Annotated in this window: 58 protein-coding genes (1 of these 58 running past the window's edge); 36 read left to right on the top strand and 22 right to left on the bottom strand. The window is 31.7% G+C overall.

Features of this window, described 5'->3' with window-relative positions; all coding sequences use genetic code 11:
• On the bottom strand, positions 1 to 897 hold the 5' portion of the coding sequence (locus tag ACVCXO_RS14230; RefSeq protein ID WP_452230255.1) for a DegT/DnrJ/EryC1/StrS family aminotransferase. The gene continues 309 nt to the left of window position 1, outside the view; 897 of the gene's 1,206 nt are visible here — the first part of the coding sequence; its start codon is at positions 895 to 897; its stop codon lies off the left edge, out of view.
• A gap of 5 nt (positions 898 to 902) precedes the next feature.
• Positions 903 to 1,997 (bottom strand): glycosyltransferase, encoded by a 1,095-nt coding sequence (locus tag ACVCXO_RS14225; RefSeq protein WP_452230254.1) that lies wholly within the window; start codon positions 1,995 to 1,997, stop codon positions 903 to 905.
• An 81-nt stretch (positions 1,998 to 2,078) separates the two neighbouring features.
• Here ACVCXO_RS14225 and ACVCXO_RS14220 point away from each other — a divergent pair, with 81 nt between their 5' ends.
• Positions 2,079 to 3,032 (top strand): ATP-grasp fold amidoligase family protein, encoded by a 954-nt coding sequence (locus tag ACVCXO_RS14220; RefSeq protein ID WP_452230253.1) that lies wholly within the window; start codon positions 2,079 to 2,081, stop codon positions 3,030 to 3,032.
• A gap of 1 nt (position 3,033) precedes the next feature.
• Positions 3,034 to 3,960 (top strand): ATP-grasp fold amidoligase family protein, encoded by a 927-nt coding sequence (locus tag ACVCXO_RS14215; protein WP_452230252.1) that lies wholly within the window; start codon positions 3,034 to 3,036, stop codon positions 3,958 to 3,960.
• On the opposite strand, the gene asnB (ACVCXO_RS14210) is transcribed toward ACVCXO_RS14215, so the two are convergent.
• From asnB (ACVCXO_RS14210) to ACVCXO_RS14165, 10 genes are read right to left on the bottom strand one after another with little or no spacing between them, the layout of a single operon-like run.
• A complete protein-coding gene (gene asnB / locus ACVCXO_RS14210) occupies positions 3,957 to 5,843 on the bottom strand; it encodes an asparagine synthase (glutamine-hydrolyzing) (protein WP_452230251.1) in 1,887 nt (628 codons plus the stop codon). The two genes, ACVCXO_RS14215 and asnB (ACVCXO_RS14210), sit on opposite strands and share 4 nt — an antisense overlap.
• Positions 5,831 to 6,982: a glycosyltransferase gene (locus tag ACVCXO_RS14205; RefSeq protein WP_452230250.1), complete on the bottom strand. Its 1,152-nt coding sequence runs from the start codon at positions 6,980 to 6,982 to the stop codon at positions 5,831 to 5,833. Before ACVCXO_RS14205 ends, asnB (ACVCXO_RS14210) begins: the two co-directional genes overlap by 13 nt.
• The gene (locus ACVCXO_RS14200) at positions 6,975 to 7,910 is read right to left on the bottom strand and encodes a hypothetical protein (RefSeq protein WP_452230249.1); all 936 of its coding nucleotides are present in this window, start codon (positions 7,908 to 7,910) and stop codon (positions 6,975 to 6,977) included. The genes ACVCXO_RS14205 and ACVCXO_RS14200 overlap by 8 nt, the downstream gene beginning before the upstream one ends.
• Before the next feature lie 5 nt (positions 7,911 to 7,915).
• Positions 7,916 to 9,325 (bottom strand): MBOAT family O-acyltransferase, encoded by a 1,410-nt coding sequence (locus tag ACVCXO_RS14195; protein ID WP_452230248.1) that lies wholly within the window; start codon positions 9,323 to 9,325, stop codon positions 7,916 to 7,918.
• Positions 9,315 to 10,409 (bottom strand): glycosyltransferase, encoded by a 1,095-nt coding sequence (locus tag ACVCXO_RS14190; RefSeq protein ID WP_452230247.1) that lies wholly within the window; start codon positions 10,407 to 10,409, stop codon positions 9,315 to 9,317. Before ACVCXO_RS14190 ends, ACVCXO_RS14195 begins: the two co-directional genes overlap by 11 nt.
• Positions 10,409 to 12,253 carry an asparagine synthase (glutamine-hydrolyzing) gene (gene asnB / locus ACVCXO_RS14185; protein ID WP_452230246.1) on the bottom strand — a complete coding sequence of 615 codons (1,845 nt, stop codon included), beginning with the start codon at positions 12,251 to 12,253 and terminating at the stop codon, positions 10,409 to 10,411. Before asnB (ACVCXO_RS14185) ends, ACVCXO_RS14190 begins: the two co-directional genes overlap by 1 nt.
• A gap of 2 nt (positions 12,254 to 12,255) precedes the next feature.
• Positions 12,256 to 13,371, bottom strand: coding sequence for an O-antigen ligase family protein (locus ACVCXO_RS14180; RefSeq protein ID WP_452230245.1), 1,116 nt, complete (start codon positions 13,369 to 13,371; stop codon positions 12,256 to 12,258).
• Positions 13,368 to 14,705 (bottom strand): murein biosynthesis integral membrane protein MurJ, encoded by a 1,338-nt coding sequence (gene murJ / locus ACVCXO_RS14175; RefSeq protein WP_452230244.1) that lies wholly within the window; start codon positions 14,703 to 14,705, stop codon positions 13,368 to 13,370. Before murJ ends, ACVCXO_RS14180 begins: the two co-directional genes overlap by 4 nt.
• Before the next feature lie 6 nt (positions 14,706 to 14,711).
• Positions 14,712 to 15,659: a glycosyltransferase family 2 protein gene (locus ACVCXO_RS14170; protein WP_452230243.1), complete on the bottom strand. Its 948-nt coding sequence runs from the start codon at positions 15,657 to 15,659 to the stop codon at positions 14,712 to 14,714.
• Positions 15,660 to 15,663: 4 nt separating this feature from the next.
• Positions 15,664 to 16,755, bottom strand: a complete 1,092-nt coding sequence (locus ACVCXO_RS14165; RefSeq protein ID WP_452230242.1) for a glycosyltransferase family 4 protein — start codon at positions 16,753 to 16,755, stop codon at positions 15,664 to 15,666.
• Positions 16,756 to 17,184: 429 nt separating this feature from the next.
• Here ACVCXO_RS14165 and ACVCXO_RS14160 point away from each other — a divergent pair, with 429 nt between their 5' ends.
• Entirely contained in the window at positions 17,185 to 18,708 is a 1,524-nt protein-coding gene (locus ACVCXO_RS14160; RefSeq protein ID WP_452230241.1) for a T9SS type A sorting domain-containing protein, read from the top strand.
• A 52-nt stretch (positions 18,709 to 18,760) separates the two neighbouring features.
• Here the strand turns inward: ACVCXO_RS14160 and ACVCXO_RS14155 are convergent, their stop codons facing one another.
• Positions 18,761 to 19,129 (bottom strand): hypothetical protein, encoded by a 369-nt coding sequence (locus ACVCXO_RS14155; RefSeq protein ID WP_452230240.1) that lies wholly within the window; start codon positions 19,127 to 19,129, stop codon positions 18,761 to 18,763.
• A 3-nt stretch (positions 19,130 to 19,132) separates the two neighbouring features.
• Positions 19,133 to 20,332, bottom strand: a complete 1,200-nt coding sequence (locus ACVCXO_RS14150) for an alanine dehydrogenase (protein ID WP_452230239.1) — start codon at positions 20,330 to 20,332, stop codon at positions 19,133 to 19,135.
• Between the two features lie 118 nt (positions 20,333 to 20,450).
• Here ACVCXO_RS14150 and ACVCXO_RS14145 point away from each other — a divergent pair, with 118 nt between their 5' ends.
• A complete protein-coding gene (locus ACVCXO_RS14145; RefSeq protein WP_452230238.1) occupies positions 20,451 to 21,059 on the top strand; it encodes a hypothetical protein in 609 nt (202 codons plus the stop codon).
• A gap of 2 nt (positions 21,060 to 21,061) precedes the next feature.
• The gene (locus tag ACVCXO_RS14140) at positions 21,062 to 21,694 is read left to right on the top strand and encodes a hypothetical protein (protein ID WP_452230237.1); all 633 of its coding nucleotides are present in this window, start codon (positions 21,062 to 21,064) and stop codon (positions 21,692 to 21,694) included.
• Between the two features lie 3 nt (positions 21,695 to 21,697).
• Here the strand turns inward: ACVCXO_RS14140 and ACVCXO_RS14135 are convergent, their stop codons facing one another.
• From ACVCXO_RS14135 to porX, 5 genes are all read right to left on the bottom strand, one after another.
• A complete protein-coding gene (locus ACVCXO_RS14135; protein WP_452230236.1) occupies positions 21,698 to 22,057 on the bottom strand; it encodes a hypothetical protein in 360 nt (119 codons plus the stop codon).
• 203 nt (positions 22,058 to 22,260) lie between these two features.
• Positions 22,261 to 22,794, bottom strand: coding sequence for a hypothetical protein (locus ACVCXO_RS14130; protein ID WP_452230235.1), 534 nt, complete (start codon positions 22,792 to 22,794; stop codon positions 22,261 to 22,263).
• Complete coding sequence (locus tag ACVCXO_RS14125; RefSeq protein ID WP_452230234.1) at positions 22,757 to 22,900, bottom strand: hypothetical protein; 144 nt, start codon at positions 22,898 to 22,900, stop codon at positions 22,757 to 22,759. The genes ACVCXO_RS14130 and ACVCXO_RS14125 overlap by 38 nt, the downstream gene beginning before the upstream one ends.
• A gap of 194 nt (positions 22,901 to 23,094) precedes the next feature.
• Positions 23,095 to 23,499 (bottom strand): tRNA (adenosine(37)-N6)-threonylcarbamoyltransferase complex ATPase subunit type 1 TsaE, encoded by a 405-nt coding sequence (gene tsaE, locus ACVCXO_RS14120; RefSeq protein ID WP_452230233.1) that lies wholly within the window; start codon positions 23,497 to 23,499, stop codon positions 23,095 to 23,097.
• Positions 23,500 to 23,594: 95 nt separating this feature from the next.
• Positions 23,595 to 25,148, bottom strand: coding sequence for a T9SS response regulator signal transducer PorX (porX, locus tag ACVCXO_RS14115; protein ID WP_452230232.1), 1,554 nt, complete (start codon positions 25,146 to 25,148; stop codon positions 23,595 to 23,597).
• A 37-nt stretch (positions 25,149 to 25,185) separates the two neighbouring features.
• Between porX and ACVCXO_RS14110 the strand changes: the two genes are divergently transcribed.
• The 27 genes from ACVCXO_RS14110 (at position 25,186) to ACVCXO_RS13980 (ending at position 49,751) form a co-directional block, all read left to right on the top strand.
• Entirely contained in the window at positions 25,186 to 26,415 is a 1,230-nt protein-coding gene (locus ACVCXO_RS14110) for an HD domain-containing protein (RefSeq protein WP_452230231.1), read from the top strand.
• A gap of 61 nt (positions 26,416 to 26,476) precedes the next feature.
• The gene (lpxD, locus tag ACVCXO_RS14105; RefSeq protein ID WP_452230230.1) at positions 26,477 to 27,505 is read left to right on the top strand and encodes a UDP-3-O-(3-hydroxymyristoyl)glucosamine N-acyltransferase; all 1,029 of its coding nucleotides are present in this window, start codon (positions 26,477 to 26,479) and stop codon (positions 27,503 to 27,505) included.
• Entirely contained in the window at positions 27,492 to 28,898 is a 1,407-nt protein-coding gene (locus tag ACVCXO_RS14100; protein WP_452230229.1) for a bifunctional UDP-3-O-[3-hydroxymyristoyl] N-acetylglucosamine deacetylase/3-hydroxyacyl-ACP dehydratase, read from the top strand. The genes lpxD and ACVCXO_RS14100 overlap by 14 nt, the downstream gene beginning before the upstream one ends.
• A 100-nt stretch (positions 28,899 to 28,998) precedes the next feature.
• Positions 28,999 to 29,784: an acyl-ACP--UDP-N-acetylglucosamine O-acyltransferase gene (gene lpxA / locus ACVCXO_RS14095; protein WP_452230228.1), complete on the top strand. Its 786-nt coding sequence runs from the start codon at positions 28,999 to 29,001 to the stop codon at positions 29,782 to 29,784.
• A 152-nt stretch (positions 29,785 to 29,936) separates the two neighbouring features.
• Positions 29,937 to 30,503 (top strand): elongation factor P, encoded by a 567-nt coding sequence (gene efp, locus ACVCXO_RS14090; protein ID WP_452230227.1) that lies wholly within the window; start codon positions 29,937 to 29,939, stop codon positions 30,501 to 30,503.
• 73 nt (positions 30,504 to 30,576) lie between these two features.
• Positions 30,577 to 31,512, top strand: a complete 936-nt coding sequence (locus tag ACVCXO_RS14085) for a UDP-3-O-(3-hydroxymyristoyl)glucosamine N-acyltransferase (RefSeq protein ID WP_452230226.1) — start codon at positions 30,577 to 30,579, stop codon at positions 31,510 to 31,512.
• Positions 31,513 to 31,905, top strand: coding sequence for a nuclear transport factor 2 family protein (locus ACVCXO_RS14080; RefSeq protein ID WP_452230225.1), 393 nt, complete (start codon positions 31,513 to 31,515; stop codon positions 31,903 to 31,905).
• A 120-nt stretch (positions 31,906 to 32,025) separates the two neighbouring features.
• A complete protein-coding gene (sucD, locus tag ACVCXO_RS14075; RefSeq protein WP_203458759.1) occupies positions 32,026 to 32,898 on the top strand; it encodes a succinate--CoA ligase subunit alpha in 873 nt (290 codons plus the stop codon).
• Between the two features lie 177 nt (positions 32,899 to 33,075).
• A complete protein-coding gene (gene fabG / locus ACVCXO_RS14070; RefSeq protein WP_452230224.1) occupies positions 33,076 to 33,822 on the top strand; it encodes a 3-oxoacyl-[acyl-carrier-protein] reductase in 747 nt (248 codons plus the stop codon).
• An 80-nt stretch (positions 33,823 to 33,902) separates the two neighbouring features.
• Complete coding sequence (locus tag ACVCXO_RS14065) at positions 33,903 to 35,936, top strand: VWA domain-containing protein (RefSeq protein WP_452230223.1); 2,034 nt, start codon at positions 33,903 to 33,905, stop codon at positions 35,934 to 35,936.
• Positions 35,937 to 35,944: 8 nt separating this feature from the next.
• On the top strand, positions 35,945 to 36,757 hold the full coding sequence (locus tag ACVCXO_RS14060) for a prohibitin family protein (RefSeq protein ID WP_452230222.1): 813 nt from the start codon (positions 35,945 to 35,947) through the stop codon (positions 36,755 to 36,757).
• Positions 36,758 to 36,999: 242 nt separating this feature from the next.
• Positions 37,000 to 37,857 (top strand): ATP phosphoribosyltransferase, encoded by an 858-nt coding sequence (gene hisG, locus ACVCXO_RS14055; protein WP_452230221.1) that lies wholly within the window; start codon positions 37,000 to 37,002, stop codon positions 37,855 to 37,857.
• 35 nt (positions 37,858 to 37,892) lie between these two features.
• A complete protein-coding gene (hisD, locus tag ACVCXO_RS14050) occupies positions 37,893 to 39,176 on the top strand; it encodes a histidinol dehydrogenase (RefSeq protein ID WP_452230220.1) in 1,284 nt (427 codons plus the stop codon).
• Positions 39,177 to 39,224: 48 nt separating this feature from the next.
• Positions 39,225 to 40,262, top strand: a complete 1,038-nt coding sequence (gene hisC / locus ACVCXO_RS14045; protein ID WP_452230219.1) for a histidinol-phosphate transaminase — start codon at positions 39,225 to 39,227, stop codon at positions 40,260 to 40,262.
• Between the two features lie 28 nt (positions 40,263 to 40,290).
• On the top strand, positions 40,291 to 41,430 hold the full coding sequence (gene hisB, locus ACVCXO_RS14040) for a bifunctional histidinol-phosphatase/imidazoleglycerol-phosphate dehydratase HisB (protein WP_452230218.1): 1,140 nt from the start codon (positions 40,291 to 40,293) through the stop codon (positions 41,428 to 41,430).
• A gap of 68 nt (positions 41,431 to 41,498) precedes the next feature.
• Complete coding sequence (gene hisH / locus ACVCXO_RS14035; protein WP_452230217.1) at positions 41,499 to 42,080, top strand: imidazole glycerol phosphate synthase subunit HisH; 582 nt, start codon at positions 41,499 to 41,501, stop codon at positions 42,078 to 42,080.
• A gap of 70 nt (positions 42,081 to 42,150) precedes the next feature.
• A complete protein-coding gene (gene hisA / locus ACVCXO_RS14030; RefSeq protein WP_452230216.1) occupies positions 42,151 to 42,879 on the top strand; it encodes a 1-(5-phosphoribosyl)-5-[(5-phosphoribosylamino)methylideneamino]imidazole-4-carboxamide isomerase in 729 nt (242 codons plus the stop codon).
• Position 42,880: 1 nt separating this feature from the next.
• On the top strand, positions 42,881 to 43,636 hold the full coding sequence (hisF, locus tag ACVCXO_RS14025; protein ID WP_452230215.1) for an imidazole glycerol phosphate synthase subunit HisF: 756 nt from the start codon (positions 42,881 to 42,883) through the stop codon (positions 43,634 to 43,636).
• Between the two features lie 85 nt (positions 43,637 to 43,721).
• On the top strand, positions 43,722 to 44,321 hold the full coding sequence (gene hisIE / locus ACVCXO_RS14020) for a bifunctional phosphoribosyl-AMP cyclohydrolase/phosphoribosyl-ATP diphosphatase HisIE (RefSeq protein ID WP_452230214.1): 600 nt from the start codon (positions 43,722 to 43,724) through the stop codon (positions 44,319 to 44,321).
• Positions 44,322 to 44,397: 76 nt separating this feature from the next.
• Positions 44,398 to 45,180 carry a tRNA pseudouridine synthase A gene (locus ACVCXO_RS14015; protein WP_452230213.1) on the top strand — a complete coding sequence of 261 codons (783 nt, stop codon included), beginning with the start codon at positions 44,398 to 44,400 and terminating at the stop codon, positions 45,178 to 45,180.
• A 32-nt stretch (positions 45,181 to 45,212) separates the two neighbouring features.
• Entirely contained in the window at positions 45,213 to 46,298 is a 1,086-nt protein-coding gene (gene corA, locus ACVCXO_RS14010; protein WP_452230212.1) for a magnesium/cobalt transporter CorA, read from the top strand.
• Between the two features lie 123 nt (positions 46,299 to 46,421).
• Positions 46,422 to 46,922: a Dps family protein gene (locus tag ACVCXO_RS14005; protein ID WP_452230211.1), complete on the top strand. Its 501-nt coding sequence runs from the start codon at positions 46,422 to 46,424 to the stop codon at positions 46,920 to 46,922.
• Between the two features lie 58 nt (positions 46,923 to 46,980).
• Entirely contained in the window at positions 46,981 to 47,886 is a 906-nt protein-coding gene (locus ACVCXO_RS14000; protein WP_452230210.1) for a mechanosensitive ion channel family protein, read from the top strand.
• Positions 47,887 to 47,950: 64 nt separating this feature from the next.
• On the top strand, positions 47,951 to 48,115 hold the full coding sequence (locus ACVCXO_RS13995; RefSeq protein ID WP_452230209.1) for a DUF1328 domain-containing protein: 165 nt from the start codon (positions 47,951 to 47,953) through the stop codon (positions 48,113 to 48,115).
• Between the two features lie 35 nt (positions 48,116 to 48,150).
• Positions 48,151 to 48,351, top strand: coding sequence for a hypothetical protein (locus ACVCXO_RS13990; RefSeq protein ID WP_452230208.1), 201 nt, complete (start codon positions 48,151 to 48,153; stop codon positions 48,349 to 48,351).
• Positions 48,352 to 48,410: 59 nt separating this feature from the next.
• The gene (locus ACVCXO_RS13985; protein WP_452230207.1) at positions 48,411 to 48,962 is read left to right on the top strand and encodes a hypothetical protein; all 552 of its coding nucleotides are present in this window, start codon (positions 48,411 to 48,413) and stop codon (positions 48,960 to 48,962) included.
• Between the two features lie 111 nt (positions 48,963 to 49,073).
• The gene (locus tag ACVCXO_RS13980; protein ID WP_452230206.1) at positions 49,074 to 49,751 is read left to right on the top strand and encodes a DUF2461 domain-containing protein; all 678 of its coding nucleotides are present in this window, start codon (positions 49,074 to 49,076) and stop codon (positions 49,749 to 49,751) included.
• Positions 49,752 to 49,753: 2 nt separating this feature from the next.
• Here the strand turns inward: ACVCXO_RS13980 and ACVCXO_RS13975 are convergent, their stop codons facing one another.
• The gene (locus tag ACVCXO_RS13975; RefSeq protein WP_452230205.1) at positions 49,754 to 50,170 is read right to left on the bottom strand and encodes a glyoxalase; all 417 of its coding nucleotides are present in this window, start codon (positions 50,168 to 50,170) and stop codon (positions 49,754 to 49,756) included.
• 131 nt (positions 50,171 to 50,301) lie between these two features.
• Between ACVCXO_RS13975 and ACVCXO_RS13970 the strand changes: the two genes are divergently transcribed.
• From ACVCXO_RS13970 to ACVCXO_RS13960, 3 genes are all read left to right on the top strand, one after another.
• Positions 50,302 to 51,189 (top strand): DUF72 domain-containing protein, encoded by an 888-nt coding sequence (locus tag ACVCXO_RS13970; protein ID WP_452230204.1) that lies wholly within the window; start codon positions 50,302 to 50,304, stop codon positions 51,187 to 51,189.
• Between the two features lie 3 nt (positions 51,190 to 51,192).
• Complete coding sequence (locus ACVCXO_RS13965) at positions 51,193 to 51,582, top strand: acyl-CoA thioesterase (RefSeq protein ID WP_452230203.1); 390 nt, start codon at positions 51,193 to 51,195, stop codon at positions 51,580 to 51,582.
• A 118-nt stretch (positions 51,583 to 51,700) separates the two neighbouring features.
• On the top strand, positions 51,701 to 53,062 hold the full coding sequence (locus ACVCXO_RS13960; RefSeq protein WP_452230202.1) for a T9SS type A sorting domain-containing protein: 1,362 nt from the start codon (positions 51,701 to 51,703) through the stop codon (positions 53,060 to 53,062).
• Positions 53,063 to 53,064: 2 nt separating this feature from the next.
• Here the strand turns inward: ACVCXO_RS13960 and ACVCXO_RS13955 are convergent, their stop codons facing one another.
• Together ACVCXO_RS13955 and ACVCXO_RS13950 are read right to left on the bottom strand one after the other, a co-directional pair.
• Entirely contained in the window at positions 53,065 to 54,237 is a 1,173-nt protein-coding gene (locus ACVCXO_RS13955) for a thioredoxin-like domain-containing protein (RefSeq protein WP_452230201.1), read from the bottom strand.
• A gap of 28 nt (positions 54,238 to 54,265) precedes the next feature.
• Positions 54,266 to 54,553 (bottom strand): DUF3817 domain-containing protein, encoded by a 288-nt coding sequence (locus ACVCXO_RS13950; RefSeq protein ID WP_452230200.1) that lies wholly within the window; start codon positions 54,551 to 54,553, stop codon positions 54,266 to 54,268.
• 99 nt (positions 54,554 to 54,652) lie between these two features.
• Between ACVCXO_RS13950 and ACVCXO_RS13945 the strand changes: the two genes are divergently transcribed.
• Positions 54,653 to 57,517: a M16 family metallopeptidase gene (locus ACVCXO_RS13945; protein WP_452230199.1), complete on the top strand. Its 2,865-nt coding sequence runs from the start codon at positions 54,653 to 54,655 to the stop codon at positions 57,515 to 57,517.
• Positions 57,518 to 57,671 lie beyond the last annotated feature (154 nt).

Genomic DNA, 57,671 nt, shown 5'->3' with positions numbered 1-57,671 from the left:
AGGAAGGATTGCCCAATTTTTTGTGGCAAAATACTCTTGATAATAAGTAAAAATCTCTTTTCGTTTATCTAAAATAGAATCAAAATATTCTGGTAATTGCGCCACGCCAACAGCGGCAAGTAAATCTGGAAGGTTCATTTTTAAGCCAGGATATATAATATCGTATCTCCAACCACCAGCTTTAGATTTTGTAAATGCATCTTTAGTTTGTCCGTTTAAAGAAAGGCAGCGTAAGTAGTTATATTCTTCTTGGTTAACAAAAGGTTTAGGTAAGTTTAAGCAAATGGCGCCACCTTCAGCAGTAGTCACGTTTTTAACAGCATGAAAAGAAAACACCGTAATATCTGTGGTTGCTCCAACAAATTTATTTTTATATGCTGCGCCAATGGCATGTGCAGCATCTGCAATTACTACAATTCTTCCTAATTTTTCTTGATTTTCGTGTGTTGGATGAAACAGATCTCTAGTATTATCTACTAAAGTATTTATAGCATCATAATCACAAGGCCAGCCTGCAATATCTACAGGGATTATTGCTTTTGTGTCTTCTGTTATTGCGTCTTTAATTCCTTTTAATGAAATATTAAAATCGTCTTCAATATCCACCATTATTGGTGTTGCGCCAACATGAATAACTGCTAAAGCGGTTGCTGCGTAAGTATATGCCGGAATTATAACTTCGTCACCTTCGCCAATACCAAACCATTTTAAGGCAAGCATGAGCCCGGAAGTAGCAGAATTTACGCCAAGCACATTGGGCGCTTTGGTATAATAGCTAACAAGTTCTTCTAGTTTTTTTACTTTTGGTCCTGTGGTAATCCATCCAGATTCTAAGGCTTCGGTAATTTCTTTGATTACATTGTCGTTAATGTAAGGAGGAGAAAATGGGATTTTCATTTTCGTTATATTTTGTGATTAATAGCTTCGTTAAAGATATTAATATATTGCTTAGAAACATTTTCTAAACTAAACTTTTCAACGTGTTTTAATGCGTTTTCGGCTAATTCATTCGCTAATTTTTGATTGGTAGCTAATCGTATCATCGCATTTGCAAGTGCTTCCGAGTTTTTTACTTCTACTAATAAAGCTTCTTTTTCGTGTCTTGCAAATTCTCTAACTCCTGTAACATCTGTAGCAACCATAGGTAATCCAACTGCAGCAGCTTCTAGTAGTACTCTTGCAAAACCTTCTCTAAAGGTTGGTAATACGAAAGCATCCGAAGCTAAAAGAAGATCAAAAACATCATTTCTGCTTCCTAACATATCCACAATATCTTGGTATTGATCTAGTATGTTTTGGTTTAATCGTTTGCTGTTTTCTTCTAAAGGACCAACAAGTAGTATTCTAAAATTATGCCCTTTATCTTTACAAATTCTAGCAGCTTCTAAAAGATTTATAATTCCTTTTTCGTATACCAAACGAGCAACACAAATAAATGTAAAAGGCGTGTTATTTCGCTTTGCAGTTTTATTAATATTTTTTAATTCAATGCCGCTACTAAAAATTAATTTGAAGTTTTTATCGGTTATTAGTTGGTGTGATTGGTATAAATTTTTATCGTCGTAATTTTGAAAAACAGTTCTAAACACCCGATGTTTCACGCTTCGATGAAGCGTGTAATAGACCTTTCTTAAAAAGAAGCTAGACAGGTTGTTAGACATGAAAATTGTTCCTAATCCGGTAATGGTTCTTGTTATTGGTGTTTTTGTTTTTTTTAATGCTATTGGGAGTAAAAAAGCGGGTTTTGTATCGAAGGTATGAATGACATCAAATTCATTTTTCGTAAAAAATTTCTTATACCATTTTAATGTTTTTCTGTCGGCAGTAGGCGAGAAGCTTCGCACTAAATTATAGGGTACATAATTAATGTAATCTGGGAATTTTTGAGAGCTTGTACCAAGAATGGTAACCTGAAAACCGGCATCTTTAAGATAGCTAGATAAGGATATGCGTTTATGGACATCTTCGCCACCAACAAGACAGATTTTTTTAATCATGGAATAAATTTACAACTAAAATAAGATAAGTTTTTTGTTTACTAAAATTTGTTCTACTTTAGAATGGACAAAACGCTATTTATGTTAAAGATTGCTAAGTATTTATACCATAATACTTGGATTGGAAAAAATATAATCGATACTGTGCAAGAATTGCATCATTATTACAGATCGCATTATATAGACGATGCCACGTTTTTAAAACAAAACTTTAAAAAACGCTTTGGTAAATCGTTAGATTTAAACAATCCTAAAACCTTAAATGAAAAAATTAATTGGCTAAAGCTGCACGATAGAACAGCTTTACATACCACTTGTGCAGATAAGTTTGAAGTTAGAAAGTATGTAGAAGAAACTGTTGGTGCTAAGTACTTGATTCCGCTAGTATTTCAAAGTTATAATGCTGAAGAGGTAAAAGCTTCTAGTTTTCCTGATTTTCCATTTATTATGAAAGCAAACCACGACAGTTCTGGTGGAACTATTGTAAGAGATAAAGCAATTGTAGATTGGAAAAAAATGCAAAAGCACTTTAAGAAATTGCTCAGCAAAAATTATTACTATTCAGGTAAAGAATGGCAGTATAAAAACATAAAACCTTGTGTTATTGGGGAAAAATTGTTGGTAAATGAAGCTGGCGAAATTCCTTTTGATTATAAAATACATTGTTTTCATGGGAAAGTGGAAGTTATTCAAGTAGATATCGATAGGTACACGAATCATAAGCGAAATTTATACGATGTTGATTGGAATTTGTTGCCGTATACTTGGTCTTTGTGGAATGATGGTAAGCCGCTTTGGGATAATGGAAGAGATTTAGAAAAACCGAAGAATTTAAATGAAATGCTAGACGTTGCAACAAAGCTGTCTCAGCCTTTTTGTTATGCTAGAATAGATGTATACGATTTTGAAGGTACTGTTTACTTTGGAGAGGTTACTTTTCATCATGGTAGCGGATTAGAAACTATTCATCCAGAGAAATATGATTTGGAATTAGGAAATTTATTAGATGTAACTAAAATAAAAACGGAAGCTTAAAATGAAGCAATTGATATCTAACATATACCATAATACAAGATTGGGTTTTACAGTTATTCAGCCATTTAAAAATGTATACGAATATTTTCGTTATGCCTTAGTTTCCGATGAAACCGTTATTAAAAGAGAGTTTATAAAGAATTTGGGCTATGCTCCAGATTTAGAAAACCCGAAGACTTTTAACGAAAAACTTCAATGGTTAAAATTAAATGATAGAACATCTTTACATACTATTAGTGCTGATAAATATAAGGTTCGAGAATATGTGAAAGAAAAAATAGGGGAAGAGTATCTGATTCCTTTAGTGCTAGAAACAAAAAATGTTAAAGATATTGTTCCGGAGGATTTACCGGATTTTCCATTTATTATAAAAACCAATCACGATAGTTCAGGCGGCATTATAGTTAGAGATAAAACCAAGCATAATTGGATTAACGTGCAAAATACACTTTCTAAGTTTTTAAATATTAATTATTACTACAGATATAAAGAGTGGCAATACAAAAATATTGAGCGTAGAGTAGTCGTTGAAGAATTGTTAATGGATGAAAGTGGCGAAATTCCTTTTGATTATAAAATGCATTATTTTAACGGAAAACTTGTTTTTACGCAAGTAGATATTGATAGAGAGAAAAACCACCGACGTAATTTGTATGATGTAGATTGGAATTTAATGGATTTACAATGGGTTTATAAAAGTGGAAGCGAAGTAAAAAAACCGAAACTCTATGATAAAATGATTGCTTTGGGGGAAATTTTCGCTAAAGACTTTTGTTATCTACGTGTAGATTTTTACCATGTAAACGATAAAATTTATTTTGGAGAATTAACCTTTCATGCAGAATCTGGTTGTGGTGCTTTTACGCCGCAACATTATGATGCAGATTTTGGGAAGTTGTTGAAGTTGCATAAAACAGAGGTTAATTAGTTGTACAAATTCACATACCATTTTTGAAAGGTATAATAGGTCCAAACTTTGTAACTATTATCTTCTTTTCCTGTTAAGTGATTATGCACCAATTGTTGGATATAGTCTATGTTAAATAGATTTTGTTTTTCTAAAAACTTAGTTTCTATATAGCTTTCTAATTCTTGTTTTAAGCCAGAACGTAACCAATCTCCAACCGGAACGACAAATCCTTTTTTAGATTTCTCTAAGAAACCTTCCGGAAACTCGTCTTTAAAAGCTTCTTTTAAAATGTGTTTTTTGCTGTACCCTTTTAGTAAATAATCTTCTGGCAAGCTATTAGCAAATTCCCAAAGGGATTTATTTAAAAATGGCGCTCTGCATTCTAAAGAGTTAAGCATACTTGTTCTATCTACTTTTACCAACATATCGCCTTCTAAACTTATATGACGGTCTATTTCGCGATACTCATGAACGGTTTTTGGTTTTGCAATTCCAGATTTCTCTTTGTAATAATTAAAAGGTTTTAACTGAGTGCTATCCGATTTTAATAGCTTTTCTGTGTCGTTAGAAAATCCTAATGAAATGATATTCCAGTAATGTTCGTTGTTGTAGTTTATTGCGTTTACAGCCTTTTTTAGCTTAAAACGTTTTCCTCTATTATCGTCTTTTGTAGTCAGTAATTTGTTTAAAACACTTTTGGAAGCGTTATGCAGAAAGGCAGGAACCACACTTGTATACTTGCTGTTTAGTTTACCAATATAATATTTGTTGTAACCGCCAAAAACTTCATCTCCACCATCTCCAGTTAAAGCCACCTTTACAAAATCTCTTGTTTTATTCGCTACCAAATAGGTTGGTAATGCCGAGGAATCAGCAAAAGGTTCATCGAAATTTAGCAGAATTTCATGAATGTTTTTTTCAATGTCTTTTTCTGAAATAATAAACTCATGATGATTACTATTAATCATCTTGGCAACGAGTTTCGATTTGTCGGTTTCGTCAAACGATGCTTTATCAAATCCGATAGAAAACGTATCTATTTTTTGATTGTTCATTTGTGATAATCCTAAACTCACAATGGAAGAATCTACGCCTCCTGAAAGAAAGGTACCAAGCGGAACATCACTTATCGAACGACTTTCAATACTGGTTAGCATTCGGGTTTTGAGTTCCTTTTTAGCTTCCGCGAAAGCGATATCTTGCTTTTCGGTTTTAATGGTATTTATCTTATGTATTTGAAAGTTATTCGTATTTAAATCATAATCGATATAATGATTGGCTTCCAATTTTAAAATGTTTTCATATATAGTAAAAGGAGCAGGAGTATAGGTTAATCTGAAATATAGGTTTAAGCCTTCTTTAGAAATTTCTGGTTTACTATCTAGATTATTAACAATAGATTTCAACTCTGAAGCCCAAAAGAAATTTTCTTTGTCTTGATAATAATACAGAGGTTTTTCGCCAAAAAAATCACGCGTTATAAAAACCTTACTTCTGTTTTTATCATAAATACTAAAAGCAAACATACCATCTAGTTCGGCAAAGCTGCTTTCTCCATTGGTTTCATAAAGTTTTAAAATGACTTCGGTATCACTTTTGGTTTTAAAAGTAACGCCTTGTTTTTCTAAACGCTGTTTTAAAACTTGGTAGTTATAAATTTCGCCATTAAATACAATTACAATGCTTTTATCATCATTGTAAATAGGTTGTTTTCCGGTGCTTAAGTCTATAATAGAAAGTCTTCGCATCGCCATAGCAATGGTGGATTCTTCATGATTTTCAATACAAAAACCATCTTCATCAGGACCACGATGATAGATTAACTGATTCATTTTTTGTAATGAATTGCTTATCTCTTCACGTGTACCACTTCTACTTATTATGCCGTTTATTCCACACATAAATGCGAGTCTATTAATTTTTTAAGTTGTTTTCCTATTACAGAAATATCGTATTGTTTTGCTTTTGTAAAACTTAGATTACTATAGTTTTCTCTTACCGAATTATTGTTTTTATAATAGGTAATTGCTTTCGCTATACCTTCGTTATCGTCAACATTTACTAGTAATCCATATTTCGCTTTATAAAATTCGCCTGTTTCAATTTGGATTTCTTCATTATCGTTTAATAATTCTAATGGTCCAGACATACAATTGGTAGCAATTACAGGGACACCAAGTGACATAGCTTCTAGAATTACATTTGGAAATCCTTCAGAAAGAGAGGTTAATACTAGACAATGATGTTTTACTATTTCTTTATTTATAGTTTCACTATTTCCTTTAAAACTAACAATATCATTAAGGTTTAAAGTATTTGTAAGTGCTTTTAGTTCTTCCTCTAAAGCCCCAACGCCATAAATATTTAAAGCAATTTCTTCTGTTATAAGTGCTATACTTTCTATTAAGCTTCTTTGATTTTTCACCGGATTTAAGCGCCCTACAGCAACTATTTGAAAAGGTTTATTTTCTTCTGAATGGCTTAAAAAAGCAGGCTTTTCTTGAAGGGTATAGATTGGATTGTAAATTACATGTGCTGGCGTTTTTACATGAAAATTGTCTAGTAAATCGGAATTGATATGCACCGAATTAGAAAAAAGACTCGTATTTTTATTGTAAAAATATTTTACTAATTGTTTCCCAAATGCACCATAGGTTTTAGAAGGAAAACAGCGTTCGCTAATAATAGTTTCTAGATTTGGGTTCCACATTTTGGTAAACCCATTAATTACATTTTGTTTAATTAAAAAGGAAACACTAATATCTATATTATGTTGTTTAATTATTTTTGGATATTTGTAACCACTTAATAGAAAGCTACCTAATTTGAAAAGGGAAGAATTGTCGTAATGTTCTTCTTTTGTGGACAAGCGAACCACGTTAACGTCTTCATGAATAGGTAAGTCTATGTTATTGTAGATAAGTATTAAAGTAACATTATAATATTTTACAAGTTCATTTGCTAACCTAGCAACTACGCGTTCTGTACCACCAAAACCAATAGAAGATACAAATAGGGAAATATTTTTTTTGTTAGTCATCAATAGTTAAATCTTTACTTAATGCTTCCGAAAAAATCTCAGAAGCTATATTAGACATGTGTGCAATATCTGCCCAGTATTCTGGTTTATTGTCGTTGTCAAAAAAGTGGCTATAATCGTGGTATTCAATATGTAAATCTTCCATTACTTTCTTTAATGCATCATTGTCTTCCGGGCATTTATCTATATATAATGGTGTCGTAATTGTGATTAATCTTTTGTTATTATTTGTGCAAAACGAATCTATTTCTTTTAAATAGGTTTCAAAAAGCGGATTGAGTTTTAAATCCGTTCGACATACAATACTGTCGTTACGTTCTAATATCTTTTGGAATATTTCTTTTTGCGTACCATCTATTTCCATAGGATCATATCCATAATAGTGTTCTAAATCATACTTAGGGAAAATAGCATTTTTAAGTATCCCTAAAGCCAAACCATTATAATCTACACACCAATAAAATTCTTGTAAAGGATTCGTTAAATCGGCTCTTATAAGTTCTTTCTTTATAATATCATTGGTATGATACTTCACCATTAAGGTTTTTGTTTCCTCTCTATTGTAGTGTTCTCTATATGCAACATTTGGATCTACATGAAGAATTACAGTTTGCTTTACATCTTTAGGAAGTAGTTTAATTAGCGTGGCACTATATGCTATAAATTTACCATCGACTCCCATGTTAAAACTAGATTCATTTAATTTTTTAACATCGATATGATGATTCGCTCTAGAGCTCCCAAAAACAATAAGTTTCGTTGTGTCTTTTATGGATAAATAATGGTTTAGCTTACCAATTGCCTGACCAGAATACACGGTATCACTAATTTTAGTTATTGTAAAATATGCTATTTTATCTACTACAAAAGATAAAACGATGATAAAAGCTATAAGTTTTGTGGATTGTATGATTTGTTTTTTATTCATAACATTTAAAATTGAAAATAAATAAAGTTATTAGACGTAGAGTAAAACAAGCTAATAAGAAGTATGATTAAAGAAACAGCTGCTCCAAGTTTTATTGGACTAAGTTTACGACCTAAAGTTTCTAAATCTTGTTTCGATCTAAATAAGTAAAGGTCTAAAGACATACCTATTAGAAGCATGGATATACCTGTAGCAATAGCGTTCGTGTCCCCAATAAACGGAACTTTAAAATCAAAGAAAATTAGCTTTTTAACGATTACTCCTGCAGCTTCAAAGTCTTTTGCTCTAAAGAAAACCCACGAAATAAGTACCAAACAAAACGGATAGATGTAACCAAACCAACCTGCATTTTTGATTTTTAAAACGGTGAATATAATTTTTTCACTAACAAGTAGCAATCCATGAATGGCTCCCCAGATCGCGAAATTCCAACTATTCCCGTGCCATAATCCTCCTAGAATCATGGTTAACATTAAGTTTCTAAAGGTAAAAAGGGCTGTACCACGACTTCCACCTAAAGAGTAATACAAATAATCCCGCAACCATGAGGATAGTGATATATGCCAACGTTGCCAAATATCGGCTATAGAGTTTGAAAAATAGGGCAGATTAAAGTTTTGGTTAAATCGGAATCCTAATAGTTTTGCACTACCAATGGCAATATCTGAATATCCTGCAAAGTCAAAATATATTTGATAGGAATAAAATACGGTAGCAAGTAATAATGTGCTCGAATTATGTACATCTGGACTCGCATAAATGGAATCTACATAAACTCCTAAATTATCTGCAATTACAACTTTTCGGAATAAACCTACAGCAATTTGAAAAATACCATCGTGAAACCATTTTTGTTTAAACTTTCGTACGTTTTCTATTTGTGGTAATAGGTTAGAAGCTCTTTCAATTGGTCCTGCAACTAATTGCGGAAACAAACTAACAAACGTAAAAAAGGCTACAATATCTTTTGTCGGCTTTAGTTTATCTCTATAAACATCGATAGTATAACTTAAGGTTTGAAACGTGTAAAAACTAATTCCTACAGGAAGTATAATATTTAAGGTAACATGGTCTACTTGCCAACCAAATAGTAGCATCATTTCTGCAAAACTATCGGTAAAAAAGTTGAAGTATTTAAAAGCAGCTAAAAGTCCTAAATTGGAGACTAAACTGAGTCGTAACCAGTTCTTTTTCGCTTTCGCGGAAGTAGTTTCGTAAATTTTAATTCCGATATAATAATCTATAAAAGAACTGTAAATGATTAAGGAAAGGAAGGTCCAATCCCAATAAGCATAAAAGAAATAACTGGCAACTAACAATAATATGTTTTGCTTTTTTAGATCTTTATTAAGCAGCCAATACAGTATAAAAACTGTAGGTAAAAATATTAGATATTCTACGGAGTTAAATAGCATAGGTCGTGGTTAGTTTAATAAAAAGTGCTTCGTATTGATTAATAATTTTTTTGCTATTAAAGTTGTTTACAACTATTTGGTTTACAGTTTTAGGGGAAAATAAAAAGTGCGTATTAAGGTTGGTTAATTCCTGAACACATTCTTCTACTGTATTTATAATAAAACCATTTTTTCCTGGTTGAATAATTTCATTAATTCCTCCTGGCGCATTAAACGCAATAATTGGTGTACCAACGACACAACTTTCTATTAATGCATTAGGAAATCCTTCCGAATACGAACCAAGTAAAAAGATATCACTTTTTCTCAAATAATCTTCCACATTTTTGGTGTAATCTATCTGAGTTACTTGATTTTCAATTCCTTTGGAACGAATTAAATGTACAATATTTTCTTTTTCATTGCCATTGCCAATCATAAAATAATGAAAAGGAAACTCTAATTTAGATAATACCTCTATAATTCTTTCATGACCTTTCTCTTTACTTAATCTGCCAACAGTAATAATTTGAAGCGGTTTAGTAGTATCTCTAGTTTCCGTTTTGGGTACGGCGTTAAAGGTGATAGGATTGTTTATTAATGCCGTTTTGCTTTTTGCAACACCATAATTAGCCATCATATCTTCTTGCATGTCTTTGGATTGACAAATTAAACAGTCGACCAATGTATATGCTTTTACGATGATTTTTTTAGAAAAGCTCAATCTGTTTCCTCGATCATGTTGCGCCAATACACTTAAAACATTAGCTTCTCTTGCAGCAAACTTTATTTTAGGAAAGCAAATAGATAGATATGCGATCATGGTATTTAAATGAAAAATAGAGCTGACTACAATTTGTGGTTTTTGGGTTTTAAAATGCTTTGCAATTGCAAAAAAGGCTTTTAACACTCTCGTTTTATTTAGATAAATGACATCTAGATTGCTTACATCATACACCGTGTCTTTTTCAAAACCAACGACTAATAGCGTAGGTTGAAATCTGCTTTTATCTATATTTTGGGCTACAAAAGACAAGATACGCTCTGCGCCACCAGCAGCTAGTGACGGAATTACAAATGTTATTTTAATCTTTTTGTTGTTCATTATTTTATAGAAAAAGAATTTCCGTTTTTATCTAACCATTGTTTAAGCACTAGTAATTTCCAGATTAACGGATATCTATTCCAAGAACCATCCATATGTTGCTGGATACGTAATTGTACTTCTTTCACATTTATATTTGGTATTTGTTTTAGCGTATCTTCTGTTAAATTGTCTAGTACAAAATCTTTAAGATCTGTTTTAAACCAATTAGAGAAAGGCATTGTGAAACCAGATTTTGGTCTGTTAAACATTTCTTTAGGCACATGATCATACAACACATCTTTTAAAATGCGTTTTTGATTATTTTTTTGGTATTTAAAACCGGTTGGCAACGAACGCGCAAATTCTACGATTCTATAATCTAGAAGTGGCGCACGAGCTTCTAGCGAATATGCCATTGTTGCTCGGTCTACTTTGGTGTTTATATCCCAATTTAAATAGGTTTTTAAGTCGAAATCTGAAATACGTTCTAACAGATTTTTATTAGACTCTTTTAAGTATTTTACTTCGGAAACATTCGTGTAATCGTTCGCGTTTTGAAGCCAAGAATTATCAATGCCGCTGCTAATTGCCATGTATAAATCGTCTAAAGAATCCTGTTGTAAACCTTTAGCAATCGTTTTTAATTTGTAATGTGGAAGACTTCCTATAAGATTTGCTGAAAATTTTCTTAATCCGGAAGGAATCGCATAAAGCGGAGCTACTTGTTTCATCCATTTATAACGTGTGTAGCCAATAAAACTCTCATCACCACCATCACCAGAAAGTGCTACAGTTACATGTTTTCGGGTATGCTTTGCTAATAGCATGGACGGTATTGCGGAAGCATCGGCAAAAGGTTCATCATAAAATTCACTAAAGTTTTCTATTAAATCTAAACCTTCCGAATAATTACAATCAATAACATGATGTTCGGTATCTAAATGTTTTGCTACTTGTGCTGCATATTTACTTTCGTCGAAGCCTTTTTCATTAAACTTTACAGAAAATGTTTTTATTTTACTATTCGTGCTTTTAGATGCTAAGGCTGCAATAGCTGAAGAATCAATTCCGCCGGAAAGAAAAACGCCAACCGGAACATCTGCAAATAATCGAATGGTGGAAGCATCTTTAATTAGATAGGAAAGTTCTTGTTTTGCATCTTCATAACTTCCTGTAAATAACGAATTATTGTTGCTGGAAATATCCCAATATTGCGATTTTTTAAAGGTGTTACTGGCTAAATCTAATGTGAAAGAATAACCAGCTTTTAGCTTATGAATTTCGTTAAAAATAGAAAGAGGATCCGGAATGTTTCCCCAAGTGAGATATTGCGAAATCGCTTTACTAGAAATGGATAAATTGGTATTATGTAATTGTATAGATGAAATCTGACTAGCAAATTCAAAACCATTTTCACCCAAGTAATAATAGAATGGTTTTTGTCCCATGCGGTCTCTAGCACCAAATAAACGCTGTTCTTTTTCGTCGTAAATAACAAAGGCGAACATCCCATTTAGCTTGTTTATAAAAGCTTCGCCATATTCTAAATATGCTGCGCAAAGCACTTCGGTGTCACTTGTGGTATTAAAAGTATATCCTTTAGTTTGAAGTTGTTTTTTAATGTCTAAGAAATTATAAATTTCTCCATTAAAAACAATATGAATGTGCTTATAGGCCAACGGTTGGTTCGATCTAGGATCTAAATCTATAATGGATAATCTATTATGTCCGAAAATGATGTTTTCATTTTTGCCATTAAAGGTATAATGCGTCGCATCCGGTCCTCTAAAAGAGGTTCTTGCAAGTTTGTCTTTCACTTGCGCAGGTGTGTATTTTATGGTTGATCCGTATATACCGCACATAGTTATTCTGTTATTAAATTTCCTTCTTTTTCTTTCTCCAAACTAAACCTTGTGTATAGCCAAATGGTAAAAAATAGAATGATATAGTTATAAAAATAATTATGGGAAACCATTAAATAGGATGCCATAATTAAGGCTAAATAGAGGTATTCTGGGTTTGTCGTAAAGTATCTTAAGCTTTTAAAAATCATACTTGCGTAAAATATGACCAAGAGTAAAAAAGGAAGTATTCCTGCTTCTCCCAAAACCATTAAATAGGTGTTATGCACACCAACTTTAATACCTACAGTATCGCCTTGATGTCCTTGCATAGATCCGTAGCCATTACCAATTATAGCATTGTTTACAATAGCATCGGTATACAGCGCCCAAGTTTCTTGCCTAGATTCTCTGGTTATCGTTGTGGTTTTTACTTCTCCTTCACTAAAGAAGCTGTTAAGTGCATCAAACCGATCTTTATTTAGATTAAAAGCAGGTGTGTTAATTATGATTACAATACCAATTGCACCAACCATTAAACCGATAATATTCTTTCTGTTTGCAAAAAGAGAGGTGATATTTACGAGTAATAATAGTATTAAGAAATAACGAGAAAGGGTTGCAATTCCTGCCAAAGTACATATTAATTGTGCTATTACTTTATATTTCTTATTGGCTAATCTATAGGTGAAGGCAAATCCTAGAATACAAACTAATCCTGCACGATTCGGATTGATATAAAAACCAGCATATCTACCATATTCGTCAGAAAAAACCAATGCATTTAATATGACACTTATAGCACCAATAACGAGATAAAAGCAGGCTTCTCCGTTGGTTGTGTTTTTTGCCACTTCGGTAACGGATAGAATAAATAGAAAGTACCTAAAAATATCTTTGATAAACAGACTTAACTCTCCAGAAAAACTGAATCCGGAAATGGAGTAGTAGAGTATTCCAATAAGTAATAAAGCGAGTAATGGTTTACTTTTTTTAACAAAAAAGTAGTACAATGCTAGGGACACTAAGGATAGTGCTGCAGCTAAAGAACCTAACGCAGGATTAAACGATATTAAACCAAATGTTGGCAGGTTTAATATGGTTAATGCAAGTATGATATGTTTTAGAATTTCTTTCATGTAGCTAAAACTTTTTGCTGGTTTGTAGTGTACTTTAAATATACTAAACTTCTAAACATTTGCAGTAATGCGGTGCATAAAGCGATACCAAAAACGCCATAATATTTCATTAAAACAATGTCTAAAATAATATTTAAGATAACGGTTGCAAAGGAGATATATGCCATAAAAGCATTTTTATTAATACTAGTTAAAAATCGAACAATAATGTTTCCGCAGATAGTAAAAGGCAAACCAATTAAAAACATACGTTGAATATTTGCTACTGTTTTAGTGTCTTCGGAAGAAAATTCGTTGCGTTCAAAACATAATTCCACAATAAAATCCGACAAGAATATAAGCACAACGCTTACTATTATTAACCCAATGAATAAGCGTTTTAAAATATAGTATAACGTTTTAAATGCTTCGTCTTTATTGGTTAAAGTTAATTTTGAAAAATAGGGCAGAAGCACATTCCCTAAAGCCATAACTATAATTGCCGTAAAGAAAGCAGGAATACGCAATCCGTAATTTAAAGCGGCAATAGATCCTATAATTAATTGTGCCGCAAAAAACTGATCTGTAACAGAAATAAGTCCGGTTAAAAAACCAGAAGATACTTTTGCAGGAACCTGTTTAAACATGGTTTGCGTATGTAAACCTTGAAAGTCTGGTTTCGCAATTTTTATTATTTTTTTATTAATGGCAACAACTAGTAAAAAGAGGAATTGGGTAATACTACCAATAAGCATTCCTACTGCAAGCACTTTTTCTTGTAGTTGTTCTTTAAAAAACAAAAGACAAACTATCATAGCAATAGATGTAAATACGGGATAAATAGACGCGTATCTAAACTCATCATATATATTGAGTAACCCGCTTAATAAAGAAGCGAATCCCCAAAAGAGTATGCAAGGTAGTAAGTAGTATAATTGCGTTTTTATTAAATGATAGTAGTCTGGCGTATGACCTTCAAAAAAGGTTTCTAAAAAAACATCGGTAAATAAATAGGAGATAACAATAAATAGTAACGCAATACTTAAGGTGATAATAAAGCTCGAAGACTGAAATGCACCAAGTTTATTTGTCGATTTTTTTTCGGCGATATAATTAGGGATAAATACAGATTTAAAAGCATTTAAAAACACTTCACTAATAAATCCAGGAAGCATTGCCGCAATAAAAAAAGTATCTAATAGCTCAGATAAACCAAAAGAGCCGGCAACAATAATTTCTTTATAAAAACCTAAGCCTTTAACTAAAATGCTAATAATAGCCACCGTAATAACATTAATTACGGTAGGATTTTTTATTACTTTTTTAAGGGCTTGTATGTAGTTGGTTTCTTTCAATTCCTTTTATAATAGTTTTTTTAATGGCCAGCCAATTGTGAAACCAATTTTCAATAATTTACTTGGTATGGCTTGCTGGTATTCCTTTAAGCTAAACTCTAAATATTGAGAAGCTCTTAATAAAGTGTATACACGTTTCATAAAGAGCATTGGTTTTTTAAATAAATAATCTTGATAATACCAATTAATAACAGATAAGGAATAAATAGCCATTCCGAAAGCATCATTTTTATGATTCTGAATAGAAATAGCATTTTCCGTATCTAAATAATAGGTTCGTAAAGTGGTGTTAATGTATTTGGTGTCAAAGCCTTGTTTTGCAATAAGTTCCCAAATAACTCCTTCTGGTATATAGCCACGAGAAAAAATAGTACTGTTTATTTGAATGTTTTTTAAAATTTCGGTTTTAGTAAATCCCCATTTTTCCGAAGCATTTGGTTGCTCCATCTGTTGTTTAAAAGTATTACTATAATAAGGAGATGTTTTAAAAGGCTCACCAACCAAATTACCAAATTGGTCGTTGCATAAACAAGTTACACCGCTTATGTTTTTCTGTTTTTCTATAGGAATTGCCTCGTACTCGTCTTTAAATACTTGTAGAGCATCGGGAGTACACGCATCATCGGAATCAAACGGTAAAATGAATTTTCCTTTTGCGACTTGTATCGCTTGCATAAAACAAGCCATTTTGTGTTTATTTACTTTGTTATTTATGTAGTTTACAGGAAATGTTGCCGTTTTTATTAGTTCTAATGCAACTTCATGTGAATTGTCTTTAGAGCCGTCATTAATCATAACCAATTCAAAATCTTTAAAAGTTTGTGCATTTAAAGATTTAAAAACGCGCTCTAGCGTATCTGCTCTATTATATATAGGAGTAAATACAGTGAACGTATATTCAAAGTTTGACGTTTCTTGCTTCTTATAAGTTGGTAATAAATTAACTAGCTGCATTTTATTATAAAACTTTATAAATTAACTCTTTCCATTTGTTTGCTATAAATTCTGCTTCAAATATAGTGGTGCTCTCTATTGCTTTTTCTTTAAACTGAATTTGTAAATCGGTATTATGTATTAATAAGGAGAGTTTCTTTTCTAGGTATAATTGATCGTTTACCGGAATTAAAAAACCATTTTCGCCATTGTTAATAATTTCGGAAGGGCCAGAAGGACAGTTTGTCGCAATACAAGGTAAACCATAATACATAGCTTCAATTAAAGCGTTAGGGAAACCTTCGTAATTAGAAGGTAATACAAATATTTTTGCAGTATTGTAGTACTTAGAAATATCCTTCACGTTACCAATAAAGAGGATGCTTTCCTTTAGGTTTAATTCGCTGGCAAGCTTTTTATATTCTTCCTTTTTGTTTCCGTCTCCTATTAATAAGAGTTTGTAGTCCTTTCTTTCTATGTTGCCGAAAGCACGAATTAATAATTCTTGATTTTTTTGCGCTTCTAATCTACCAACACATATAATATGGTTGTTTTTGGTAGCATTTAAGTTTCGTTGTTCTGCTAATTCTTCGGCTAACGGATTATTTATAATTTGTACTTTATCGGCTTTAATCAGTTTCGTAAAGTAGTTTTTTATGTCGTTGGTTTGTATCACTAAAGCATCAGTTTTAGGATAAACAAGTTTTCTAACTTTCACCCAAAAAGTGCTAATACTACCAAATTTCGGATGAATCCGTTCACTAATTATAGATGGTTTTTTAAGTTGCTTTCCTATCAAAACGCTATAAATGTTTGCGATAGTGGTAAAACCAATAATAACATCCGATTTTTCCTGAGCGATTAATTTTCTACATGTATTTATTAATTGGAAGTGATTTGTTATCGATTGAAAAAAAGAAGGAGTACTATTATATACGTCTTTACAAAACACAACTTTAATGTTTGTGTTTAAATTATAAAATGGTTTGCACGTATATAAAACCACAATAACAATATCAAAATCATTAATTAATTGATTTGTTAGTGTAGTAACCACACGTTCTGCACCTCCAGCTTTAAGGCTAGGTATTATAAAAGCAAGTCTTTTTCTTTTCAAGAAATTCTTGATTGTAGGATTAGGTACAAAGGGAAATACGTAATCTTGATTAATAGCTCAATAAAAGTAGTACTTTTTTAGATTGTAGTACTATTACTTTATACATATTAGATGAAATACCTCTTTTGTATTTAAAGTGTATTGTTATTTTTCTTACAAGCAGATAATCAGATAATTAAGTTTTTTACTTATTTTGCGTTTTAAAAAATCCAATCGGCTGTTTGCTGCGTATATAAAATAATTTGCGTTTCTGAAAGTTATGTAACCAACTGATTTAGTTTCGATTAAGAGTGAATAAATGCCTACAAATTGCAGTATTTGTAATTTAAAACTTACAGAAATAGCGCATTTCGTCGAATAAATTGGAAGTTTACCTGATAAAGGAAATGAAATTATAAATTAGCATCAGATTAATAGCAAAACCCTAAAATGAAGAAAAATTTATTAAATAAGTTTCTGTTACGCAGGAATTTAGCGAAGGCATCCTTGTTTACATTCTTAGCCTTTAGTGCCAATGTAAAAGCCCAAAATTACCCACAACGAGTTTTACTCTCTACCGTAAATTACGAATCTTACGAAGCACCTACAGGACAATTTCCTGAATATTTAGAATCTTTTACCGAAGATTTATCTGGAAGTAAAATCACAAGAATTAGTGATAAAAATGTTTTTGGTACTAGTTCTATACGAGTTAGACATAATTATGCCAAAGATCAAACATGGAATTCTGATGGATCCTTAATAAAGTTAGCTGGTTATCCCGCAGCAATTTTAGATGGTGAGACTTTTGATTTTTTATACTGGAGAGATATTCCATCGTATGGGAGATGGGCAAATACAGAACCTAATTACATGTATGGAACGCCAGGAAATAAATTTGTTAAGTTTAATGTGCTTAATAATACACGAGTAACACTTAAGACTTTTAGTAATTATTCTAGTCTTGATTTTGGTTATGGTGAAGGAAACCAATCTAATGACGATAAATACGTTGGTTTAATTGGTCAAAACGGAAATGATAGAACTTTAATTGTTTATGATATAGAAGCAGATCAAATTATTGGAGAAAAAAATATTGGATCTAGTGGCGATTTAGATTGGTTCTCTGTATCGCAATTAGGAAATTTTGCAGTTGTTTCTTGGAGAACAGATGGTTCTGGAGCAACCGCAGGTTTAAAATCTTATGCTTTAAATTTTACAAACGAAAGACATATAAATGACGTAACTACACATGGAGATTTAGGAATAGATGCCGATGGAAATGATGTTATGGTTGCTTATGAAGGTCCTAGTGGTTGGAGCAATGATTCCTATGTGTTTTCTGCAAGATTAGACGGACAAGGAAAAACAGCATTATTTCAGTATCCTGGAGGAATCTGGGGAGGTCATATTAGTTGTAGAAATACAAATAGACCAGGCTGGGCTTATGTAAGTGAGCAATGCTGTACTAGTCATAATGTAGCATCTAGAGAGATTTTTGCGATAAAACTAGATAACTCTGGAATTATTGAACGTTATGCGAAACATAATAATGATGTTGCACCAGGAAACGGACACTCCGCAATGGCTGTTCCAAATAGAAACGGAACAAAAATACTTTTTGCAAGTAATTGGGACGAAACCAGTATTATGGCAGATCCCAATCCTCCAGCTTGGATTTTAGAATACCCACAAACACAATTAGGTTTAAATGATCAACAAATAGAAGACAATAATGTATTAACGGTATATCCTAATCCTACAGATAACATTGTAAATATTAAAGTTACTGGTCCAAATAATTCTATTTCTGCAATACAGTTACATGATATATTAGGAAGATCTTTGGTAAATAATGTAGTGAATAATGAAAACACATTAAGCTTAGATTTATCATCTTATCCAAAAGGTGTTTATCTTTTATCTGTAAACATTAACGGTAAGAAACAAACAAAGAAAATTATTAGAAATTAGTCTTTCGATTGCATATAAAAAAAGCTTCCTAATTACTTAGGAAGCTTTTTTTTTACCATTTAATATTTTGTAGCGTAGCAATACTATCACAGTTCTCTATTGTAAGTATTACTTCTTTATCATCTATATAACTTTCAATAGCGTATATACCACAAGGTTTTTGTCTGGTATTGCTCATGCTAAAATCTACATCTCCTTTTAAAATAGCCTTTTTAATAGTAGCACTATCTACTTTTCTTTCCGAAATAAGCGCATCTATCGTGTCGCTAAAAAGAAGTGTTTTTGTGTTTATGTTTTTTATCACTCTAGCTTCAGGGCCATAAGCACAAGAAGTTTTTTTTCCGTTTAAAAAAAAAGCTAGAATAACCAATCCTATAGAGAAACCTCCAAGGTAAAATCCAATACGTTTTATTAAATGCACAATTTAAAAAATAAGTAAGTTAATATCGCTGTGTTTCAAATCGAACCATTCACCAACAGATTTGTTGGTTAAAATTCCGTGGTAAAAGTACAACCCATTTTTTAAACCTTTATCAAATCTTAAAGAATTTTCTAAACCGCCATCTTCGGCAATTTTTAAAAGATATGGTGTAAACATATTACTTATTGAAATAGAGGCAGTTCTAGCAAATCGAGCAGGAATATTTGGTACGCAATAATGTATCACGCCATGTTTAATAAAAGTAGGGTGTTTATGTGAAGTAACTTCGCTGGTTTCAATACATCCTCCCATATCTATACTAACATCTATAATAACAGCACCAGATTTCATATTGCCAACCATGGTTTCTGTAACAATAATTGGAGCTCTATTTTTTCCTCTAACAGCGCCAATAGCGACATCACATCTTTTTAAAGCTTTGGCTAAGTTTTTAGGCTGTAGTGTAGAAGTGTAAATGGTCATCCCTAAATTGGTTTGCATTCTTCGTAATTTGGTAATCGAATTATCGAATACTTTCACATTTGCACCAAGTCCGATAGCACTTCTAGCAGCAAATTCACCAACGGTTCCTGCGCCAATAATAACCACTTCAATAGGAGGAACACCACTAATATTACCAAACATCAATCCGTTACCTTCATTTACATTACTCAATAACTCTGCAGCGATAAGCACAGCAGAAGTTCCTGCAATTTCACTTAAAGAACGTACGGCTGGATAAGAACCATCTTCGTCTCTAATAAACTCGAAAGCAAGTGCGGTAATACGTTTGTTTGCTAAAGTTTCAAAATATTTTTTGTTTTGCGTTTTTAATTGTAACGCAGAAATTAATATGGTTTGCGGATTTATTAAATTGATTTGTTCTAGAGTAGGAGGTTCTACTTTTAAAACGATCGGGCAACCATATACTTTTGCGGTATCGTTAGTTATTTCTGCTCCAGCTTCGCTATAATTTTTATCGCTAAACTTTGCGCCTTCGCCAGCTCCAGTTTCCATTAAAACGCGATGTCCATTACTAACAAGTGCAGAAACAGCATCTGGAGTTAAGCAAACACGCTTTTCTTGAAAAGCAGTTTCTTTTGGTATACCTATAAAAAGGTTTCCCTTTTGTTTAAAAATCTCAAGTGTTTCCTCTTGCGGGAGCAATTGTTGCTTAGTAAAAGGCGATAAAGGTTTAGACATATATGAACCAATTTGTTGGATAGTCAAATTACGAATAATTTTAATTTATATAAAAATTAAAATTTAAAAGATTTATATAGAAAATATGCTCTATTTTTTGTAATATTATACTTATAATATGAAAGATATTCTCAAAAACATAAAAGAAGTAAAAATAAAAGATGTCTTTATTGCTATAATAATAGCTGCTTTGCCTTTTTTGTTTTATTTATATAGGCTCGCTCCTGATACCGCGGTATGGGAAACGCAATGGTTTACTCTTAATTCAGGAGAATGGGAAAGTGCTCATTTCTATTTATGGTTAATAGCTACTAAGCTAATAGTGGCGATTAGTTTATGTATTTGGTTTGTTACCTGCAAGCATTGGTGGCACTATGTGCTTTTGGTTCCATTAATAATAGAGTTGTTTAAATTTAGCTCTGTTTTTAATAGCAATGCGTCTGTTATAGATGAAATAGAATATTTGTACAGTTTACCATTCACGATACCAGTTGTTATACTTGTTATTTTAGTTTCAAAAAAGATTAATTATTATTCTAAATATTTAGACTTAAATAATGAGATGAATGCAGAAATAGAAAGTTTATTAGTAGAATTAAACGTTAACAATAATAATGCTTTGATAATTGAAGAATTTAAAAAGCTTAAAGAAGATAAATCAAGATTAAGCACAGAAGATTATAAATATCAATTATTGCGTTTAAGACAACAATTGATTAAACTATAGATATGTCCAAATTATTTGTGTTTAGTAGGGTTAATGTTTTAAAGGATTTTGTTATAGTTTTTATAATTGCCGTTTGTCCCTTTTTTTTCTTTTTATATACAATCGTACCGGAGAACACTATGGTATGGAGAACCAATTTTTTTATTGTTAATTTATCCAATACAGGCAATGAAGTAGCTGTGATTTTTTGGTATTTTAGTTATAAGTTTTTAACTACCTTAATTTTTTGTATTTGGTTTGTTACATGTAAACATTGGTGGAGGTATGTAATTTTAGCACCTATATTTTATGAAATAAATAAAGTAACTACAGCTTATTATGAAATAAATTATGCCATAGGTGGGTATAAGCATTATTATAGCTTTCTTTTAAGCATACCAATAATTATATTACTTTTTGTTATATCCAAAAAACTTAACTATTACTCTTTTTCAAAAAGTATTAATAAACAGATAGATGATGAAATAAATGAATTGATGAGACATGTGTCTAATTATAAAAAAGAGGATTATAAAGCCTATAAAACGAAACTCATTCTTTTAAGAAAGGAGAAAATAAAATTAGATAAAAAGGAATATCTAATACAATTAATTAAATTACGAGAAGACTTTGACTTATACTCGCGAAATAAATAAAGACTACTTATTTTCTATAGATTTAAGCTCTGTTAAAATTTCATCTAAAAGCAACTTTTTTTCAGCACTCCATTTTTCACTTAACCTATCATTAATATATTGTTCAATTTCTAGGTTAGTTTGGCTTATTTTTGTTTTGGGTTTTTCTAGTAGCATATTTCCTTCTCCTGTGATTAACCAAACCAAATTTATTTGCGGATATAATTGCATTATACGCTCAATAACATCACTACCAACAGAAGCATTGTTCTTTTGCATACGTAAAATATAACCATTTGCGGTACCAATAGAAATATCAAACTGCCTTGCGCTAATGCCTAAGTGCTTGATAACTAACATTATTCTATTAATTGTTTTACTCATGTGTCTTATTTAATATTCTAGAATGAAGAAAATTTTCTATAAATATACAAATAAAGATGTAATTACGGGAAAACCGTAATGTTAAAAAATAGTGAAGTTTTTAAATGGGAAGAACTTAGGTACCGTTCTATTCCTCTAAATAAATAGAAAAATAGAAAGATTTGTACATAAAGTATATCTGTTATTACGTGGAGTAGTATAAACTAAAAATACTGTTTTACTTTACCCCAAACGGTTTTAGGTCTAACTGTAAATTCTTCTTCTAATTCTTCCAGGGATTTATTAGCTGTATTAATTTTATCAAACATCTTCGCTCTAATTAAATAGATGGAAGGGATAACTACAGCCATTACGGGTACTAAGTACAATAACTGAAATTCGTCCATATAATTAATATCGACGTTTAGCATAACAATAATTTGATATACATACATGGCTATTGGTACTATTAATGTGTGATACCACCAATGGCGACAAGTAAAGAACCATATTGTCAATAGGATTAAAGGAATTAATTTACTTGTTAAGTGCCACATGGCATAATTGGCATCTTCCCAGAATGTACTATCATATGTGAATAAAAAAGTGTTCCAAACTTGAGTTTCTGGAACACTTTCATATAAATAAAATAAATAAGGTGTTAATCCTATAAAAGTAGCAATCAAACTACCTATAATTAAACTCTTATTAATTTTTGTTTTATCCTGCTGGAGACATTTTTCTGTTTTTCTTTTCAATGTTTGTTGTTGTTTGTCCATCGATATTTAAAAGATTTGTTGCTTGAGCTGTAAACAATACTCCTCCAAAAATAGCAATTGCTATTAAATACTTTTTAGTTTTCATAATTATGAGAGATTAGTTAATTAATACCTCGAAACTAGATAAACACTGCAGGTAAATTTGGCGCCAAATGTTAATATTATGTTAAAATTAACGTTTTTGGTTTTTTCGCTTACGGCTTTACCATAAATAGTGCTTTTTTTTACTAAAAAGCGTAGGAATTGTATTACTTACTCATGCTTTTTTAAAAATTTAGGTTATTTTATTGTAATTCTTCTACTTGCATTTGGAGCTAATTTTAAAAATACATTGGTTACATTTTTAGGCATAAATTCCATAGCTAATTCTGGCCATTCAATAAATACCCAATGGTTCTCTTGTAAATACTCCTCAAAGCCAAAATTATACAGTTCGTCTATTGTGTTCACTCGGTATAAATCAAAATGAAATATACTGATATCGGGCAATTGATACTCATTTACTAAAGAGTAGGTCGGACTTTGAACTTCATCAGTACTACCAATGGCTTTTACTAAAGCCTTAATAAGGGTTGTTTTACCAACTCCCATGCTGCCATGAAATAAAATAATCTTATTAGTACTAGTCTTTAATAATGTTTCAACAACCTTATCTAGATCATTAATGGTGTATTCTAAATCCAAACTTTTCTTAAATTAAACATACAATTATACATATATTTCTCCAAATAAACTAATATTAATGCATTTCATCGGTATTTATTGTATTACGTCTATTCCTATTTGGGGTTTAATACCACGAATGGAATGATCATTTCTTCCAATGAAACACCTCCATGTTGATAGGTGTTTCTAAAATAACTCACATAATGGTTATAATTATTAGGATAAGCAAAAAATAAATCACTTTTGGCAAATATAAAAGAACTACTCATAGAAAGCGATGGTAGGTGAATACTTTTCGGGTCTTTTGCTACTAATACATCTTTGTCTTCGTAAGTCAAACTTCGTCCTGTTTTGTATCTTAAATTCAAACTAGTATCTCTATCTCCAACAACTCTAGAAGGGTTTTTTACATTAATAGTACCATGATCTGTAGTTAATATTAATTTAAAGCCCATTTGTTGCGCTTGTTGAATCATTTCTAACAATGGTGAATTCTTAAACCAACTTTGGGTTAAGGATCTATATGCTTTATCATTAGAAGCTAATTCTTTCACCACATCCATTTCTGTTTTAGAGTGCGAAAGCATATCTACAAAGTTATATACAACAACAGTAAGATCGTTATCTTTAAGTCCTTTAAAGTTGTCTACAAGTTTTCTTCCGTTTTTTAGATTGGTAATCTTGTAGTATTCGTGCTTTAAATCAGATAATCCTAAACGTTTTAACTGTTCTCTTAAAAAATCAGCTTCGTGCAGATTTTTACCGCCTTCATCGGTATCGTTTTTCCAATATTCAGGAAAAAGTCTTTCCATATCACTCGGCATCAAACCTGAAAATATCGCATTTCGAGCATATTGCGTTGCTGTAGGTAAAATACTGTAAAACGGGAATTCCTTATCTTTTTTATAATAGTTGTTTACAATAGGTTCAAAAGACTTCCATTGGTCGTAACGTAAATTATCGATTACCACTAAAAGTGTTGGTTGCTCTTTGCTAATTTCTGGTGCTATCTTTTCTTTAAATAGGGTATGAGACATGATTGGAGCATCTGTATGTGCATCAAACCAAGTTGGGTAGTTTTTATCTATAAATTTCCCAAACTGTGTATTGGCTTCGCTTTTTTGAGATTCTAAAATTTCAAACATCCCAATATCTTCAATATTTTCTAGCTGAAGTTCCCAATACACAAGCTTTTGATATAAAGCAGCCCATTCTTCATAAGAATTCACCATAGATAAATCCATAGCAATTTTTCTAAATTCTTGCTGGTAGTTAGAAGTTGTTTTTTCAGAAACTAATCGAGAATGGTCTAAATTCTTTTTTAAACTTAATAAAATCTGGTTTGGGTTTACAGGTTTAATTAAGTAATCCGCTATTTTATTACCAATAGCTTCTTCCATGATGTATTCCTCTTCACTTTTGGTAATCATAACCACAGGAAGCGTGTCTCTTCTTTCTTTAATTTCGTTTAGCGTTTCTAAGCCGGTAAGTCCTGGCATGTTTTCGTCTAAAAAAACAATGTCAAAATTGGTGTCGTCCAAAATTTCAAGTGCTTCTGTACCACTTTTACAGGTGGTAACCTTGTAATTTTTTTGTTCTAGAAAGATAATATGAGGTTTTAATAAATCTATTTCATCGTCAACCCAAAGAATATTTATATTGTTCATGTATATTTGTTTAGAAATTTGTAAAAAAAATTAAAGCTTGCATACTAAAAACAAACTTAAGATATTAAACGATCCAATTTACGGATTTATTACTATACCAAATTCGTTAATATTCGATTTAATTGAGCATAAATATTTTCAAAGACTACGTAGAATTACCCAAATGGGAATGTCTTATTTGGTATATCCAGGAGCGCATCACACACGTTTTCAACATGCAATTGGCTGTATGCATTTAATGCAAAAAGCGGTTCAAGTACTACGTTTTAAAGGGGTTGAGATATCTTCGGAAGAGGAAAACGCATTATTTGTTGCTATTTTATTGCATGATATTGGTCACGGACCATTCTCTCATGCGATGGAACATAGTATTGTAAATAATGTTTCGCATGAAGAAATTTCACTGCTTTTTATGGAAACTTTAAATAAAGAGTTTAACGGAAGTTTAACTTTAGCCATTAAAATCTTTAAAGGAGAATATCCAAGAAAATTTATGTGTCAGCTAATATCTAGTCAAATAGATATGGATAGAGCAGATTATTTAAAACGCGATAGTTTTTATACAGGAGTAGCAGAAGGTAATATTAATAGTGAGCGTTTAATTACCATGCTAAACGTGGTAAATGATGCATTGGTTGTAGAAGATAAAGGTATTTATAGTGTCGAAAAATTTTTAGTAGCAAGACGTTTAATGTACTGGCAAGTCTATTTACATAAAACCAGTTTAGCTGCAGAACAATTACTAATTAGAGTTTTAAAAAGAGCTAAAGAGTTAACTTCTAAAGGGGAAAAATTAGAAGCAAGCAAACCTTTACAATACTTCTTAGAAAATGAAATCTCATTAGGTAATTTTAATGTAGAAACATTAGATACCTTTTCTATGCTTGATGATTATGATATTGTTTCGGCAATGAAAGCATGGCAATTTCATGAAGATTTTGTGTTGCGTAATTTATGCGAAATGATAATAAATAGAGATTTGTTAAAAGTGAAGCTGAAGAAGAAAAAGATTAAAGCTGAAATATTAGAACAACACATGCAAACGCTTATGGAAACCCATAATATTACGGAAGAAGAAGCTGCCTATTTTGTGTTTACTGGTGAAATCTCTAATCAAGCATACCAACAAAAAAAGCAGAAAATTAATATTTTACATAAAAATGGAAAGATAGAAGATATAGTAAAAGCATCCGACCAATTAAACCTAAAAGCACTTTCAAAACCTGTCACTAAATATTATATATGCTATCCAAAACAAAAACTATAACGTTAGTTTAGCACATTTTTCTTATTTTTGCTAGAATTACAAAAAAACTAAACATAAAAGTGTGAGATTCACAGCGGAACAAATTGCAGGAATTTTAGAAGGAGACGTTGTTGGTAATCCAGATGTTGAAGTTTCTAAACTATCAAAAATAGAAGAGGGAACAGCAGGATCATTAACGTTTCTTGCTAATCCTAAATACACATCATATATATATTCTACTAAAGCATCTATAACTATAGTCAATAAAACTTTCGAACCAGAAAATGATATTGAAACTACTTTAATTAAAGTGGAGGATGCTTATAAATCTTTTTCCAAATTATTAGAATATTACAACCAAGTAAAAAATAATAAAGTCGGTATAGAGCAACCAAGCTTTGCTTCAGACACTGCTACTTACGGAGAAGAAGTCTATTTAGGCGCTTTTTCATATTTAGGAGAAAATGTAAAACTGGGGAATAATGTTAAAATTTATCCACAAGCTTATATTGGAGATAATGTAACCATAGGCGATAATACAACCATTTTTGCAGGAGCTAAAATTTATTCGGAAACACAAGTAGGAAACCATTGTATTATAAATAGTGGTGCAATTATTGGCGCCGATGGTTTTGGTTTTGCTCCAGATGAAAATGGCGCATTTCAAAAAATACCGCAAATAGGTAATGTTATTATTGAAGATTACGTGGACATTGGATCTGCAACAACTATAGATAGAGCTACTTTAGGATCTACTATCATTAGAAAAGGTGTAAAGCTAGACAATCAAATACAGATTGCTCATAATGTAGAAATTGGTGAAAACACCGTCATTGCTGCACAAACGGGTATTGCTGGTTCTACAAAAATCGGACAGTATTGTATGATTGGTGGACAAGTAGGTATTGCAGGTCATCTTACTATTGGTGATAGAGTGCGAGTACAAGCGCAAACAGGAATTGGACATAGAGTCAAAGATGGCGAAAAATTATATGGTTCGCCAGCTATAGATTATGGTAATTATGTAAAATCATACGTGCATTTTAAAAATTTACCAGGAATTGTTAAAACGATAAACGAACTAGAAAAAAAAGTAAATGGCAATAGTTAATACTAATATTAAGCAAAAGACAATCAAAAAGGAAATGTCTTTAAGTGGTGTTGGTTTACATACAGGAAAAAATGTAAAATTAACCTTTAAACCAGCTTCAGAAAACTTCGGATTCGGTTTTAAACGTATCGATTTAGAAGGAGAACCAATCATTGAAGCAGATGCGAACTATGTAACGAATACACAACGTGGTACTTGCATGGAGAAAAATGGAGTAACTATTCAGACTTGCGAACACGTACTTGCTGCATTAGTTGGTCTAGATCTAGATAATATTATTATAGAATTAGATGCTTCAGAACCACCAATTATGGACGGTTCTTCCAAATTCTTTATCGAATCTTTAGAAAAAGCAGAAATTGTAGAACAAGAGGCTACAAGACAAGAATATGTGGTTACGGATATAATTTCATATAAAGATGAAGAATCTGGAAGTGAAATTCTTATTATGCCTTCCAATGAATACCAAATAACTACTATGGTAGATTTTGGTACTAAAGTTCTAGGAACACAAAATGCCACATTAAACCATATTTCAGATTTTAAAACGGAAATTTCAGACGCAAGAACTTTTAGTTTTCTGCATGAAATTGAAACACTTCTAGAACATGGATTAATTAAAGGTGGAGATTTAAATAATGCCATAGTGTATGTAGATAAAGAATTGTCTCCAGAAACCATGGAAAAACTTAAAGTTGCCTTTAATAAAGAAACTATTGCAGTAAAATCTAACGGTATATTAGATAATTTAACTTTGCATCATCCTAATGAGGCTGCAAGACATAAGTTATTAGATGTTCTTGGTGATCTAGCTTTAATTAGAACAAGAATTAGAGGTAAGGTGATTGCAACTAAGCCGGGACACTTTGTAAATACACAGTTTGCAAAAAAACTGTCTAAGATTATAAAAAACGAAAAACGTAATTACGTACCTGTTGTAGATTTACATCAAAAACCGTTAATGGATGTGAATCAAATAATGGATATGTTGCCACATAGACAACCATTCTTATTAATTGATAAAATTTTTGAGCTTAGTGATTCTCACGTTGTAGGTATGAAAAACGTTACCATGAACGAGGAGTTTTTTAAAGGACACTTTCCTGGATCTCCAGTAATGCCTGGTGTGCTAATTGTAGAAGCAATGGCGCAAACAGGAGGAATACTTGTTTTAAGTACCGTTCCAGATCCAGAAAACTATCTAACTTTCTTTATGAAAATAGATAAAGTAAAGTTTAAACAAAAAGTAGTTCCTGGAGATACGCTAATTTTTAAATGTGATTTAATTACGCCAATACGTAGAGGTATTTGTCATATGCAAGGAAATGCGTATGCTAACGGAAAACTATGTGCAGAAGCAGAGCTGATGGCACAAATATCTAAAATAAAATAATATAATACAGAGCCAAACGGACTTCAAAATTTAAAATGAAGTGTAAAGGTTTAATAAGCGAGTATGTTTTTCCCGCTTTATAAATATAAATATCAAAAAAATGAACCAACCTTTAGCTTACGTACATCCTGGAGCAAAAATTGCTAAAAATGTCGTTATAGATCCTTTTACAACTATACATAATAATGTGGTAATTGGAGAAGGAACATGGATTGGTAGTAATGTTACTATCATGGAAGGAGCTCGAATAGGTAAAAATTGTAACATTTTTCCTGGCGCAGTAATTTCTGGTGTACCTCAAGATTTAAAATTTAAAGATGAAGACACATTAACCGTGATTGGGGATAATGTTACTATTAGAGAGTGTGTAACCATTAATCGTGGTACTACAGATAAAATGAAAACGGTAATTGGTGACAATTGCTTAATAATGGCATATTGTCATATTGCACATGATTGTGTGGTTGGTAATAATTGTATTTTTTCTAATAACAGTACACTCGCAGGACATATAACTGTTGGTGATTATGTAGTATTAGCAGGAATGACTGCAGTACATCAATTTTGTTCTATTGGTAATCATGCCTTTGTAACTGGTGGGTCTTTAGTAAGAAAAGATGTTCCTCCTTTTGTAAAAGCGGGTCGTGAACCTTTATCTTATGTCGGAATTAATTCTGTAGGATTAAGAAGAAGAGGTTTTACCACCGAAAAAATTAGAGAAATACAAGATATATACAGAATGTTATATCAGAAAAACTATAATAATACACAAGCTTCAGATTTAATTGAAGCAGAAATGGAAGCAACCCATGAACGTGATGAAATTCTTCAATTTATTAAGAATTCACATCGTGGTATTATGAAAGGGTACTTCAAATCGAATTAATTATTCGAAAAAAAATTAAAGCTAAATTATTTTAAGGTTTTGAGTAATCAGGACTGAGTGTTGTCCCCGTGAGGGGACTTTAGGGGTGTTTTTATTAAAAATAACATCCAATTTATAAACAATTAAAAATACCCACTTTTGTGGGCAACAAGATGGCAACAACTTCAGATATTAGAAACGGACTTTGTATTAAATATAACAATGATATTTATAAAGTAATTGAATTTTTACACGTAAAACCTGGTAAAGGGCCTGCTTTTGTAAGAACAAAAATGAAAAGTGTAACTAGCGGAAAAGTGTTAGATAATACATTTTCTGCAGGACATAAGTTAGAAGATGTACGAGTAGAAACGCATAAATTTCAGTATCTATATAATGATGGTGAGTTTTATCACTTTATGAACGAAGCAGATTACACGCAAATTCGTTTATTAGAAGCTGCTTTAGATAAACCAGAATTGATGAAAGAAGGAGAAATTGTAACTGTTTTAATTAATACAGAAGACAATATGCCACTTTCTGTAGATTTGCCTGCAAGTGTTATACTTGAAGTTACAGCTACAGAGCCTGGAGTTAAAGGGAATACAGCAACAAATGCTACAAAACCTGCAACTATGGAAACTGGAGCATCTGTTAATGTGCCTTTATTTATTAATGAAGGAGATAAGATAAAAGTAGAAACAGAAAAAGGTACCTATAAAGAACGTGTTAAAGAATAATAAAAATTAATTTACAGTCTCCGTATGCAGTTAACAGACTGTAAACGGAGACTGTAAACTGTAAACTGGATTTATGAAATTCCCCAAACCACATACTTTAAAACAAATTGCAGACCTAATAGATTGTAAATTTGTTGGTGATGCTAATTTTCAAGTGCTTGGTATTAATGAAATTCATGTAGTTGAAAAAGGAGATGTAGTATTTGTAGATCATCCAAAGTACTATGATAAAGCATTACAGTCTGCTGCAACTATTGTACTAATCAACAAAGAAGTAGATTGCCCAGAAGGAAAAGCATTACTGATTAGCGATGATCCTTTTAGAGATTTCAATAAAATCACACAACATTTTAAACCTTTTCAGGCTTCTAATGTAGCAATTGCACCTTCCGCAAAAATTGGTGAAAACACGATTATTCAACCTAATTGTTTTATTGGTAATAATGTAACCATTGGTGATAATTGCATTATTCATTCCAACGTAAGTATTTATGATGACACGGTAATTGGGAATAATGTTACCATTCATGCAGGAACCATTTTAGGTGCTTCTGCTTTTTATTATAAAAAACGTACAGAAGGATTTGATCCTTTAATTTCTGGAGGAAGAGTAGTGATTAAAGATAATGTAGATATTGGTGCGCTTTGCACGATAGACAAAGGAGTTACTGGAGACACCATTATTGGTGAAGGCTCTAAATTAGATAACCAAATTCAAGTTGGTCATGATACTGTAATTGGTAAAAAATGTCTAATAGCATCCCAAACAGGAATTGCTGGTTGTTGTATTATTGAGGATGAAGTTACTATTTGGGGGCAAGTAGGTACCACAAGTGGAATTACTATTGGAGAAAAGGCAGTTGTTCTGGGGCAAACTGGAGTTACCAAATCTATAGCAGGAGGAAAGTCTTATTTTGGGACTCCTATTGAAGAAGCTAGAGTGAAATTAAAAGAATTAGCGTATATCAAGAAAATTCCTGAAATTGTAGAACAATTAAAAAAGAAATAAATGACACCTAAGCAAGTTGTTCAAAAATTTTATAGTTCTGATTTAGCAAATAATTCAGAAGCTGTGGATCTTTATTTTCATAAGGATTGCACTTTAAGTTGGCATAGTAGCAAAGGTTTTAACGTGTTAGATTTTAATGCTTTGAAATTGGTTTTTGAAGAGGTTAGAAAAATGTACGATACACTACGTTTTGAAACTAGCCATTTATTACAAGATGAAAACATGGTAACGATACGTTACACCTCATATTTTACAACAGTCGAAAACCCAAACGAGGAAATGCCATTAGCGCATTTCTCTACTATTTGGGAAGTGAAAGACGACAAAATTATCAAAGGATTTCAAATGAGTCAGCTAGCAGATAGTAGCTCAGAAAGCTTAAATTCTTTTTAAGAAATAAAAATACAAATCACTTTAAAAATTCTTTTCAAAATCTTACTTTTGCAGTAAGAGTTTTAATTTGTAGTAAAGGAATTCTTAAACAAATATTAAACAATTTTAATCTAAACATAAATGAGCGTTTTAGTAAATAAAGATTCAAAAATAATAGTTCAAGGATTTACTGGTAGTGAAGGTACTTTTCACGCTGGACAGATGATTGAATACGGAACAAATGTTGTTGGTGGAGTTACTCCAGGAAAAGGTGGTCAAACACATTTAGATAGACCTGTTTTTAATACGGTTTCAGAAGCTGTTGAAAAAGTAGGAGCAGACACAACCATTATTTTTGTACCACCAGCTTTTGCTGCGGATGCTATTATGGAAGCTGCAGATGCAGGAATTAAAGTAATTATTACTATAACTGAAGGTATTCCAGTTGCAGATATGATTAAAACTGCGGCGTATATTAAAGATAGAGATTGTAGATTAATTGGGCCTAACTGTCCAGGAGTTATTACTCCAGGGGAAGCTAAAGTTGGTATTATGCCAGGTTTCGTTTTCAAAAAAGGTAAAGTTGGTATTGTGTCTAAATCAGGTACATTAACGTATGAAGCTGCAGATCAGGTTGTAAAACAAGGTTTAGGTATTACAACAGCAATTGGTATTGGTGGAGATCCTATTATTGGAACAACTACCAAAGAAGCGGTGGAGTTATTAATTAACGATCCAGAAACGGAAGCGGTAGTAATGATTGGTGAAATTGGTGGACAATTAGAAGCAGATGCTGCTAATTGGTATAAAGCTAGTGGTAGCAAGAAACCAGTAATTGGTTTTATCGCAGGAGAAACTGCACCTGCAGGACGTACTATGGGACATGCTGGAGCTATTGTTGGTGGAAGTGATGATACTGCACAAGCAAAAAAGAAAATTATGAGAGAATGTGGTATTCACGTTGTGGATTCACCTGCTGAGATTGGTAAAAAAGTTGCTGAAGTTTTAGGCTAAGCACAATCACATATATGTTAAAAACCTCACCTTTTTTTGTGAGGTTTTTTTATTTGATGCAATTTGTATTTATTATATTTGAATGAAATAAAAACGCTTTTAGAAAAAATACTAAAGCTTAAAATTAAAATCGTCATTCCTGAAAATCAGGAATCTAATTAATTGAAGTTATTACATATGAAGTTATTAGAAGGAAAAACAGCCATTATTACAGGAGCTAGCAGAGGAATAGGAAAAGGGATTGCTCAGGTTTTTGCGCAACAAGGTGCTAATGTAGCATTTACATATAGCGCTTCTGTGGAGGCTGCTAATGAACTAGAAAAAGAGTTAACAGCTTTAGGTGTTAAAGCCAAAGGATATCAAAGTAATGCGGCAGATTTTAATCAATCGCAAAAATTAGCCGAAGATGTAGTTGCAGAATTTGGAAGCATAGATATTCTTGTTAATAACGCAGGAATAACTAAAGACAATCTTTTAATGCGTATTAGTGAAGAGGATTTCGATACCGTTATAGAAGTAAATCTAAAGTCCGTATTTAATATGACCAAAGCCGTACAACGTACTATGCTTAAACAACGTAAAGGTTCTATTATTAATATGAGTTCTGTTGTTGGTGTAAAAGGAAATGCTGGTCAAACCAACTATGCTGCTTCTAAAGCAGGGATTATTGGTTTTTCTAAATCCGTAGCCTTAGAACTAGGTTCCAGAAATATTAGAAGTAATGTGATTGCTCCTGGTTTCATTGAAACCGAAATGACAGCAAAGCTAGACGAAGAAACGGTTAAAGGTTGGAGAAATGCAATTCCTTTAAAACGTGGTGGTACGCCTCAAGATATAGCAAACGTTTGTGTTTTTCTCGCAAGTGATATGTCTGCTTACGTTACTGGGCAAACCATAAACGTAGATGGAGGAATGTTAACTTAATAAATTCCTACGAAGATGAGAATCTCCTAGTAACTAATAATTTTATATAATGTCATTCTGAGCTTGTCGAAGAATATTTTATGCAAACAGAAACTCTTTTATACATAATACTATCTGGAATTATAGCGCTATCACTAGCGCTATTTCAGTATAGTATGAAAAAGAAAAACAGAACATCTAAGAGTATACTTTTCGCTTTTTTAAGATTTGTATCTATTTTTTTACTTTTGTTATTGCTTATCAATCCTAAATTTGAGAAAATTAGCTACTATACAGAAAAACCTAATTTAGTGGTTGCTGTAGATAATTCAAGTTCTATTGTGCATTTAAATCAGAAAGAAAATGTTTTACAATTAGTAGCATCTATTAAGAATAATAAAGCCCTTTCAGAAAAGTTTAATCTAGATTTCTTTACCTTCGGAAACCGTGTAAAAACATCAGATTCTTTAACTTTTATAGATAAGCAAACTAATATTGATAAAGCTTTTAATGCCTTTAATCCAATCTATAAAAACACAACTTCACCAATACTTTTACTAACAGACGGAAACCAAACCTTTGGTAATGACTACCTGTTTTCAGCAGAAAAAGTAAAACAACCTATTTTTCCAATTATTCTTGGAGATACTATTACGTACACAGATTTAAAGCTGCAACAGCTTAATGTCAATAAATACGCTTTTTTAAAGAATAAGTTTCCAGTCGAGGCTATTGTAACCTATAACGGGAATGCTATTGTAAATTCTAAATTTGTGGTTACTTCCGGAAAATCGACGGTATATTCTCAAAATATAACTCTAAATGGAACTAATAATTCTAAAGTTTTAAACTTTAGTTTACCAGCAAATCGAGTAGGAGTACAAGCGTATAAAGCGAAAATTCTTCCTATTGAAAGTGAAAAAAATACGATTAATAATAATAAGGATTTTGCAGTGGAAGTTATCGATCAGAAAACAAATGTTGCGATAGTTAGCGATTTTATACACCCAGATTTAGGGGCTTTTAAAAAGAGTATTGAAAGTAATGAACAACGTGAAGTTTCTATTGTTACTCCAGATGAGTATTTGTTACAAAAAAATGATTTTCAATTAGTTATATTGTATCAGCCAAATAATAAGTTTAAGTCTGTTTTTGATTATTTAAAACAAGATAATACGAATAAATTTATGGTTTTAGGTACAAAAACGGACTATACCTTTGTTAATACCATCACTTCCGATTTTAAACATGACATCACAAAGCAAACCGAAGATTATCAAGCTAGCTTAAATACAAACTATAATACTTTTATTATAGACGATTTAGATTTTGAATCTTTTCCACCGTTACAATCTTCTTTTGGTAACGCTACTTTTTCCGTTCCAGCAGAAACTATTTTATTTAAAAAAATAGGAAGCTTAGAAACGCAGGATCCTTTGCTAGTAACTTTGGAAACTAATAACAGGAGAGAAGCTATACTTTTTGGTGAGAATATCTGGAAATGGAGAGCGCAGAGTTATTTAAACACAAAGAGCTTTAATAATTTTGATAATTTTATTGGTAAGATGGTCCAGTACCTAGCTTCGAATAAAAGAAAAAATCGATTAAATGTGGATTATGAGTCCTTTTATCAAGGGAATTCTAATGTAATTATTAAAGCACAGTTTTTTAATAAAAACTATGAGTTTGATGTAAAGGAAATTTTAAATATTTCGGTTATAAATAAAGGCACGAAGGCAACAAGTACTTTTCCTTTAATTTTAAAAGGAAATAATTACCAAGTAGATTTAAGTAATTTACCAGCCGGAGATTATAGTTTCTCAGTAAAAGCAACAAACGAAAACATTTCTAAATCCGGAGTGTTTCAAATCTTAGAATATAATATAGAACAGCAGTTTCTAAATGCCAATGTAACCAAGCTTCAGCAAGTTGCTATTAATACAAATGCAAGCAGTTATTTTATTGCAAATACAAACACTTTGATTAATGATTTATTAAAGGACGAACGCTTCGCTATCCTGCAGAAAAGCAGTAAAAATGTTGTACCTTTGATTGATTTCAAATACCTATTAGCTTTGCTAATTTTAAGTTTAGCTTTAGAATGGTTTTTAAGAAAATATAACGGATTAATATAAAAATAAATATGGATAAATTACCTAAAATTGCAGTACCTTTTATAGTAGGACTAGTGTTCTTAATCATTTTAATATCTAAATCAGCAGTGACTATTGGTCCTGGGGAAGGTGGTGTTTTGTTTGAGCGTTTTGGAGATGGTATTAATACAGATCATACGTATGGAGAAGGTTTTCATATTGTCGCACCTTGGAATGATATGTTGGTGCAAACAGTGCGTCAGCAATCGGTTTCCGATGAAATGAATGTACTTTCCGTTAATGGACTAGAAGTAAAAGTATTCGGAACTATATGGTACGAGCCAGAATTTTCTAACCTTGGAAAATTAATTAAAACCAAAGGAGCAGATTACGAAAGAGAATTATTAGATCCTGCAATAAATGCTGCAGCAAGAAGTGTTGTTGGTCGTTACACACCAGAACAATTATACTCTAGTAAAAGAGATGTTATTGAGCAAGAAATTTTAGAGGAAGTAACAACGCTTTTAGACGGACAGTTTTTAACAGTTAAAAGAGTTTTAGTGGAGGATGTGAAATTACCTGCAACCATTAAAGACGCTATTGAACGTAAATTAAAGCAAGAGCAAGAATCTCTAGAATATGAGTTTAGACTAGTTACAGCTTCAAAAGAGGCAGAGAAAGTAATTATTGATGCGAAAGGTAAAGCGGAATCAAATCGTATTTTAAGTGCATCTTTAACAGATAAGATTTTACAAGATAAAGGTATTGAAGCAACCGTTAAGTTGTCTGAATCTCCTAATAGTAAAATTATTATTATTGGTTCTGGAGATTCTGGAATGCCTATTATTTTAGGAAATCAATAAAAATATTACAAAATATTTGGAATTGTAAATATATTTTACAAATATTTGTAGACAACAAAAAAGAACATGAATTTTATTCAACTACATCATCATCATTTTCATACTGGCACTCAAGCGAGCTAAAAATGTATTGAATAAAAACAAAATATTTTAAAAACCGTTTGACTAAATCAAGCGGTTTTTTATTTCCATGAACTTGGAAATTCTTCCTTAAGATTTACTCAAACACATTAAAAGATAAAATGAGTAAATTAAAAATTGCAATTCAAAAATCAGGTAGACTGAATGAAGATTCTCTGAAACTTCTAAAAGACATTGGCGTTTCTATAGACAATGGTAAAGACCAATTAAAAGCTTCGGCTAGAAATTTTCCTTTAGAAGTATTTTATTTAAGAAATGGAGATATTCCGCAATACCTAAAAGATGGTATCGTAGATGCTGCTATTATTGGAGAAAATGTGCTTATCGAAAAAGGAGATACTATTCCTATCGTTGAAAAATTAGGCTTTTCCGCATGTAAGGTATCTATTGCTATACCAAAATCTGCATCCTACAAATCGATTCAAGATTTACAAGGAAAACGTATTGCAACATCTTATCCAAATACCGTAAATCAATTTTTAAAGAAAAATAAGGTAGATGCGCAACTGCATATCATTAATGGATCTGTCGAAATTGCTCCAAATATTGGTTTGGCGGATGCTATTGTAGATATTGTTTCTAGCGGAAGTACTTTATTTAAAAATGGATTGAAAGAAGTAGAAGTGCTGCTAAAATCCGAAGCAGTTCTTGCCGTTTCTCCATTAATTTCAGAAGAAAACAAAAGTATTTTAAACAAGATTCAGTTTCGATTACAATCTGTTTTAAAAGGAAGACAAAACAAATACGTATTACTTAACGCTCCTAATGATAAGATAGAAGATATTATTAATATCCTACCAGGAATGAATAGTCCATCTGTTTTACCGCTTGCCAGAACAGGTTGGAGTTCGATTCACTCGGTAATAAACAAAAACGAATTTTGGGAAGTTATTGATGAGCTAAAAGAAAATGGAGCAGAAGGTATTTTAGTTTGCCCAATTGAAAATATGGTAGTTTAATACTATTGAATACAAAGATATTAAGACAATTAGAAATGAAGACAATTGAAAACCCTAGCAAGAAAGATTGGGAAACTATTATAAAGAGACCAACACTATCTGTAAAGGATATAGAGGCTACAGTTACCGAAATATTTGGTGATATCTCTCAAAATGGAGATAAAGCTATTGCTAAGTATACCGAGAAATTTGATGGTGTAGTTTTAGATAGTATGTTGGTTACAACTTTAGAAATAGAGGAAGCTTCTAATAAAGTGCCTTCTAATTTAAAGGAAGCCATTTTAAAAGCGAAAGCAAATATTGAAAAATTTCATACCGCTCAAAAAACGCCTAAAGTAGAAGTCGAAACTACAGCTGGTGTGCGTTGTTGGCAAGAAAAACGTGCTATTCAAAAAATTGGTTTGTATATTCCTGGCGGAACAGCGCCTTTGTTTTCTACCGTTTTAATGCTTGCCGTTCCTGCTCAAATTGCAGGTTGTAAAGAAATCGTTTTATGTACGCCTCCCAATGCTGCAGGTAAAATTGCTAACGAAATATTATACGCAGCAAAAATTTGTGGTGTATCCAAAATATTTAAGGTTGGCGGTATTCAAGCTATTGCAGGTTTAACTTTTGGAACGGAAACAATGGCAAAAGTATCTAAGATTTTCGGACCAGGAAATCAGTATGTAACTGTAGCCAAACAGTTGGCAACCAAATACGGCACAGCAATCGATATGCCTGCGGGACCAAGTGAGTTGTTAGTCATGGCGGATAATTCTGCAAATCCGGCCTATGTAGCTTCCGATTTGCTAAGCCAAGCAGAACATGGAGCAGATAGTCAAGTGATTTTGGTTTCCGATTCGAAAGACTTTATTTCTAAGGTTTCTACTGAAATACAAAAACAGTTATTAGAACTGCCAAGAAAAGAAATAGCAACATTAGCATTGCAAAATGCACGTGCCATCTTATTAGAAACGGCAACCGATGCATTAGATTTTGTTAATGAATATGCAGCAGAACACCTTATCATAGCGACTAAAAACAACGAATTTTTTATCGATAATATTACCAATGCAGGTTCTGTTTTTATTGGTAATTATACGCCAGAAAGTGCAGGAGATTATGCGTCAGGAACAAACCACACGTTACCAACCAACGGATTTAGTAAAGCGTATTCAGGTGTTAATTTAGATAGTTTTTTAAAGAGTATTACCTTTCAGAAAATAACTAAAAAAGGATTACTAAATATTGGAAACACCATCGAGTTAATGGCAGAAGCAGAAGGTTTACAAGCCCATAAAAATGCAGTTACCATTCGTTTAAAGGATTTAAAATAAAAATATGGTCATTCAGAGCGGAGCTAAAAATCTACTAAGAATAAAGAAATGAAACAAAATGTCAACATAAATAATCTCGTAAGAGCAAACATAAAAGCATTAAAAGCCTATTCTTCTGCAAGGGATGAATTTAAAGGTACTGCGGATGTTTTTTTAGATGCAAATGAGAATCCGTTTGGAGACTTAAACAGGTATCCAGATCCACAGCAAAAAGAGATTAAGCAAAAGTTATCTGCTATTAAAAAAGTAGAAACAAACCAAATTTTTGTTGGTAATGGTAGTGACGAAGTTATCGATTTAGCATTTCGTATTTTCTGTGAACCAGGAAAAGATAAGGTATTAACCTTTTCGCCAACGTACGGAATGTACGAGGTGTCTGCGAATATTAATAATATCGAGGTTATAGAACAACCGTTAATTAACGATTTCCAAATTAGTCTCAATCAATTACAACCGTATTTAGATTTTGAAGCGCTGAAAATTATTTTCATTTGTTCTCCAAATAACCCAACTGGAAATAGTATTAATCCGGAGGATATAGAATATATTTTAGAAAATTTCAACGGTATTGTGATTGTAGATGAAGCTTATATCGATTTTAGTTCGCAAGCATCCTTCATTAAAAATATAGACAAGTACAATAATTTAATTGTTAGTCAGACCTTTAGTAAAGCTTGGGGTTTAGCAGGTGTTAGAGTAGGAGTCGCCTATGCAAATGAAGCTATTATTAAACTTTATAATCGTGTAAAGCCACCTTATAATGTGAGTACTTTAAATCAAGATGCAGTTTTAAAAAGCTTAAATAATGTAGAAGAAGTTACTCAGAATATCGATACCATTCTTTTAGAAAGAACAAAGTTGAAAGACGCTTTAAGTACGCTTTCTATTGTGAAAAAAGTATACCCTACAGATGCCAATTTTTTGTTGGTTGAAGTGGATAATGCTAATAAAACGTATCAATATTTAATTGAAAAAAAAGTAATTATTCGTAATAGAAATGCACAAGTCGAAAATAGTATTCGTATTACTGTGGGTACTAAGGAAGAGAATGAGAAGTTAATTAGCGCATTAAAGGATATTAATTAAAAGATTACCGCTTTCGCGGAAACTAAAGATGAAAAAAGTATTATTTATAGATAGAGACGGAACCTTGGTACTAGAGCCGCCAGTAGATTATCAATTAGATAGTTTAGAAAAGTTAGAATTCTACCCAAAAGTATTTCAATATATGGCTAAAATAGCTTCCGAATTGGATTATGAATTGGTTATGGTAACGAATCAGGATGGATTAGGTACAGATTCTTTTCCCGAAGACACCTTTTGGCCTGCTCAAAATAAAGTAATAACTGCTTTTGAAAAGGAAGGTGTAGTTTTTTCTGAAATATGTATCGATAGAACATTTCCACATGAAAATGCAGAAACTCGAAAGCCAAGAACAGGTTTGCTAACCAAGTATTTAGATAAAGAAAACTATGATTTAGAAAATTCTTTTGTTTTAGGAGACCGAATCACAGATATGGAATTGGCTAAAAATCTGGGATCAAAAGGTATCTATTTATCCGAAAATCCAGAATTAGGAGCAGATGAAATAGAAAGTTCCAAACAAGCCATTTTAGATGCTATTGCCTTAACAAGTACCGACTGGAAAGAAATATATGAATTTTTAAAACTAGAAGATCGTGTTCAAGAGATTACTAGAAACACGAACGAAACCAAAATTTACATCAAACTAAATTTAGACGGTTCTGGTAAAAATGATATTGATACAGGTTTATCCTTTTTCGATCATATGTTAGATCAAATTGGTCGTCATGGCGCAATGGATTTAACGATAAAAGTAGATGGTGATTTAGAGGTAGATGAACACCATACTATTGAAGATACCATGATTGCTTTGGGCGAGTTATTTAATAAAGCCTTGGGCAATAAATTGGGAATAGAACGTTATGGTTTTTGTTTGCCAATGGACGACTGTTTAGCGCAAGTAGCGGTTGACTTTGGTGGTAGAAATTGGTTAGAATGGGAAGCCGATTTTAAACGTGAAAAAATAGGAGACATGCCAACCGAAATGTTTTTCCACTTGTTTAAATCGTTTACCGATGGCGCAAAATGTAATTTAAACATTAAAGCAGAAGGAACTAACGAACACCATAAAATTGAAGGTATTTTTAAGGCATTTGCTAAAGCTATGAAAATGGCTGTAAAACGCGATTCTAATAAAATGTTTTTACCTTCTACAAAAGGAATGTTGTAAAATAGCTTTTAGCCTTTGGATGTTAGCTCTTCGCTAACTCCCAAAAGCCAAAAGCCAAAAGTTAAAGAATGAAAATAGTTATTATAGATTACGGAGCAGGAAATATTAAAAGCATTCAGTTTGCTTTTAAACGATTGGGATTTGAAGCTGTTCTATCTAATAATCCAGAAGAAATTAAAGCAGCAGATAAGATTATTTTCCCAGGAGTAGGAGAAGCCAGCACCGCAATGAAAATGCTTAAAGAAAGTACGTTAGATGTATTAATTCCGAACTTAACACAGCCTGTTTTAGGGATTTGTTTAGGGATGCAATTACTATGTAAAACGACAGAGGAAGGAAACACCGAAGGATTAGGCGTTTTTGATGTGCATGTGAAGCGATTTAATGCACGTGTAAAAGTACCTCAAATGGGTTGGAATACGATACGTAATTTGAAATCTGATTTATTTAAAAACATAAATGATAAAAGCTATATGTATCTTGTGCATAGTTATTATGCAGAGAATTGTAATGAAGCTATAGCAACAACAGACTATGATTTAGAGTATGCTTCCGCATTACAAAAAGATAATTTTTATGGTGTGCAATTTCATCCAGAAAAAAGTAGCGATGCAGGAGAACAAGTATTAAAGAATTTTACAGAATTATAAAATAAGCCTTTAGCTACTAGCTGTTAGCCATTTGCTAAGAGCCAAAAGCTAAAAGCCAAAAGCTAATAAAATGAGAATAATCCCAGCAATAGATATTATAGACGGAAAATGTGTTCGACTTACTAAAGGCGATTACAGTACTAAAAAAATATATAATGAAAACCCTTTAGAGGTTGCCAAACAGTTTGAAGCAGCAGGAATTCAATATTTACATTTAGTAGATTTAGATGGCGCAAAAGCCAATCATATTGTCAACTATAAAGTTTTAGAGCAAATTGCATCTAAAACCAATTTGAAAATTGATTTTGGTGGTGGTTTAAAAACAGATGAAGATTTGCATATCGCTTTTAATTCTGGCGCACGACAAATTACAGGAGGAAGTATTGCTGTGCAAGACACGAATACTTTTGATAGTTGGATTTCAAAATATGGAGCCCAAAAAATAATACTTGGTGCAGATTGTAGAAATGAAAAAGTTGCTATTAGTGGCTGGACCGAAGAAAGCAATTTAGAAGTGATTCCTTTTATACAAGGTTATCAGAAAAAGAATATTCAATACGTTATTTGTACGGATATAGCTAAAGATGGTATGCTGCAAGGTCCTTCCATAGCACTGTATAAAAAGATGCTAGAAAGCTGTTCTGCCAATAATCAAACGATCAAACTTATAGCTTCAGGTGGTGTTACCACTATTGATGACATCAATTTATTAGAAAAAATTGGCTGTGAAGCGGTAATTATCGGTAAAGCTTTATATGAAGGTAATATACGTTTAACCGATTTAGAAACCATTTATTAAAATGTTAGCAAAAAGAATTATTCCTTGTTTAGATATTAAAGATGGTCGTACGGTAAAAGGTGTAAATTTTTTGAGTTTAAGAGATGCAGGAGATCCTGTTTCGCTAGCTAAAAAATATGCAATGCTTGGTGCAGACGAATTAGTTTTACTAGATATTTCTGCAACCTTAGAAGGTAGAAAAACCATGTTAGATATGGTTTTAAAAGTAGCCGAACAGGTTAATATTCCGTTTACTGTTGGTGGTGGAATTTCTTCTATTGCAGATGTAGACGCGCTTTTAAAATGTGGAGCAGATAAGGTTTCTATAAATTCTTCGGCAATTAAACGTCCGGAATTAATAAATGAACTGGCAAACAAATTTGGAAACCAATGTATAACCGTTGCTATTGATGCCAAACAGATAGATGGAAACTGGATAGTGCATGTTGCAGGAGGAAGTATTCCTACTAAATTAGATTTATTTTCTTGGGCTAAAGAAGCGGAAGAACGTGGTGCTGGAGAAATTCTTTTTACTTCTATGAATAATGATGGTACTAAAAATGGCTTTGCTAACGAAGCATTAGCGAAACTTTCTACAGCATTAAATATTCCGATAATAGCTTCTGGTGGTGCAGGAAATATGGAACATTTTGTGGATGCTTTTCATCTAGGGAAAGCAGATGCAGCTTTGGCAGCAAGTGTTTTTCATTTTGGTGAAATTGAAATAAAGGATTTAAAAGAAGTATTAAAGAAGAATAACATCGAAGTAAGATTATAAACTTGGGGTCACCTCGAGCGCAGTCGAGAGGTTTAGAGTAAAACATTAAGGTCTTGACTGCGCTCGACTAGACAAAAATTGAATTATGAATATAGATTTTAATAAAAATAACGACGGATTAGTACCTGCAATCATTCAAGACGCAACTACAAATAAAGTATTGATGTTGGGTTATATGAATGCGGAAGCTTTCAGCAAAACAAAAGAAACAAATAAAGTTACTTTTTATAGCAGAACCAAAAAACGACTTTGGACAAAAGGAGAAGAAAGTGGTAACTTTTTAAACCTTGTAGACTATAAACTAGATTGTGATAACGATACCTTGTTAATTCAGGTAAACCCAGTAGGAGCAACTTGTCATAAAGGATCAGATACCTGCTGGAACGAGAAAAACCAAGAAAGTTTCGGATTTATTTCTAAACTAGAAAACACTATTGAAAGTAGAGTACAGGCTGGAGATTCCGAAAAATCTTATGTTGCTTCTTTATTTGCTTCTGGTATTAATAAAGTAGCTCAGAAAGTAGGAGAAGAAGCTGTAGAAGTGGTTATTGAAGCAATGGATAATAATGATGATTTATTCCTTAGCGAAAGTGCTGATTTATTGTTTCATTATTTAATGTTACTACAAGCAAAAGGGTTTAAACTGAAGGATGTAGTTTCGGTTTTAAAAACTAGAGAGAAATAATTCTAATAAAATAGAAGTTATTTTGCTAGAAGCATTAAAATAACGTACTTGCTAGCTTCTAAGACATTCTTAAAACATGTTTAATAAACGTTACTATTACCTAGTCAAAATACAATATTTAGGCTATCGTTTTCATGGTTGGCAAAAACAACCTAATTTGAAAACGGTGCATTTAATGATTGACAGAACCTTTAAATTTATTTTAAAAGGGGAGCGCTTTAAAACTTTGGCTTCTGGAAGAACAGACGCAATGGTTTCTGCAAATGCTTCTGCTTTCGAGCTTTTTCTATATGCACCTATTCCAGATCAAGAAGCTTTTTTAGCACTCTTTAACCATAATTTACCGCAAGATATTCGTGCATTATCTATAGAAGAGGTGGATGCGAAATTCAATATTATTCAGCATTCTAAAATAAAAGAATATTTATACCTTTTTACACATGGCGAAAAATGCCATCCTTTTTGTGCACCAATTTTAACTACTATTTTAGAGAATCTAGATATAGAAGCTATGCAAGAAGGTGCAACCCTATTTGAAGGCACACATAACTTTAAAACCTATTGTTATAAGGCTACAAACGAAGGTTTATATACCAGAGAAGTTAGTACTTGTGAGCTGGTAGAAAATACGGTTTTTAGTGCAAATTTCTTCCCAGAGAAAACATATATGCTTCGTGTAAAAGGAAAAGGTTTTGGTAGAAATCAAATTCGATTAATGATGGGAGCCCTTATAAAATTAGGAAGAGCCGAAATTACTTTAGATTATATTAAAGCTACTTTACATATGGAAAGTACAGAAGTCATGGATTATATTGCGCCTGCTTCTGGTTTAGTATTAAATAACATTGAATTTGAATAAACTTTAGTATTTTTATAGTAATTATAAACTACATGGCTCAAAAAAATCGTAAAACTATCAAGCGTAAAAAAACGTATAAAACCATAAATTCTGTTCCTGGAACAGTAGCTTATGTTGGTAGCAAACAATCTCTAGAAACAAAAATTGATATTGTAAATTATAATAAAGAAGTTTGTAATTTTAAAATCTCTAATAATGTAGAAGATGCTTTTCATTTTAAAGGGCAAGAGCACGTTACTTGGATTAATATTAACGGTTTAAATAATACTGCAGAAATTGAAAAATTAGGTCAGCATTATAATCTGCATCCTTTAGTACTTGAAGATATTGTAACCACTAACCAAAGAGCAAAGCTGGAAGACTATGACGATTATCTCTTTATAGTATTTAAAATGTTGCATTTTAAAAATGAAGATGAAATTGTCTACGAACACATGAGTATGGTAGTTGGTGAAAATTATGTGCTTACTTTTCAAGAAGCAGATGGTGATGTTTTTGATGATTTACGAGATAGAATAAGAAATGCGAAAGGTAGAGTTAGAAATGCGAAAGCAGATTATTTAATGTATACCATTTTAGATGCAGTAGTGGATAATTACTTTACCGTTGTTGAAGCGGAAGGAGATAAAATTGAAGACTTAGAAGAAACGCTTTTTATTCAAGAATCTAATACGAATACCACAACTACAAGTATTCAAAACCAGAAACGCGAGATATTAAAAATACGAAGAACTGTTTTTCCGTTTCGTGAAGTAGTTAACAAATTGGAAAAGTCTGAAATCGAATTTATTGAAGATAAAACCAAGAATTACCTCCGTAATTTATACGATCATATGATACAAGTAAACGAAAGTATAGACTTGTATCGGGAAATGATTTGGGGACTTATGGATTTGTATATGACCAACATAAGCAACAAAATGAATGAGGTAATGAAAGTACTAACTATCATTGCTACTATCTTCATTCCGTTAACTTTTATTGCAGGTGTTTATGGTATGAATTTCACCAATATGCCAGAGCTTAATAATCCTTATGGTTATTATATAGTTTGGTCGGTAATGATTATTATACTCATTATTATGTTAATTTATTTTAGAAGAAAGAAGTGGCTTTAACATAATTTATGTTAAATAAAATTTAAGACTGTTAAAGACCGTTAAAGGACTTGACAAAAGTGATATTTCTCATAGTTTATATAGTGTTCGAACAAAACAAACACTTTAAAACAATATATAATTATGAGTTATTTGAATATGCAAGATGAGAAATTATTACCTGTAGTTGTAGAGCTAAATACACTACTTGCAGATTACCACATTTATTACCAAAAGCTAAGAAATTTTCACTGGAATATTTTAGGAGAAAATTTCTTTGATCTTCATCATAAATTTGAAGAGTTATACAAAGACGCCCAACTAAAAATTGATGAAATAGCAGAACGTATTCTAACGTTAAGATTTCATCCAATGAGTAAATACAGCAATTACTTAAAAATATCTGCTGTAGAAGAAGCACAATCTTTGAAATCGGATACCTACATGGTTTCCGAAATTATAAAAGATCATAAAATAATATTAGCACAAATGTCTCGAGTTATTCACAAAGCAGAAGAAGCTTCAGACGAAGGTACCATAGATCTTATTGGTGCGTACATAAGAGATTTAGAAAAAGCAAGTTGGATGCTAGATGCTTGGACTAAAAAAACTTCCGATAAGTTACAAAGCGTAGCGGTAAATTAAGTTTTTAATATTTCCTAGAAACAAAAAATTTTTACTTCACCTTTAAAACGTATCATACATGAAATTACAATTTCAAACCGCATTAGATGGCCTTATTGAAAAATTACAAAGTTGGTTTACGGCCATTATTCAAATGTTACCAAACTTACTAATTGCCGTTTTAGTATTAGTAACCGCTTATTTTACAGCAAAATATGTAAAAAGAATAGTTACTAGACTAGCATCCAAAAAAATAGAACAAGATTCTATTAGTAATATAATTGGAAAAATAGCTGCAATAGCAGTCGTTGTAGCTGGTTTGTTTTTGGCCTTAGGAATCTTAGATCTAGGTAAAACATTATCCTCTTTATTAGCAGGAGCAGGTGTTGTAGGTTTAGCAATTGGTTTGGCGCTACAAGGCACATTGTCTAACACTTTTGCTGGATTAGTATTATCCTTTAAACAGAAAATTGAAATAGGAAATTGGGTAGAAACCAATGGTTTTTCTGGGGAAGTGATGGATATAAACCTAAAAGATTTCACCATAAAAGAAGCAGATAATAATATGGTTATTATACCAAATAAAACCATTTTAGAAAATCCGATAAAAAATTATTCACTCACCACAAAAATGCGTGTAATGCTAGAATGTGGTGTTGGTTACGGATCTGATTTAGATCATGTAGAACAACTTACAAAGGAAACTATAGCAAATGTTTTTAGTCAAGTAAAAGACCCAAATGAAGTAGAGTTTTACTACACAGAATTTGGAGGAAGTTCTATAAACTATTTATGCAGATTTTGGATTGACGCCGATAGTGCATTAGAAAAACTAAGGGCAAAAAGTACCGCTATTATTGAAATTAAAAAGGCGTACGATAAAGAAAATATCAATATTCCTTTTCCTATTAGAACACTTCAATTTGATAATAAACTTTCCTTTGAAAATTCAAATGCACATCAAGAAGAATTCTCTAATCACTAGAGTAAGAATATACTAAGAACACAAAAGTATAGTCTTTTACATTAAAATTTAAAAATCAAAAGATATGTTACGTTGGACAATCACATTCATAATAATCGCATTTATTGCTGGAATCTTAGGATTTAGCGGCATTGCAGGAGCTTCGGCTGGAATAGCCAAAATACTATTCTTTGTATTTATAGTATTATTTATTCTATCCCTAATTAGAGATGTTATTAGAAAAGTCTAAAAACAAAACAACAATTAACCATTAAAAAGATAATCATGAGAAAATTAATATGCACAGTAGTACTTATGTTTTCTATTGCAACTGTATTTATAAGTTGTAGAGAAGAAAAGAAAACGCCAGGAGAAAAAATAGAAGCAGCAGCAGAAGATACCAAAGATGCTATGGAAGACGCAGCAGATGATGTTAAAGACGAAATGGAAGATGTAAAAGAAGACATCGAGGATGAATTAGAATAATAGATAATAACTAACAACTAAGTAAAAGTTTAATTCTAAAATTTAAAACTAAAATAATAATGAAAAATTTAATATATATATTCAGTGTATTAATGTGTACAGGTATTTACGCACAAAATAATAATCCTGTGGACGTTACCGATGAAACGGAAGTGAAAATAGTCAAAGTAAAAGAAGACGGAAAGATTATTGAAAAGAAAGTGAAAGTAAATACGGTACAAAAACAAGAAGTGAAAATCGATCCTCAAGATAGATATAAGCTTAACGGATACCGAATCGATACCCCTGTAAAAGTAACAAAAACAGTACAGGTAGATAATGATATAGATCCGCAATATGATACCAAAACAAAAGTTACGTATTACAAATTTAAGGATGTGGATTATGCCTTTGTCCCAGATGAAAAAGGGTTTATCGTTTCTGTTAAAAAAGGGGATGAGAATATGCCTTTTGGTAATGCCAGATATTCTGCTAGAAACAGGAGTTATATCGTTACCACAGAGGGATACACCGGAGTTGGTTATTTTGATAAAGACAAAACTTTTGTAATTGAATATTATGATGGCGAAAGTGATGGTTTAATAACCAAAGAATTTAAAATTTCTAAATAATTTCTATTTGTAGATAGAAATTTATAATGCAACTAGCTATGTAATAATAGCAGAAAAGCTTCGATTTTTTCGAGGCTTTTCGTATTTTTAAAAATAATTAATAATTGTATTATGAACGAAACCATACCTAGAGAAACCTTCGACTTTTTTAAGCGTTTAGAAAAAAATAACAATAGAGATTGGTTTAATGAACATAAACCAGAATTTAAAGAAATAGAAGCAGAGGTAAAGCAAGTTTATACGCAGTTATTTAACCTGCTTAATACGCATGATGAGATAGATAAAATGAAAATGTTTCGCATATATCGTGACGTTCGTTTTTCTAAAAATAAACTGCCATACAAAACGCATTTTGGAGGTTCTTTTAGTCGAATAAAACCAAATTTAAGAGGTGGTTACTATTTGCATATTCAGCCGAATAACGAAAGTTTTATAGCAACAGGTTTTTGGGATCCAAACAAGGAAGATTTATTACGAATTAGAAAAGAGTTTGAACAAGACGATAGCGAAATCCGAGAAATTATAGACAATAAAAAGTTTAAAACAATTTGGGGAGAATTCGTTGGTGACGAATTAAAAACAGCGCCAAGAGGATTTGATAAAGAGCACAAATCCATGGATTTAATCAAGAAAAAGCAATTTATTTTCACCAAAAAATTTACAGATAAAGAAGTGCTTTCACCAGATTTTTTAAAGGAAGTAGAAATAGCGTTTAAAGCGATCAGACCCTATTTTGATTATATGAGTGCTGTGCTTACCACAGATTTAAATGGCGTTTCTTTGGTTTAAACTTAAACCGCAATCCCTAATTCGGCTTTATCTAAAAGCTGGATATTTCCAATTAATTGGTCTTTAACTATAGACATCATACGTTTGTTTAAAGCGGAAGAGTTTTTAATGTAAATAAGATATTCTTCCGTAGTAAATAAGCCAATCACCATGCCTTTTAAAGCATTTCTAAGCTTCATATCTTTTTGCAACGCATTTTCAATATAAAGGATACGTTTTTCAATAGATAACTCGTAAAAAACATTCTTATGCTTTTTAGCATAATTCTTAAAAACTTCAATAAATAAAGGTACTTGTAACTTCGCTATTGGTCTAAGTACCAGATTTTGAAAACGTTCATCATTGGACATGTCATCACTAATAATAATAGAAGGAATTTCAGGTCTTGCTTGCTTTAAATTTAAGTCTCTAGTATTCATATCTATAAGTTTTTATTAAAATTAATGATAAATTATATAGATAGTTATATAGTATTTTTAACTTGTTAACGAGTTTATTAACAAGCTATATTTTGGTATCTTTACCTAAAGATTCTCAATACAAATAAAGCATGAAGTTTGGAAGCGTAGAACATCCAGAATTAATCGATTTTACATTACCTCTAGATCATAAAGACACGTTTAACGTTTTAAATAAGGTACAAGTAAAACAGAATCCAGAAATATTTGTTGGTTGTGCCAAATGGAATAGAGCAGATTTAAAAGGCTTTTATCCAAGAGGTACAAAAGATGAATTGGGTTATTATTCTAGTCAGTTTAATGCTATTGAATTGAATGCTACTTTTTATAGGATTTTTTCTTCGGAACAATTTGCAACTTGGTATGAAAAAACACCAAAGGGATTTAAATTCTTTCCGAAGCTAAACCAAGAAATTAGTCATTGGAAACGTTTAAATGAAGTAGGAGAGGTTGTCAATAACTATTTGAATAACGCAGTTAATCTAAAAGAAAAACTAGGAACTATCTTTTTGCAAATGCATAGTAATTTTGCACCAAAAGATTTTAATAGGGTCGTGGAGTTTGTAGAATCTTGGCCAAAAGAAATTCCGTTAGCCATAGAGTTTAGAAATACTAATTGGTATAATGATGCTGCCATTGCTGAAGATTTGTATACGCTTTTAGAAGAAAATAACATCTCTAATGTTATTGTAGATACTGCTGGGAGAAGAGATTTAATGCACATGCGACTAACTAATAGTACCGCATTTGTACGTTACGTTGGTGCCAATCATGAAAGTGATTATGCGCGTTTAGACGATTGGGTGGAAAGGTTGAAAATTTGGAAGAACCAAGGCGTAAAAGAAATAGATTTTTTTATACATCAAAATATGGAAAAAGAATCTCCTTTACTTGCAGCTTATTTTATTGAAAAATTAAACAAAGAATGTAATTGCAATCTTAAAATACCGAATCAAGATTTGCAACAAAAACTATTATAACATATGAGATTTCATACAAGAAAATGGATAAAACCAGAAGATTTAAACCCAAACGGAACTTTGTTTGGTGGTAGACTTTTAGAATGGATAGACGAAGAAGCTGCGCTATACGCAGTTGTGCAATTAGAAAATCAACAAGTCGTTACCAAATTTATTACAGAAATAGATTTTAAAAGTTCTGCTAGACAAGGTGATATTGTAGAAATTGGAATAGATGCCGTAAAGTTTGGAACTTCATCTTTAACAGTACGATGTGAAGTGCGAAACATGATGACTAGAGAAACCATTATTACCATAGAAAAAATAGTAATGGTAAACTTAGATAAAGATGGAAATGCATTGCCTCATCACAAAACTCAAGTAGAATTTGTAGACGATAGGTTAAACAGTTAGTAATTAAACGAGTAATAAAACAGAATAACGATAATAAGAGGAAGTTACAGTTTTAGTTAGCATATTGCAGTATATTAATTGTTAGTACAACACTATCAATACGTTAAGAAAGAAAGATATGCTATTAATCACTTTTCGAAATGTAGTGTTTAACTATTTTTTTAATTTTAAGCTCCATTTATTTTTTGCGCTTGTTTTATTAAATAGTACAAACCTACATTCCCAAACTACCGCAATTCCTGACTCTACTTTTGAGCAAGCTCTTATATCATTAAATATAGATACCAACGGTTTAAATGGTAATATATTAGATAGTGACGCCGTATTCATAACAACCTTGTTTATTGGTAATATTGGTGTTACAGATCTTTCTGGAATAGAAGCTTTTAAAAGTTTAAAATATTTATTTGCGTATAACAATCATTTAACAACATTAGATTTAAGTTCTAATCCATATTTAGAGTTATTAGATGCGGATAACAATAATTTATCTGCATTAAATATAGCTGCAAATGCATCTTTAAAGAGTGTTTTTCTTAGTAATAATAATTTGAACAGTTTAGATGTTAGCAATAATTTTCAATTAGAATACTTGTATTGCAACCTTAATAATATTAGTGTTTTAGACGTATCTGCAAATGCATATTTAAAAGACTTGAGATGTTATAATAATAATCTGTCTAGTGTAAACTTTGCAAGTAACTTAAATTTAGAGCATTTATTTATTTCAGAAAATAACTTAAGTACAGTAGATGTTTCTGCAAATACTGCTCTAAAAACACTAACATGCGATAATAATAATTTAAATACTATAGACGTTTCTAGTAACGCATCATTAAGTTATTTTAGTTGTACAAATAATAGTTTAAGCAATTTAGACTTAAGTAATAATGCGGACTTAAAACGTTTACTTTGTAATAATAACAATCTGACTAGTTTAGATTTAAGTAATGCTGCGGATTTATTTTTACTATATGCTCAAAACAATCAAATTCAAAGTTTAGATATTTCTAATAATCCAGATTTAAGATATGTCATTGCTGAAAATAACATGTTAAATGATATAGATGTTAGAAATGGAAATAACCATCGTATAAACCAGTTTATTGTAACGTCAAATCAAAGTTTAACTTGTGTTTTTGTAGATAATACTTCTGCTAGTTATTTAAATGATTGGGAAGTAGATGCTTCTTGTAATTTTGTTGCAGATGAAGGTGAATGTAAAACGTTATCTTCACCAGAAATTTTAGACATAGATTTTAGAATGTATCCTAATCCAGCAACTACCCAAGTAAACATTAATTTAAATGTTCCTGTTGCAAAACTAGCGTTATACACCGTAAGTGGTCAGTTTCTTTTAGAAAAACAAATAGAACAAGGAAATAACACTTTAGATGTGTCTAGCCTAAGTTCTGGTTTATATATAGCAACTATTATTACGGAAGAATCTAAACGGACTAAAAAGCTAGTAATTCAATAAGCTTATTCCTTAAGTAACTCTTTAATTCGGTTTTCTAATGTAGTACCGGAAATTTTTCCACTTGCAATTCTACCTTGTTTATCTACAAGTATTTTATATGGTATAGATTCTACACCATATCTAAAAGCAATGGTTTTATTTTTGTCTAGAATATGTGTATTCCAAGTTAGTTTGTCTGTTTGAATTGCACGCAACCATTCCGGGGAACCTTTATCTTCACTAATACTTAAAATAACAAGACCTTTGTCTTTATATTTATTATGTAATTGTACCAAGTTTGGATTCGTAGCTCGGCAAGGAGCACACCAACTCGCCCAAAAATCTACGAGAACTACTTTTCCTTTTAAAGAAGCTAAAGACATGGTTTGTCCGTTTGCATTTGGCCCACTTAAAGTATAAGCCATCGGTCTGTAACTTTCTGTTTTTATACCTTGTTGGGTTTCTTTTTCTTCTAAGCTAACAATATCCCTATAGATTTGTTTAATAGATGGTACCTTTTTAATCTCATCTGTTAAGGTATCATGCAGTTTCCTTAAGCTTTCCGTAGAAAAACTATGATAATTTTCTTGTAATACAAAAGGAGTGAAGTGCGAATTGTTATTCGTTTCAATAAACTGCTTAACAAAAGTTATTTTTTCAATTTGTAAGTTTTCTAAATCTGTATTTAAAATCGAAGTTCTTTTGTTTGCGGTTTGCGGAGATTTATATTTTAAAAATAATGCTCGTTCCTTATAATCAAAACCATCCATTTTAGATTTATAATCAAAATAGACCTTTTGGGTATCGGAGTTAGAAGAAGTAGAAGAAAGAAATAAATTTGTATTTAGAAACATATTTATTTCAGATGCATCCACTAAAAATTTATACATAACATCACTTTCATCTACTTTAATGGCATAAAACGCTGGTTGATTAGATACCCCTTTAAATGTAAAAGCCTTTTCTTTAATAGAAATAGTATCCATTAAAGTAAGTGTATCGCTTTCTACTTTATAAATATAAGCCGTTTTTAAATGGTTGTTAAAAGTGGTTCCTCTAACAACAAATTCATTTGCCAATAAGGCTTGAGGAGTCTTATTGTTTTCATTTACTAGTATAGACTTTTCCTTTATACAACTTGTTAAAGCCAATAAAATAAAAGAAAGCACTAGAAAATGAGGGCGTTTTTTTAGCATTTTAAAGTATATTTGATATGCTATATTACTAAATATTTTTCAAATACTTCTCTTCTACATAAAAAGTAGCAAAAGGTAAAATGGATGCAATGAGTACAATAAACATTGTTTTCATATTCCATTTTAGTTGCATACCAAATACAATTGCTAATACAACATAAGCCACAAATAGTAATCCATGAGGCATTCCTAATAGTTTTACAAGGTAATCATTACCATCAGGCATACGTTTATAAATAGCAGCGCCCATTAGTAATAAGTAAGAAACACCTTCTAATAAAGCTACTAAGCGAAAAATATTTTTTAACGAAAACATACATTTTAAATTTAAGAGGCAAAGATATTAATAGTTTTTTAACGTATCTTTAAAAATCAAGTTATTAAATTAAAAAGCTATTAATCAAACCAACTAAAAATGAAACTAACTTCACTAACGATAGTGCTGCTTGCGCTTACTTGTATTTCTTGTAAAAAAGAACCAGAACCAATCTCTCAAGAAGAAACCGTATTTAAAATAGATTATGAAAAATTTGTTTTAGATAATGGACTAGAAGTGATACTGCATGAAGATCATAGTGATCCCATTGTTGCTGTGGCAACCATGATGCATGTTGGTTCTAATCGAGAAAAACCAGGAAAAACAGGATTTGCTCACTTTTTTGAACACATGAGTTTTAATGATTCTGAAAATGTTCCTGTTGGTGCAAACCGAAAGATGATTCCAGAATGGGGAGGAAGTAGAAACGGCGGAACTTGGAGTGATGGAACCGTGTATTACGAAGTCGTTCCTAAAGATGCATTCGAAAAAATTCTGTGGATTGATTCCGATCGTTTTGGTTACATGATAAATACGGTAACCAAAGAAGCTTTAGAACGCGAAAAACAAGTGGTTAAAAATGAAAAACGACAACGTGTAGATAATGCGGCATATGGCTACACCGATGAAATTATTAGAAAAAATTTATATCCGGAAGGACATCCGTATAGCTGGACCGTTATTGGTGCTTTACCCGATTTACAAGCGGCAACTATAGCGGATGTTAAAGAATTTTATAATGAATATTATGGCGCAAGCAACGCATCTTTAGTAATTGCAGGAGATATCAATATAGAAGAAACTAAAGCGCTTGTAGAAAAATGGTTTGGCGAAATACCTAGTGGCCCAGAAGTAGAACAATTGCAAGCAGATCCTGTAGTATTAGAGGAAACAAAGTCTTTATATTTTGAAGATAATTTTGCGAAACTTCCAGAATTAAGAATGGTTATTCCTACCGTGGAAGAATACCACGAAGATGTATATGCTTTGCAAATTCTTGGGCAACTTTTAAGTGGAAGTAAAAGTGCTCCTTTGTATACTGTTATAGTCGAAGAACAAAAACTGGCGCCTAATGTTGGGACGTATCAATCTAGTAATGAAATAGCAGGAGAATTTATTTTTAGAATTCGGGCAAATGCAGATATACACTTAGATCAAGTAAAAAATGCAATGGAAGAAGGTCTAACCAAATTTGAAACCGATGGCGTTAATGCAAGGGATTTAAAACGAATTAAAGCAGAATTAGAAACCGATTTATATCAAGGTATAAGTACCGTTTTAAACAAAGCTTTTCAGTTAGTTCAAGACAACGAGTTTAAAGGTGATCCAGGTTTTATTGTAGAAAGCGCGAAGCTAACCGAAGCGGTGACTGCAGAAGATGTGATGCGTGTATACAATAAGTACATAAAAGATAAAAAGTATGTAATGACAAGTGTTGTGCCTAAAGGGCAATTAGATTTGGCGGTTACAGACGCAAAACCAGCAACGGTTTGGTTAGAAAGAGTGCGTTACAATGTGGCAAATGAAGAAGTTGGTCAAGGTGAAGAAGCTGTTTATGACAAAACAGAAACCAAACACGATAGAAGTGAACCCGACTTTAGTGAACTTCCTTTATTTAAAGCGCCAACCATTTGGAGAGGAAGCCTTGAAAATGGATTAAGTTTATATGGTATAGAAAACAACGAAGTACCTTTAGTAGCGTTTGATATTACTATTCCAGGTGGAGAATTACTAGACCCGATTGGTAAAGAAGGAGTGGCTAGTCTATTAAGTGACTTGATGATGGAAGGTACTGCAACCAAATCACCAGCGCAATTAGAAGAAGCTATTGGTATGTTAGGCGCTTCCATAGATATATATAGTGCAAAAGAAGATTTTCATATTACAGGTTCTTGTTTAACGAAGAATTTTGAAGGAACCATGGCTTTAGTGAATGAAATGATACTAGAACCACGTTGGGACGAGAAAGAATTTGAACGTTTAAAATTAGCTTTAGAAACGAATTTAAAAGGACGAGAAGCCAACCCTAATAGTATAGCATCCAATGTTTTTAATGAATTAATTTATGGCCATAATCACCGTTTTGGTACTTCCGGTTCTGGAACGCTGGAAAGCACAAAAGCGATTACCTTAAAAGATTTAAAATCCTATTACAATAACCTTTCTCCAAAAGAGGCTAAGTTTCATATTGCGGGAGCAATTACTAAAGAACAAACCGAAAATGTGGTTCGCGTTTTAAATACATGGAATGGTTACAAAATAGCAGTTCCACATTACAATTTACCAATTAATAATAACCAAGGAAACATTTATTTTGTTGATGTTCCGGATGCAAAACAATCTGTTATACAAATAGGAAAGTTGGCCGTTTCTGCAAACGATAAAAATGCGAATAAACTAGAATTTGCGAATGAGATTTTAGGAGGTGGTTCTAGTGGTAGATTATTTCAAACTTTACGAATAGAAAAAGGATATACCTACGGCGCATATTCTGGTTTTTCAAAAAGTAATGAAGTGGCACCTTTCACAGTAAGATCTAGTGTTAGAGCCAATGCAACCTTGAAATCTTTAGAAATAATTAAAGAGATGCTAACCAATTACCAAGCAAGTTTTACCGATAATGAAGTCGAATTAACAAAAAACAAAATTCTAAAAGGGAATACAAGAGCTTTTGAAAGTTTGCGAGCACAATTATCTGTTTTAAGAAATATTAGTAAATACAGCAAACCAGACACCTATATTGTGGATGAACAAGAGGAATTAGTAAACATGACTTTAGAGGATTATAAAGCCACTATTAAAAACTATTTAAACGAAGAAGAAATGATTTACGTTATTGTAGGAGATAGAAAAACACAATTACTAGAAATCGCAAAATTAGGGAAACCAATTATAGAATTAGATATTTATGGAAATGTAATAGAATTTGACAGGTACGGAAATCTTATAGAGCCTACTTTATAAAAAAGTATACTATTTGTCTAGTCCTAAATAATCAATACAGATTATTAAAGATTAAAAATAATTAATTAAACCTGAACAATAGATTTATTGTTCAGGTTTTTTGATTTATATGTTTTTCTTTTTAGAATATTTTGTTGATGCATTTTCTCAGGTG

The organism is Lacinutrix sp. MEBiC02404 (assembly GCF_053601575.1).
Note: the sequence above shows the minus strand (reverse complement) of the source record. Positions and strands in the feature narration are given on the sequence as shown.

Bases quoted from the DNA above. Each gene is read 5' to 3' on its own strand.
- ACVCXO_RS14225 (WP_452230254.1), bottom strand. From the start codon at position 1,997: ATGATTAAAAAAATCTGTCTTGTTGGTGGCGAAGATGTCCATAAACGC.
- ACVCXO_RS14220 (WP_452230253.1), top strand. From the start codon at position 2,079: ATGTTAAAGATTGCTAAGTATTTATACCATAATACTTGGATTGGAAAA.
- ACVCXO_RS14215 (WP_452230252.1), top strand. From the start codon at position 3,034: ATGAAGCAATTGATATCTAACATATACCATAATACAAGATTGGGTTTT.
- asnB (WP_452230251.1), bottom strand. From the start codon at position 5,843: ATGTGTGGAATAAACGGCATAATAAGTAGAAGTGGTACACGTGAAGAG.
- ACVCXO_RS14205 (WP_452230250.1), bottom strand. From the start codon at position 6,982: ATGACTAACAAAAAAAATATTTCCCTATTTGTATCTTCTATTGGTTTT.
- ACVCXO_RS14200 (WP_452230249.1), bottom strand. From the start codon at position 7,910: ATGAATAAAAAACAAATCATACAATCCACAAAACTTATAGCTTTTATC.
- ACVCXO_RS14195 (WP_452230248.1), bottom strand. From the start codon at position 9,325: ATGCTATTTAACTCCGTAGAATATCTAATATTTTTACCTACAGTTTTT.
- ACVCXO_RS14190 (WP_452230247.1), bottom strand. From the start codon at position 10,409: ATGAACAACAAAAAGATTAAAATAACATTTGTAATTCCGTCACTAGCT.
- asnB (WP_452230246.1), bottom strand. From the start codon at position 12,253: ATGTGCGGTATATACGGATCAACCATAAAATACACACCTGCGCAAGTG.
- ACVCXO_RS14180 (WP_452230245.1), bottom strand. From the start codon at position 13,371: ATGAAAGAAATTCTAAAACATATCATACTTGCATTAACCATATTAAAC.
- ACVCXO_RS14170 (WP_452230243.1), bottom strand. From the start codon at position 15,659: ATGCAGCTAGTTAATTTATTACCAACTTATAAGAAGCAAGAAACGTCA.
- ACVCXO_RS14160 (WP_452230241.1), top strand. From the start codon at position 17,185: ATGAAGAAAAATTTATTAAATAAGTTTCTGTTACGCAGGAATTTAGCG.
- ACVCXO_RS14150 (WP_452230239.1), bottom strand. From the start codon at position 20,332: ATGTCTAAACCTTTATCGCCTTTTACTAAGCAACAATTGCTCCCGCAA.
- ACVCXO_RS14145 (WP_452230238.1), top strand. From the start codon at position 20,451: ATGAAAGATATTCTCAAAAACATAAAAGAAGTAAAAATAAAAGATGTC.
- ACVCXO_RS14140 (WP_452230237.1), top strand. From the start codon at position 21,062: ATGTCCAAATTATTTGTGTTTAGTAGGGTTAATGTTTTAAAGGATTTT.
- ACVCXO_RS14135 (WP_452230236.1), bottom strand. From the start codon at position 22,057: ATGAGTAAAACAATTAATAGAATAATGTTAGTTATCAAGCACTTAGGC.
- ACVCXO_RS14125 (WP_452230234.1), bottom strand. From the start codon at position 22,900: ATGAAAACTAAAAAGTATTTAATAGCAATTGCTATTTTTGGAGGAGTA.
- porX (WP_452230232.1), bottom strand. From the start codon at position 25,148: ATGAACAATATAAATATTCTTTGGGTTGACGATGAAATAGATTTATTA.
- ACVCXO_RS14100 (WP_452230229.1), top strand. From the start codon at position 27,492: ATGGCAATAGTTAATACTAATATTAAGCAAAAGACAATCAAAAAGGAA.
- lpxA (WP_452230228.1), top strand. From the start codon at position 28,999: ATGAACCAACCTTTAGCTTACGTACATCCTGGAGCAAAAATTGCTAAA.
- efp (WP_452230227.1), top strand. From the start codon at position 29,937: ATGGCAACAACTTCAGATATTAGAAACGGACTTTGTATTAAATATAAC.
- ACVCXO_RS14085 (WP_452230226.1), top strand. From the start codon at position 30,577: ATGAAATTCCCCAAACCACATACTTTAAAACAAATTGCAGACCTAATA.
- ACVCXO_RS14080 (WP_452230225.1), top strand. From the start codon at position 31,513: ATGACACCTAAGCAAGTTGTTCAAAAATTTTATAGTTCTGATTTAGCA.
- sucD (WP_203458759.1), top strand. From the start codon at position 32,026: ATGAGCGTTTTAGTAAATAAAGATTCAAAAATAATAGTTCAAGGATTT.
- fabG (WP_452230224.1), top strand. From the start codon at position 33,076: ATGAAGTTATTAGAAGGAAAAACAGCCATTATTACAGGAGCTAGCAGA.
- ACVCXO_RS14065 (WP_452230223.1), top strand. From the start codon at position 33,903: ATGCAAACAGAAACTCTTTTATACATAATACTATCTGGAATTATAGCG.
- ACVCXO_RS14060 (WP_452230222.1), top strand. From the start codon at position 35,945: ATGGATAAATTACCTAAAATTGCAGTACCTTTTATAGTAGGACTAGTG.
- hisG (WP_452230221.1), top strand. From the start codon at position 37,000: ATGAGTAAATTAAAAATTGCAATTCAAAAATCAGGTAGACTGAATGAA.
- hisD (WP_452230220.1), top strand. From the start codon at position 37,893: ATGAAGACAATTGAAAACCCTAGCAAGAAAGATTGGGAAACTATTATA.
- hisC (WP_452230219.1), top strand. From the start codon at position 39,225: ATGAAACAAAATGTCAACATAAATAATCTCGTAAGAGCAAACATAAAA.
- hisB (WP_452230218.1), top strand. From the start codon at position 40,291: ATGAAAAAAGTATTATTTATAGATAGAGACGGAACCTTGGTACTAGAG.
- hisH (WP_452230217.1), top strand. From the start codon at position 41,499: ATGAAAATAGTTATTATAGATTACGGAGCAGGAAATATTAAAAGCATT.
- hisA (WP_452230216.1), top strand. From the start codon at position 42,151: ATGAGAATAATCCCAGCAATAGATATTATAGACGGAAAATGTGTTCGA.
- hisF (WP_452230215.1), top strand. From the start codon at position 42,881: ATGTTAGCAAAAAGAATTATTCCTTGTTTAGATATTAAAGATGGTCGT.
- hisIE (WP_452230214.1), top strand. From the start codon at position 43,722: ATGAATATAGATTTTAATAAAAATAACGACGGATTAGTACCTGCAATC.
- ACVCXO_RS14015 (WP_452230213.1), top strand. From the start codon at position 44,398: ATGTTTAATAAACGTTACTATTACCTAGTCAAAATACAATATTTAGGC.
- corA (WP_452230212.1), top strand. From the start codon at position 45,213: ATGGCTCAAAAAAATCGTAAAACTATCAAGCGTAAAAAAACGTATAAA.
- ACVCXO_RS14005 (WP_452230211.1), top strand. From the start codon at position 46,422: ATGAGTTATTTGAATATGCAAGATGAGAAATTATTACCTGTAGTTGTA.
- ACVCXO_RS14000 (WP_452230210.1), top strand. From the start codon at position 46,981: ATGAAATTACAATTTCAAACCGCATTAGATGGCCTTATTGAAAAATTA.
- ACVCXO_RS13995 (WP_452230209.1), top strand. From the start codon at position 47,951: ATGTTACGTTGGACAATCACATTCATAATAATCGCATTTATTGCTGGA.
- ACVCXO_RS13990 (WP_452230208.1), top strand. From the start codon at position 48,151: ATGAGAAAATTAATATGCACAGTAGTACTTATGTTTTCTATTGCAACT.
- ACVCXO_RS13985 (WP_452230207.1), top strand. From the start codon at position 48,411: ATGAAAAATTTAATATATATATTCAGTGTATTAATGTGTACAGGTATT.
- ACVCXO_RS13980 (WP_452230206.1), top strand. From the start codon at position 49,074: ATGAACGAAACCATACCTAGAGAAACCTTCGACTTTTTTAAGCGTTTA.
- ACVCXO_RS13975 (WP_452230205.1), bottom strand. From the start codon at position 50,170: ATGAATACTAGAGACTTAAATTTAAAGCAAGCAAGACCTGAAATTCCT.
- ACVCXO_RS13970 (WP_452230204.1), top strand. From the start codon at position 50,302: ATGAAGTTTGGAAGCGTAGAACATCCAGAATTAATCGATTTTACATTA.
- ACVCXO_RS13965 (WP_452230203.1), top strand. From the start codon at position 51,193: ATGAGATTTCATACAAGAAAATGGATAAAACCAGAAGATTTAAACCCA.
- ACVCXO_RS13960 (WP_452230202.1), top strand. From the start codon at position 51,701: ATGCTATTAATCACTTTTCGAAATGTAGTGTTTAACTATTTTTTTAAT.
- ACVCXO_RS13955 (WP_452230201.1), bottom strand. From the start codon at position 54,237: ATGCTAAAAAAACGCCCTCATTTTCTAGTGCTTTCTTTTATTTTATTG.
- ACVCXO_RS13950 (WP_452230200.1), bottom strand. From the start codon at position 54,553: ATGTTTTCGTTAAAAAATATTTTTCGCTTAGTAGCTTTATTAGAAGGT.
- ACVCXO_RS13945 (WP_452230199.1), top strand. From the start codon at position 54,653: ATGAAACTAACTTCACTAACGATAGTGCTGCTTGCGCTTACTTGTATT.